The sequence below is a fragment of the Megasphaera jansseni genome (genome assembly GCF_047974155.1).
Taxonomy (GTDB): Bacteria; Bacillota; Negativicutes; order Veillonellales; family Megasphaeraceae; genus Megasphaera.
Genome location: NZ_JBHYRR010000012.1, coordinates 1 through 57,671, shown reverse-complemented (window position 1 = coordinate 57,671; position 57,671 = coordinate 1). Strand labels below are relative to the sequence as shown.

The following is a 57,671-nucleotide window of genomic DNA, read 5'->3' as shown; positions in this document are numbered from 1 at the left end:
ATTCCAACGGAACATTCCGACAGATGAAATGAAACCGTATATACGGCCGTCATCTGCATGACGGCCTTTTTTTGTGGTTGCTTTTTCTAGTTACGCCTATTTTGAGGAGTTGATACTGTGATTACACTGAAAAATATTACCAAGACCTACGGCGGCGCCGCACAGGTCCAGGCCCTGAAGGGCATCAACCTGACCATCGACGACGGCGAGATCTTCGGTATCATCGGCAAGAGCGGTGCCGGCAAATCGACGCTGGTCCGCTGCATCAATATGTTAGAAAAACCGACGAGCGGCCAGGTCATCATCGACGACAAGGATTTGACCAAGATGAATGAATCCCAGCTGCGGGCAGAACGCAAGAACATCGGCATGATTTTCCAGCACTTCAATCTCTTATCATCCCGTACGGTTGCCGAAAACATTGCTTTCCCGCTGGAACTCGTCGGCGCCTCGAAAGACGTCATCGAAAAGAAAGTCGCGTCCCTCCTCGACCTGGTCGGCCTCAGTGACCGGGCCGGCAACTATCCGTCCCAGCTCTCGGGCGGCCAGAAACAGCGCGTCGGCATCGCCCGTGCCCTGGCCAGTGACCCGAAAATCCTGCTCTGCGACGAAGCCACGTCAGCCCTGGACCCGCAGACGACAAAATCTATCCTGGAACTGCTCCAGGACATCAACCAGCGCCTGGGCATCACCATCGTCGTCATCACCCATGAAATGGCCGTCGTCAAGGAAATCTGCCACCGCGTTGCCGTCATCGAAAGCGGCGTCATCAAGGAAATGGGCCGCGTCGTCGACATCTTCACCAATCCTCAGTCCCAGACCATGAAGGACTTCGTCACGTCCATCATCAACATGGAACTGCCGGCAGGCATCAAGAACCTGGGCGTCACGGATCAGCCGGCACCGGACCGCAACATGCTCGTCCGCCTGCGCTTTAAGGGCGCTGCCACTAATGATCCCGTCGTCGCCGATATTGTCCGCAAATTCAACGTCGAAGTCAGCGTCCTCTACGGCAACATCGACTACATCCAGGATGAACCCTTTGGCTACCTCATCGTCGTCATCATGGGCGACATGGAAACACAGGCCAAAGCATTCTCGTATATCAAAACATTACCGATTGGAAGTGAGGTTTTAGGTTATGTCCCAAGAAATCATTAAGTTAATGCTCCAAGGCATTGAAGAAACGTTCTATATGGTCGCCGTCGCTACGGTCATCGGCGGTATCATCGGGATTCCCCTGGGTATCACCCTGGTCACGACCAGCAAGGGCCATATCCTGGAAAACCGCTTCATCAATCAGATCCTTGGCACCATCGTCAACATCATCCGTTCCATCCCGTTCATCATCCTCATGGTCGCCATCATCCCGCTGACGCGCCTCATTGCCGGCACGTCCATCGGTACGACGGCAGCCTGCGTCCCCTTGACCATCGTCGCCATCCCCTTCCTGAGCCGTCTCGTCGAAACGTCCATCCGCGACGTCGACTTCGGCCTCGTCGAAGCAGCGGAATCCATGGGGGCTACGCCCTTCCAAATCATCCGCAAGGTCCTCATTCCCGAAGCCCTGCCGACGATCATCAATAACATCACCGTCCTCATCGTCAATCTCATCGGGGCATCGGCCATGGCCGGCGCCATCGGCGGCGGCGGCTTAGGGGACATCGCTATCCGCTATGGTTACCAGCGCTTCCGTCCCGACGTCATGCTGGCGACGATCATCATCCTCATCGTCGTCGTCAACGTCATCCAGGCCGGCGGCGACTTCGCATCACGAAAAAAGAATAAGAAATAAATAATAGAAAAAAGGAGCTGTTGCACATGCAACAGCTCCTTTTTTAGTGGTTAGTGGCTAGCAGTTAGGGGTTAGCCGCGGTCCCATGGACCGCTTCGTAGGGGCCGTCCCAAAGGGCGGCCCGCTCATATCAATGGGTCACGGGAATCTTACATATACCCAACGGGCTCATGAATTGGATTCCCACAACGAGCCACGAGCCACGAGCCACTAACTACTAACCACTAACCACGAGCCACTAGCCACTAGTCCCTAGCCACGAATCTCTAATGCCCCTACAATGTCCTGGATATGTTCGATGCCTTCGTCCTGGCAGTACTGGTCCAGACCTTCGGCGATGGTTTCGACGGCTCTGGGGTCGACGAAGTTATGGGCACCGACGGCGACGGCGCTGGCGCCGGCCAGCATGAATTCGACGGCGTCCTGCCAGGTCGAGATGCCGCCCAGGCCGAGGATGGGGATGGATACGGCCTGGGCCGTCTGCCATACCATGCGCAGAGCGACGGGCTTCACAGCCGGGCCGGACAGGCCGCCGGTGATATTGCCCAGCAAGGGGCGGCGGGTCTTGATGTCGATGGCCATACCCGTCAGGGTATTGATGAGCGATACGGCATCGGCGCCGGCCGCTTCGACGGCTTTAGCCATGACGGTAATATCCGTGACATTCGGCGATAATTTGACGATGACCGGCTTCTTCGTATGGTCCTTGACGCTGCGCGTTACAGCCGCAGCCGCTTCCGGCTGCGTGCCGAAGACGATGCCCCCTTCTTTGACATTGGGGCAGGAAATATTGACTTCCAGGGCTGCGACGCCATCGACGTCTAACTGAGCTGCCAATTCGCCGTATTCTTCGGCTGTCCCGGCCGAGATATTGACGATGAGCGGCGTCTGGCAGGTTTCGTTGACCTTGGGCAGGATGTCCCGCTTGAAGACTTCGACGCCGGGATTTTCCAGACCGATGCAGTTGAGCATCCCTGCCGGCGTTTCTGCAATGCGGACGCCGGGGTTTCCCGGCCGCGGCAGCGGCGTGATGCCCTTGGAAATAATGGCCCCGACGTGGTCGAGGTCGAGAAAATCACGGTATTCTACGCCAAATCCAAAGGTCCCCGATGCTCCCATGACCGGTGTCTTCATGGAAATACCGGCAAATTGGACGGCAATGCGTTCGCTGATCATGCAAAGACCTCCTTCGCGTCAAATACAGGCCCGTCGGCACAGACTTTATAGCGTTTGCCGTCGAGCTTGCTTTCAAAGGTACAGCCCAGGCAGACGCCGATACCGCAGGCCATCCGTTTTTCCATGGACACTTCACAAGCCACGCCGGCTTGGGCCGAAGCCTGGGCGATGGTCTTCATCATGACCGTCGGCCCGCAGACCGATACGCGGTCGATAGCATGTTCCGAAAAAATCTGCGGCAGCGCATCGACGGCAAAACCTTTGATGCCCTGGGATCCGTCATCGGTCGTCACATAGATCTGGCCGGCATAGGGTTCAAAGAACTTCGTCCAGAACGTTTCAGCCGCCGTCTTGCCGGCGACGAGTACGATGGGATGGTCCAGGCGCTTGGCCAAAAAGATGAGCGGAGCCAGGCCGACGCCGCCGCCAGCCAGCAGGACCTGTCCCGGTGCCGTCGTAAAGACGCCTTCCCCCAGGGGGCCTTCGACGCTCAGGGCGTCGCCGCTGCGCAGGCCCTTCATTTCAACGGTGCCCTTGCCGACCAGGCGGTAAATGATCGTGACATTGCCCGTTTCGGCATCGGCATCGACAATACCGAAAGGCCGGCGCAAAAAGGTCTGTCCCCCATCGCGATGGACATTGACAAATTGGCCGGGCTGTGCTTCCCGGGCAATCTGCGGAGCATGGAATACCATTTTCCAGACTTCAGGAATAATGGCTTCATTCTCGACGATAGTCGCCATTTCCAAGAATTTCTTCACCTGCTAATCATCCTTCCTCTATTTGCAATAAGAACAGCTTTATTGTACCACAGAACGGCCGATTTTCGTAGCCAAAATCAGCGCTGCCGCTTCTTGCCGATTTCGCGGCGCATCTTTTCCATATTGTCCCGAAAGACCGTTTCTTCCTGCATGGCCACGCGCGTATAGAGGACGTCGCCGATGGCCATGTGGATCAGGCGCGACGCACCGGCTTCCGATGTGTACTGGACTTCGCGTCCCATGCCGCAAAGACAGATATCGGCCAAAGCAGCCAAAGGCGACTGACCGTGGCTGGTAATGACGATGACCTTGGCCCCGGCTTGCTTGGCAGCCTGGACCGATTGCAAGAGTTCTTTCGTTGCCCCGCTGTGAGATACGGCGATGACCACATCGTCGGCCGTCATCAAGGCCGCTGCCGTAACCTGCATATGGGAATCGGCATATTCCCGGATAGCCAGTCCCAGGCGCAAGAAGCGCGTGGCCATATCCATGCAGACCGTCGCCGAGTTGCCAAAGCCGAAGACGTAGATGCGCCGGGCTTTCAAGAGCAGCCGGGCCGCCGCATCGAGAGCTTCATAATCGAGGAGGCTCAGCGTATCCTGCAGGCCTTCGGCAATATTGGCAAAGACCTTGGTGGCTACGTTCCGCCCGCTATCGCCGGCCTGGATGTCGTGGAAGGCCTTCTGCGGCGCCGCCGATAATTCCGCAGCCAGCATGAGCTTCAATTCTTTCAGACCGCTGCATCCCAATTTCTTGCAAAACCGGGAAATGGTGATTTCCGAACTCTGCGCATGAACGGCCAGGTCCGAAACGGTCTGTTCCATGACCTCACCGGTATGATCGACGATATAATCGGCAATACGGCGCTCTGACTTGGTCAGACCGCCGTATGCGCTGCGCAGGACAGGAAATAACTGGAGTTTCGTTTCTTCCATCGTCTTCCCTCCTACTTCTGTATTCACTTTTATTTTAGCCTACAAAGAGATTCAATACAAGTACGCCGGCCAGACCCATGACGGCGATGATCGTTTCCAGGGCGCACCACGTGCGGACTGTCTGTTTGACCGTCAGGCCGAAGAATTCCTTGAAGAGCCAGAAACCGGGGTCATTCGGCGGGCTGAAGATGAGCGAGCCCGCGCCGGTTGCCAGGACCATCAGTTCCGGGCTGGCGCCGGTAACCGCACAGATAGGCGCCGCGATGCCGCCAGCTGTCAAAGCTGCGACCGTAGCCGAACCGCAGGCCGTGCGGATGACGGCAGCGACCAGCCAGGCCAGGAGCAGGGGTGATAAATCAGAACCGGCGACGAGGTTGCCGATGTACGTGCCGACGCCGCTGTCGATGAGGACCTGTTTCAAGGCACCGCCACCGCCGACGATGAGCAGGATCATGGCAATGGTCAAGACCGCATCCTGGACCGTCTTCATGACGTCTTCCATGGATTTACCCCGGCCCAGGCCGAAAGTATAGATGGCAATGGCTACCGAAATCGTCAGGGCGATATCCGGCTGGCCGAAGAAGGTCAGGACATGACGGGCCGGTACGTCGGCACCCATGGTCAATTTAGCAATCGCCGAAGCGGCCATGAGAATGACCGGGACCAGGGCCGTGAAGACGGAGATGCCGAAGCCGGGCATTTCATCGTCTTTAAAGATTTTCGGGTTGTACATGCCCTTGGGGATTTCCGGATTGATGTCCCGCGTCAGCGTGCAGTACAACGGGCCGGCGACGATGGCCGTCGGGATGGCGATGATGGCGCCGTAGACCAGGGTCGTGCCGATATCGGCATTATAAATGATGGAAATAGCTGTCGGGCCCGGATGAGGCGGCAGGAACCCGTGCGTGACCGATAAGGCCGCTGCCATCGGGATGCCGACTTCCAGCAATGGAATCTTAGCTTCTGCGGCAATGGTGAAGACTAACGGAATGAGCAGGACGAAGCCGATTTCATAGAACAAGGCGATGCCGACGATGAAACCGGTCAGGCAGACAGCCCATTTGACGTTTTCCCGACCGAAGACGTTGATCAACGTCGTGGCAATGCGCTGAGCACCGCCGCTTTCGGCCATGAGCTTGCCCAGCATAGCGCCGAAGGAAACGACGATAGCCAGGCCGCCGAGGGTACCGCCCAGCCCTTTTTCAATGGTCGGGATGAGCTTGTCGATGGGCATGCCTTCAGCCAGGCCGACAGCGCCGGCGACGAGGAGCAGGGCCAGGAAACTGTTGAGTTTGACTTTAACGATGAGGAAGAATAAGACGAGAATCCCAATGGCTAGGATGACGAGTGGCATGATGGAAGGCCTCCTTTATTTTGTATAATGTTCGTGCCAATGGTGATGGAAGATGCCATCTTGATCGACGCGCTGGAACGTATGGGCGCCGAAGTAGTCGCGCAGGGCCTGGATGAGGTTGGCTCCGACCTGGGGACTGCTGTAGGCATCGAGGTATTGCAGGGCTGCTGAAAAGGCCGGGATAGGCAAGCCGTTGGCGATGGCCAGGCCGATAATCTGCCGCAGGGCGCCCTGGTTGGCGTTGATCTTACTGAGGAAGAAGTCGTCGAACAAGAGATTATCCAAGGCCGGATTCTTGTCATAGGCCTCAGTAATCTTGGTCAGGAATTCAGCCTGGATGATGCAGCCAGCCCGGAAAATCGAGGCGATGGCGCCGTAATCGAGGTGCCAGTCGTACGTTTCCGATGCGCTCTTGTAGAGGGAAAATCCCTGGGCGTAAGCAACGATTTTAGCTGCATAGAGGCTCTGGCGGACGGCTTCGATGAAATCGTCGCCGTGCTGATGTGTCAGGGCCGGCTTTCCAATGCAGGCCTGGGCTTTCACACGGCCCGGTGCATTGGACATGACGCGGGCATTGCAGGCCGCCGTGATCATGGAAATATCGACGCCTTGTTTCATCGACTCGATGCTCGTCCAGCGTCCCGTCCCCTTCTGGCCGGCGGCGTCGACGATTTTATCCAGGACCTGTCCGCCTGCTTCGTCGTCTTCGGCGAAGATGTCTGCTGCGATGCCGATGAGGAAGCTCTTCAATTCCCCCTGATTCCATTCATGGAAAATCTTAGAAATGGCCGCATTATCGTAACCGCCGACGTATTTAAGCAGCAAATACGCTTCGGCAATGAGCTGCATGTCAGCGTATTCGATGCCGTTATGGACCATCTTGACGTAATGGCCGGCCCCGTCTTCGCCGATGTAGGTGCAGCACGGCTTGCCGTCAGCCGCTTTGGCAGCAATGGCTTCGTAAATGGGCTGGATTTCCGGGTACGTTTCCTTATTGCCGCCAGGCATGATGGCAGGACCGCGGCGGGCTCCGGTTTCACCGCCGGAAATGCCCATGCCGTAGAAGTGGATGCCGTCTTCTTTGCAGCGGTCGTAGCGGCGGCGCGTATCGCCGAAATAGGAATTGCCGCCGTCGATGATGATGTCGCCCGTATCGAGGAGAGGCAGCAGCTGGTCGAGCATGCTGTCCACAGGCGCACCGGCCATGATCATCAGCATGACCTTACGCGGCCGCTTCAGGGAAGCCAGGAAATCCTTCAGCTCGAAATAGCCGGTAATCTTTTCATGAGGCCGTTCTTTCAGGAACTGTTCCGTCAAATCCGGCGTGTAGTTGTAAACCGAAACGTCATAGCCGTGGTCGGCCATGTTCAGGGCCAGGTTGCTGCCCATGACGGCCATGCCGACGACGCCAATATCGTGAAGTGCCATAGCAATCGCTCCTTTTCACTGAAAATTATAATTTCTGCTGATATGCCGTGATGTCGGCAAATTCGCGCTGCAAATTATGATAGAGCCGGACGAAGATGTCGTAGAGCTGCTGGTAGACAACGACGTTTTCTTCGATAGGCGTATAGATTTTCTTGGCGTGGACCAAGTGGGCCGTATCGGCGATGCTCTTCAACTTGCCGCTGGAAATGAAGCCCAGGACAGCCGCTCCGAAGGCAGCGCCTTCGCTGTTGTCCGGCAGGGTGATGGGCTGATTGAGGACGTCCGATAAAATCTGGAGCCAGAGCTTCGATTTCGTAAAACTTCCGCTGACGCGGATGTCCTTGACGTCGCCGAACTCTTTGAGCGCTGCCATGACGCTGTTCAGGCTGTAGCAGATGCCTTCCATGACGGCGCGGATCATGTGGGACCGGCTGTGATTGAGGGAAAAGCCGAAGAACATGCCCCGCAGTTCCGAATTCCAGTACGGCGCCCGTTCGCCCGTGAAATACGGCAGGCAGATGAGGCCGTCAGCGCCGGCATCGACGTGTTCCGCTTTCATGGTCATCAAATCATAGGGGTCGATGTCCAGCGTTTCCAAGGCACTGCCGCCATAATGGCAAATCTTGTCGCGGACCCAGCGCAGGATCATGCCGCCGTTGTTGATGGCCCCGCCGGCGACCCACATGTCGTCGGTCAGGTTATAGCACCACGTGCGCATCTGCGGGTCTGTCTTGGGCTGACGGGTCAGCATGCGCAGGGCCCCGCTGGTCCCGATGGTCCCGCTGAGCTGGCCCGGTTCGACAGCCCCGATGCCGACGTTGACCAGGACGCCGTCAGTAGCGCCGATGACGACGGGAAGATCTGCGGGAAGATGCAGGGCTTTCGCCGCTTTATCACACAGTCCCTGACTGTACGTCGTCGATACCACCGGCGGCAGCTGGTCCTGGGTGATGCCGGCATAGGCCAGGATTTCATCGTCCCAGTCCAAGGTCTGTTCGTTGTACAGGCCGCTCGTACTGGCAGCCGATTTATCGATGACCCATTGACCGGTCAAATGATAGAATAAATAATCCTTCAGCGAGCCGACATAGCGCATCTGGCGGAAGAGTTCCGGCTGGTTCTGGCGCAGCCAGATAATCTTGGCCAAGGGGTAGCAGGCATGGATGGGGCAGCCCGTCCGTTCATAGAAGGACCGGCACAAGGCTTCATCCTTCTTCATCTCCCGGACGATGGCCGCACTGCGGCTGTCGGCCCAGGTTTGCATGTCCATGAGGGGTTCTTTCGCTTCATCGAGGCCGGCAAAGCTGTGCATGACCGTACTCAGGGCGATACCTGCCAGCTCTTTATTCTTATAGCGCAGCTGGGCGGCCGTCTTACCGATGACTTCCTGGACGGCTTCGAGAATCTGGAGCGGGCTTTCTTCAGCCCAGTCCGGATGAGGTGTCAACAGCGGATAAAAGGCTTCCGACGAGCAGACGTTGGTCCCATCTTCGGTATAAGCAATGGCCCGGACCCCGGTCGTACCGACGTCGACGCCGATCCATACTTCCTGGTTCGCCGAATCCATAGGCGTAATGATATTCATGAGTCATACTCCCTTTCACGTAGCTTGGTAAGGAATCTTTTCGATGACTTTATGATACCATTCCCGTTAACTAAATGCAATAAAAATATCATTTTAAATTTTATATTTTGATATTTTTATATCATAGAAACAAGGTGTCCTATGCGTCTGAGGAAAAACCAGCTGTTCGCAGTTAGCGGCTGATTTTGCGAACGGCGAACGGCGGCCTGCGTATTTGCTTTTTTGCCCTTTCTGTGCTATAGTATTTTTGCAAGAATGGTAGTTTTCTATCATTTCATTATGTAATCATGATATTTACAGGAGGGATTCCCATGAAAGTTATCTTGTTAAATGGCAGCCGCCGTGAAAAAGGCTGCACGTATACAGCATTGTCTGTCGTCGCCGACACGCTCAAAGAAAATGGCATTGATGCCGAAATCGTCCATGCCGTTCCGGATGATGCCACCGTCGATGCAGTTGCCGAAAAAATGAAAGCCGCTGACGGCTTGGTCATCGGTTCCCCGGTATATTGGGCTTCGCCGTCTGGTGAAATCATCTCTTTCATGGATAAACTGGCTGGCAAAGCCGGCGCTGCTCTGACTCACAAGGTCGGTGCTACCGTCGCTTCGGCCCGCCGCGCCGGTACGACCGCTACGCTGGACGTCCTCAATAAATATTTGTCCTACCACCAGATGGTCAGCGTCGCTTCCAACTACTGGCCCATGGTCCACGGCAACACGCCGGACGAAGTCAAGAAAGACGAAGAAGGCTTGCAGATCATGCGGACCCTCGGCCGCAACATGGCCTGGATCCTGAAATGCATTGAAGCCGGCAAAAAAGCAGGCATCGAAGCCCCGGCCACAGAAGCCAAAATCATGACCAACTTCATCCGCTAAGGGCTCGTGACCCACTGGCTCTCCTCATAGGAGAGCTGTCAGCGAAGCTGACTGAGAGGTTGCTCTTTTTATCGCACGCAAAGCAGTTTTTGAGTGTAGGGGTCGCCACGTGGGCGACCCGTTAGAAATTGGGACGATTTTTCTAACAAGCGGGTCAAGAAATCGTACATATCCCGAAGCGGGCTCGCCATTCGGAATTTGCATTTTATAGACGACGGCTAACAGCTAGCCGCTGACTGCAAAAAAAGGAGCTGTCGCGATGCGACAGCTCCTTTTTCATTCAGAAAATGTTGTATTTACTACAGCTTTTTCCCATTATAATGGTATAATAAGAAGCGTACCACTTTGAAAGGGAGTTCCTCTTATGTATCCTATCAATCTCGATCTCAACGGCCAGGCCTGTCTGGTCCTCGGCGGCGGCAGTGTCGCCGAGCGCAAGGTCTGCCGCCTGTTGGCTGAAGGGGCTGCCGTGACGGTCATCGCCCCGGCCCTGACCCAGCCGTTACAGGAACTGGCCGAAAGCCACCGCCTGACCTGGCATCCGCGGACCTACCAGGCCGGCGATGAGTCAACCTTCTTCCTCATCATCTGTGCCACTGATGACGAATCCGTCAGTCACGCCGTCGCCGCGGCCGCCAAAGCCCAGGGGAAGCTGCTCAACGTCTGTGACGTCCCGGACCTCTGCAACTTCACCCTGCCGTCCATCGTCCGCCAGGGCGACCTGCAGCTCACCATTTCCACCAACGGCAAGGCTCCGGCTCTGTCGCGCTGGCTCCGGAAGCGGCTGGAACAGCACTTCGACGAACGCTATTGCCGCTGGCTGGCGGAATTAGCCGATATCCGCCGTCAGGGCCAAAAGTCTCTTCCGACCAGCCGGGACCGCCAGGCTTTCTGGCGCCAGGCTCTGACGGACGATGTCATGGCTTGCGTAGAGAATAACGAAATCGACGCGGCCAGTGCCCTGCTCCGGGAACGGCTGGCCGTCTGGGAAAGGAAATACCATGAAACGTAAACTGACTATCGGCACGCGCCGCAGCCAGCTGGCCCTGTGGCAGGCTAACTACGTAGCCGATGCCCTGCGCCGGCATGACCCGGAACTGACCGTCCAGCTCCGCCACATCGTCACACAGGGCGATAAAATTCTCGACGTCCCCTTAGCCCGCATCGGCGGCAAGGGACTCTTTACGACGGAACTGGAACGGCGCCTCCTGGACGGCACGATCGACCTGGCCGTCCACAGCCTGAAAGACCTGCCGGCAGACATCCCCAACGGCCTCTGCCTGGCAGCCATCACGGCCCGCCACCACGTCCACGACGCCTTCGTATCCAATACCTATGACAGCCTGGAGTCCCTGCCATCTGGCGCCCGCATCGGCACGTCGAGCCTGCGCCGCCGAGCCCAGCTGCTCCACACCCGGCCGGACCTGATTGTCACCGACCTCCGGGGCAACGTCGACACGCGCCTGAAAAAGCTCGACGATGGCCAATACGATGCCATCATCCTGGCCGAAGCCGGCCTGCAGCGCCTGGGGCGGGCCGACCGCATCACCCAGCTTCTGCCGGTTACAGTCATGATTCCCGCCGTCGGCCAGGGGGCTCTGGCCATCGAGACCCGGGCTGATGATGACAGCTTAAAACAGGCTTTGTCCTTCCTCAACGATGAAGCCACGGCAGCGGCGACGACAGCTGAACGGGCTTTCCTGGCCGCAATCAATGGCAGCTGTCAAGTCCCGGTCGGCGTCTATGCCACGGTCCAGGACGGAATGCTGACTTTGCAGAGCATCATTGCCGCCCCCGACGGCAGCCACGTCTGCCGCACGACGACCCAAGGCCCCGTCGCAGGCAGCGCTGCCATCGGCAAAGAAGCGGCCTGTACGCTCCTCGATGACGGCGGCCGCCGCATCCTCACCGATTTGGGGATTACCCCCACGTATTAAGGAGGTTTCTATGAACGGTATCGTTTATCTCACTGGCGCCGGTCCCGGCGACTACCGCCTGCTCACCCTGCGGGGCCAGGAAGTCCTAGGCCGGGCCGACGTCGTCATCTATGACTACTTGGCCGACCCGCGCCTCTTGGAATTCGCTCCACCCGAAGCTGAAAAAATCTACGTCGGCAAAAAAGCCGCTGACCATACCTTATCGCAAGACAAAATCATCGACCTGCTCATTGCCAAAGCCAAAGAAGGCAAGACCGTCGTCCGCCTCAAAGGCGGCGACCCCTTCGTCTTCGGCCGCGGCGGTGAAGAAAGCCGGGCCCTTCACGACGCCGGCCTGCCTTTTGAAATCATCCCTGGCGTCACGTCGGCCATCGGCGCCCCGGCCTATGCCGGCATCCCCGTCACCGATCGGACGGCGGCTTCATCCTTTGCCGTCGTCACCGGCCACGAAGACCCGACCAAAGGCCATTCGTCGATTCACTGGGACAAACTGGCCACAGCCGTCGATACCCTGATTTTCCTCATGGGCGTCCACAACCTGCCGTCCATTACCAAACAACTCATCACCTACGGCCGGCCGGCATCTACGCCAGCAGCCCTGGTCCGCTGGGGCACGAAGGCCGACCAGGAAACGCTGGTGGCCACCGTCGGCGACATCGCAGAAAAAGCCGCAGCCTGCCACTTCCAGGCCCCGGCGGTCTTCATCGTCGGCGACGTCGTCGCCTTGCGGCCGTCCATGCAGTGGTTCGATACCAAGCCCCTCTTCGGCCTGACCATCGCCGTCACCCGGACCCATGCCCAGGCACCGGCTTTGACACACCGCCTGGAAGAACGAGGCGCCCGCTGCCTGGAAGTCCCGACCATCCGCATCACGCCGCCGACCGACAAGTATCAGGCCCTGGATGCAGCCATCGGCCGATTGGAAAGCTATGACTGGGTCATCTTTACCAGCACCAACGGCGTCGACGCCTTTTTCCGCCGCCTCCAGCACCACGGCCGTGACAGCCGTGCCCTGGGCCGGGCTAAGTTGGCTGCCATCGGCAGTGCCACCGCTCAAGCCCTGACGAAATACGGCCTGCGCGCCGACGTCGTTCCCGACGCCTACTGTGCCGAAGACCTGGCCGCCGCCCTGGAAGCCCATCTTTCGGGAAAAGAACGCATCCTCATCCCGCGGGCCAAAGAAGCCCGGTCCGTCCTGCCCGACACGCTGCGCCGCTGGGGTGCCGTCGTCGACATCTGTCAGGCCTATTGCACTGTCGCGGCCGAAGAAAACAGCCGTGCCCTGACGGACCTCCTGCGCCGCCGGGCCATCGACGTCGTGACCTTCACCAGTTCGTCAGCAGTCCATAACTTCCTGGCCCTGAACCAGGCCCCATCCGACGTCCTCGACGACATTACCTTCGCCTGCATCGGCCCCATTACGGCCCGTACCTGTCAGGAAGCGGGCCTGAAAAAAATAATCACAGCCCAGACCTATACGACAGCCGGTCTGGCTGAATGTATTACAGATTGGAGAATCAAGCAGTCATGAAATTGAATACCTTACGCCCCCGCCGCCTGCGCCTTTCCGCTCCTTTGCGCGCTATGGTCCGGGAAAACCATGTATGTCTCAACGATTTGATTTACCCTATCTTCGTCGTCCCCGGGACGAATGTCAAAGAAGAAATCCCCAGCATGCCTGGCTGTTATCACCTGTCCGTCGATAACGCCGTCCGCCTGGCCGAAGACATTTACGCTTTAGGGCTGCGGGCCATCGAAGTCTTTGGCCTGCCGGCTTATAAAGATGAAATCGGCTCCAGCGCCTGGGACCCGCAGAGCCCGGTCCAGTGCGCCATCCGCGCTATCAAAAAGGCCCTGCCGGACATGGTCATCGTCGGCGACGTCTGCCTCTGCCAATACACCGACCACGGCCACTGTGGCCAGCTCAAGGGCCACTACGTCGATAACGACGCGACCTTGAAGCTCCTCAACAAAGTTGCCGTCAGCCAGGCCGAAGCCGGTGCCGATATCGTCGCTCCGTCGGATATGATGGACGGCCGCATTGCCTCTATCCGCCAGGCCCTGGATGAAGAAGGCTTCATCAACACGATTATCATGTCCTATGCCGCTAAATATGCGTCCGGCTTCTACGGTCCTTTCCGCGATGCTGCCGATTCCGCACCTCATTTCGGCGACCGCCGCCAGTATCAGATGGACCCGGCCAACGGCCGCGAAGCCATGAAGGAAATCGACCTCGACCTGGAAGAAGGCGCCGACATCATCATGGTCAAACCGGCCCTTTCCTACCTGGACATCGTCTATCAGGCCCGCCAGCGCTGTCAGCGCCCCATTGCGACCTATAACGTCAGCGGCGAATATGCCATGGTCAAAGCCGCAGCCCGCAACGGCTGGATCGACGAAAAACGCATCGTCATGGAAGAACTGACCAGCATGAAACGCGCCGGCGCCGATATCATCATCACCTATCATGCCGTCGACGTCGCCAAATGGCTGAAGAACGGCGAAGTCGAGGCTTAATATGGACCTCGTCATCCTCGGTCTGAACCATAAGACCGTTCCCGTAGCCATCCGGGAACGCTTTACCATGACGCCCGACGCCATTCACGACGCCTTACAGCATCTCGACGATTACGGCGGCCTGCGCGAAGCCGTCATCTTGTCGACATGCAACCGTGCCGAAGTCTACGCCGTCGTCGACGACGTGCGGGATAACGAACAAGCCCTGCGCGACTTCTTCCTCGACGCAGCCGGCCGCCCGGCTTATGAGCCGTCCTATTTCTACAGCTATACGGGAAAAGCCTGCATCCATCACTTGTTCAACGTCGCGGCCAGCCTGGACTCGCTGGTCCTCGGCGAAGGCCAGATCCTCAGCCAGGTCAAACAGGCCTACGTCATGGCCCACGAAAACGGCGCGACCAGTGCCATTTTGAACATGCTCTTCCAACAGGCCATCGCCACGGGAAAACGGGTCCGGACAGAAACGCATATCGCCTATAACGCCGTATCCGTCAGCTATACGGCCGTACAGATGGCCGAAAAACAGCTCGGCTCCCTGTCTGGCCGGAACCTCCTGCTCTACGGCGCCGGCCAGATGGCCCGCCTGACGGCACAGAATTTCTTAGGCAAAGGCGCAGGGAAACTCTACATCGTCAACCGTCATCTGGAACGGGCCCAGGAACTGGCAGCCGACGTCGGCGGCCAGGCCGTCCACTATAAAGAAGTCCAGGCCGTCGTCTCCGACGTAGACATCATCATCGCATCGACCGGGGCGCCGCACTACGTCATCACCGTCCCCCGGCTGCAACGCTTCCAGGAACTGCGCCAGGGTCGTCCCCTGCTGCTCATCGACATCGCCGTACCGCGCGACGTCGACCCGGCCGTGACCGGTCTGCCCGGTGTCACCTTATATAATATCGACGATTTACAGGAAGTCGTCCATGACAATGAAGCCACGCGCCAGCGCGAAGCCGTAGCCGCCAGCTACATCGTCGACGAAGCCGTGAACACCATGATCGAACGCTATCAATACCTGTCGGTCCGCCCCGTCGTCCTCAGCCTGTCCCAGCAGGCCGAACGGACACGGCGCCATTTCGTCAAACGAGCCCGCAACAAACTGCCGGAACTGACCGATGACCAATTCCGCGTCGTCGAGAACTTATCCCATATCCTGGTCCGCAAAATCCTGCGCACTCCCCTGCGGCGCACAGTCGAAGCGGCCAACACGCCCGACGAAGACCGGGTCGTCCGCGAATTGCGGAACGTCTTCAACTTAGATATCAAAGAATGAGGAGGCCTTTCCATGCTTCATTTAGAAAAATCAGCTGCCGCTTTTGAAGAAGCGCAGACCCTCATGCCGGGCGGCGTCAACAGCCCGGTCCGCTCGTATAACCGCATCGGCTGCCCGCCGCCGTTCATCGCCTGGGCCAAAGGCAGCACCATCTGCGACATCGACGGCAACCAGTACATCGACTACGTCGGCTCCTGGGGCCCGATGATCGTCGGCCATGCCCATCCCCGCGTCGTCAAAGCCTTACAGGACGCTGCCACGCGCGGCACGAGCTATGGGGCTCCGACACTGATTGAATCGCAGCTGGCCAAATTGGTCAAAGAAATCTATCCGTCCATCGAAAAACTGCGCATGGTCAATTCCGGGACCGAAGCGACGATGAGCGCCATCCGCGTCGCCCGCGGTTATACGGGCCGCGATAAAATCGTGAAATTCATCGGCTGCTATCACGGTCACGGCGACAGCCTGCTGGTCAAGGCCGGTTCCGGCGCCGCCACGTTCGGACAGCCTGACAGTCCGGGCGTCACGGCAGGCACGGCCAAGGATACCCTGACCGTCGCCTATAACGACGCCGAAGCCTTCCGGGAGCTCATGGACCGCTGCGGCGACGACATTGCCGCCGTCATCGTCGAACCCATTGCCGGTAACATGGGCCTGGTCCTGCCCGAAGACGGCTACTTACAGCTCCTGCGCGACGAAACGAAGAAACACGGCACGGTCCTCATCTTTGACGAAGTCATGTGCGGCTTCCGCACAGCCCTCCACGGGGCCCAGAGCCTCTATCACATCGTCCCGGACATGACGACCCTGGGCAAGATCATCGGTGGCGGCCTGCCCGTCGCAGCCTACGGTGGCCGCCAGGACATCATGGACTGCGTCTCGCCAGCCGGTCCCGTCTATCAGGCCGGCACGCTCAGCGGCAATCCCCTGGCCATGGCAGCCGGACTGGAAACGCTGCGTATCATCACGGAAGACCCGGATTACGTCGAAAAAGCCTGTGCCAAAGCGAAAATCCTGACAGAGGGCCTCAAAGCGGCTGCCGACGAAGCCGGCGCTGCCGTTCAGGTCCATCGGGCCGGCACTATGTTCAGCGTCTTCTTCAGCGCCGTCCCGGTCACCAATTACGCCACATCCGAAGCCAGCGACCAGGAAGCCTTCCGCCGTTACTTCCTGTCCATGTTGGAACAGGGCGTCTACCTGGCACCGTCCCAGTTCGAAACGAACTTCGTCTCCGGCGCCCACAGCGACGAAGACATCGAAAAAACCATCAAAGCCGCCCGCACGGCCTTTAAAAAAGCAGTGGTTCGTGGCTAGTGGCTAGTGGCTAGTGGCTCGTGGCTCGTGGCTAGTGGCTCGTGGCTAGTGGCTCGTGGCTCGTAGGGGCCGTCCTGGTAAGGCGGCCCGCTTGTGGGAATTCCGTCGTCTCGCTTGTGGGAATCCCGTAAAACCCGTACATAAAAAAAGGCTTGTCGCACGTGCGACAAGCCCTTTTAAGTTGTTAGTGGCTAGCAGTTAGTGGTTCGTGGTTAGGTCTCGCAGCCTGATGGCTGCATCGTAGGGGCCGTCCCAAAGGGCGGGCCCTACGGCGGCCTGCGACCTGCGACCTGCGACCTGCGAAATTACAGTATCTTCGACAGGAACAGTTTCGTCCGTTCTTCTTTCGGATGGAAGAAAATATCGTCTGGTTTCCCTTGTTCCAGGATTTTCCCTCCGTCGATGAAGAGGACGCGGTCGGCGACTTCCCGGGCAAAGCCCATTTCATGGGTGACGATGGCCATGGACATGCCGTCTTTGGCCAAATCCTTGATGACGTCCAGTACTTCGCGGACCATTTCCGGATCCAGTGCCGATGTCGGTTCATCGAAGAGCATGAACTTCGGCTTCATGGCCAGGGCGCGGGCAATGGCCACACGCTGCTGCTGGCCGCCGGACAAAGTTTCCGGATAAGCGTCTTTCTTGTCGGCCAGACCGACTTTTTCCAAAAGCTGGATAGCCGTCTTCGTCGCTTCTTCCTTGCTTTCACCGCGGGTCTTCATGGGCGACAAGATGATGTTCTGCAAGACCGTCATATGAGGGAAGAGATTGAAGCGCTGGAAGACCATACCGACTTCCTTGCGGATATTGTTGATGCTCTTGGCATCGCTCATGCTGATGCCGTCGACGATGATTTCCCCAGCCGTCGGCTGTTCCAGATAGTTGATGCAGCGCAGGATGGTACTCTTGCCGGAACCGGACGGGCCGATGATGACGACGACTTCTTTATCTTGAATGGTCAAGTCGATGCCCTTCAGGACTTCGTGCTTGCCAAAACTTTTTTTCAAACCTTTAATTTCTATCATCCGTTGCGAACCTCCGTTCCAAATAGCTTACGAGACGGGCAATGGTCAAGGTCATGACCAGGTAAATAGCAGCGACAGTCAGCCAGATTTCAAAAGAACCATAGGTCTTGGCGATGATGAGCTGGCCGCGGCGGGTCAATTCTTCAAAGCCGATGACCGAAACCAGGGACGTTTCCTTGGTCATGGAAATGAATTCGTTACCCAGCGGCGGGATGACGTGTTTGAAAGCCTGAGGCAGGATGACATAACGCATGGTCTGCATCCACGACAACCCCAGGGAACGGCCGGCTTCCATCTGGCCTTTATCGACGGACTGGATCCCGGCGCGGAAGATTTCCGAAACGTAAGCCCCACTGTTGATGGAGCAGGCAGCAACAGCAGCGACAAAAGGATTGATGCGTTCGCCAATGACCATAGGCAGGGCAAAATAAATCAGGAAAATCTGGACCAGCATAGGCGTACCGCGGATGATATTGACGTAGCAGACGGCAATGACCTGTAAAATCTTGACGCCCGACAAGCGGCACACACTGGTAATCAGGCCGAAAATGAAACCCAGGCCGACAGCGATTGCCGTGATTTCAATAGTAACACCGGCACCTGCCAACAACAGGGGCAATGAGTTCCAAATCAGACTAAAATCAAACGACATGATAACACTCCTCTAAATGACACTCTATAACATATGATAATATATACGCTACTCTATTATACGTGCATATTTATAAGATGTCAACGCATTTTCCCTGTCTCCCTTCATAGGCCCTTTTGGGCCTGTCAGGGGCTGACCGCAGGAAAGAGCAGGCCAGTTGCCAAAAGGGAGCGCCGAGCTGGAGGGGCCCCTAAGGGCTGGAGAAGTTGCACTAAAAAAAGTTGTCGCATGACGGCGAGAACCTTCATGCGACAACCTCTTTCCAAACCTCTCAGTCAGCTATGCTGACAGCTCCCCTATTAAGGGAGCCACAAACCACGAACCACGAACGCCTATCTCCCCAAGAGATGGACGAGGTGGAACAGGTTTTCGTCGATGGGATAGCGCAGGGATTCGGCTTCCGAATACGGCGTCGCTACGACGCGGTTGTCGATGAGGCCGACGACACAGTTATACGTGCCGGCCAGCAGGCTGTCGACGGCTTTCTGGGCGAAGCGGCCAGCCATGATGGCATCATAGGCCGACGGAGCACCGCCGCGCTGGACGTAGCCGAGGACGGTCAGGTTCGGCGACAAATACGTATGTTCCTTGATATAATCGACGACGTCTGCCCCTTTGGCAGCGCCTTCGGCAACGATGACGATGCTGCTCAATTTCTTCATGCGGTGCGATTCTTCGAGATGGCGGCAGAGGGCAGCCAAATCTACCGGGTGTTCCGGTATGAGGACCGCTTCCGCACCAGATGCCATACCGGCATTGAGGGCGATGAAGCCGGCTTCACGGCCCATGACTTCGATGACGGCGACGCGATCATGCGAAAAGGCCGTGTCACGGATCTTATTGACTGATTCCAGGACGGTGTTGACCGTCGTGTCGAAGCCCAGGGTATACTGCGTACCCATCATGTCGTTATCAATGGTACCCGGAATCGTAATCGTCGGGAACCCCAACCGGCTCAGCGCCTGTGCACCACGCATGGAGCCGTCGCCACCGATGACGACGAGCGCATCTATTTCTAATTCACGCAAATAAGCAACGGCTTTTTTCTGCGTTTCTTTTTCTTTGAATTCCAGGCAACGGGCAGTCCGAAGCATCGTCCCGCCACGATGGATGATGGCACCGACGTCACGACGGCCTAAAGGGCGCGTTTCATGGCTCAGCAAACCTTCATAACCGCGAATAATGCCTTCGACAGTGAGGCCTTTCTGAATGGCATACCGCGTGACACCACGGATAGCCGCATTCATACCGGGGGCATCCCCGCCGCTGGTCAATACTCCGATTTTGTTGATCATTTTACATCAGTCTCCTTCTTTTCCCGGGCAATAAATTGCACATGCCTTTCGTTGATTTTATGGACAATGGATTCGACGATCTGTGACGCTCCCCCGCGCGTCGTGTCAATGACGCAGTCGCAGTACGGATAGACCTCTTCCCACTGTTTCATCATCGTGTGGACGAAATCGTGAAGATTTTCATAATCGACAGTCGGCCGCTTCCCTATATGACGGCTGACCCGTTCTTCCACGCGGAACGGTTCAGACAATAAAGCGACGATAAACCCATGGCGATGCAGGATTCGATAGGTACCGACATTCATAGGAAAATTGCCGCCAAAGGAAATGACAGCTTCATGATAGCGGCTGACTTGCTGCAGGACATTGATTTCTCGTTCGCGAAACACTTTTTCACCGGAACTCGCAAAGAACTCGGCAATGGTCATGCCCACAGCCCGTTCAATACGCCGGTCCGTATCGACAAATTGCCAGCCGAGGCGCTGAGCCAGCTTGCGGCCAATATGACTCTTGCCGCTCCCCATCATGCCGACGAGAACGATATTCCGCTTCATCATTATCGGCGCACCTCCTCAAATTAGTATACTCTGTATATGTACCCCCTTATTCTATCATAATTTTTTCTCCTTGACACAAAAAATTCTGTACTTTTTCTTCATATACCTATAAATGGAGCGAATTTTTCCTCATAACAAGATGTTTCCTCCCCTATCCAAGGCGGACGGCCTGCTTTATAATAGACATGAGCTATAGATACGAGGAGAATCATCATGAAAATCACACAGATTATGTATACCAACGAAGCAGCCGGCCTGTCGTGCCGCGGCGAAGAACGTTTCCTGTCTTATGGCGAAACCCTCTGCCTGGCGGGACGCGCCATACCGACGGCCCGGTTGTGGAAAAAGATGCAGGATGACGGCGCGGCCGAATTCCCGGACCAGACGGGCCGCATGAACGGGACCTGCCAGCTGACGCAGCAGTCCTTCACGCCGCGCAAAGCCGTCTACGAACTGTACCGCACGAACACAGCGCAGCAGCACATCGCCACGATAACGCTGGAACAATTCCCGCGGCCAACGGCTATCGGCGGCCACAAAGTCCGCGGCCATATCGCCGTGACCCAGGCCCTCCGGCCGTCCAGTATCACCGAAGCCCTGAGCCTGGCAGGCGTCCTGGATACAGCCGGCCAAATCGCCCTGGGGCTGGGCGTTATCCGCCTGGTCCATGACGATATGCCGCCCGTCGCCGACGACGATGCCGCCCGGCTGCGCGACGAATTATCTCAATCCCATACCTACTATCAGGCCCTGCAGGAAAGTTACGATGGCTACGTCCAGACGTTGGAACAATCCCTGCGCGAATGGGAAACGCGCTGTCCCCAGGAAGACGTCGAAAAAAGGGCCCTTCCCCTGCCCGACGACTATACATCGCGCCTGGAAAAGACCCTGAAAGGCTTCCATGTCTGCCTGGCCGGCGGCAGCGACCTCTGGCATGACAAAGTCCGCACGCGCTTCCCGCACTGGATGATTCTGGAAAACAAGCACTTCGACGTCCAAAAACTCCAGGGCGCCGACGTGCTCATCATCAACACCAACCATACGGGCCACGCCCTGGTCCGCAAAGCCTGCCAGCAGGCCGCATCCCAGGGCACCCTCGTATGCTATACCAGCCGCTACAACCTGAACGCTGCCGCAGCCGACATCCTCTACGCCTTGGGCGAATAAACCTTACATTTTGACATTTTTCAATTCTGCCTTGAATTCCTGGGCCAGCCGGTTCAGGCTGTCGTCACCATTCAAGGCCGGGTTGGTTGTGGCCCCATTGGCCATGGCCGTGTACAATACCGACGCGAAATCATCGCGCGTCATCATAGGACTCTTCAATACAGCCGGATGCTTGAATCCCTTGAGCGCACCGGCTTTTTCCAACTTGGCCACATAGGCATAGGCCCAGTGATTATCGGGCACATCCGGGAAGATGTCGTCGCCATGGGCCACTGCCGCCGACGGAGCCGCCTGGGACTGGTTCTGGGCCAGTTTTTCCAGGATAGCCGTCTGCCGCGCCAGAATCTGCGCCAAGGCAGCCGTATCATTAGACGGAGCTGCCGGCGTCATCGGTGTGGTCACAGCTGGAACCGCCTGGACCGGCATTGCCGGTGCAACCGATTTCACCGGAGCCGGCGTAGTAACAGGTGCCGGAGTAACAGCGGGCACTGGAACGACAACAGGCGCCGGACGAACCGGAGCAGCCTGTTGTACGACAGGAGCTGCCTCTGCCTTGCGGACTACGACAGGCGGAGCAGCCTGTTCACGGCCACTGCGGCCCATCTTCCAGGTAATGCCGGCGTTGACCATATTTTCACCGCCGCCCATACTGCCGCCGATGGACAAGATAGTCGTATCATTGGGATGATAATACGCCCCAATAGCCACGGCATTGGCATCGTGATAATGACCGACACCAGCCGAGAAATCCCACTTATCATTGGGGTCATACGTCCCCGGATGGAGCGCTGCCAGCGCAGCCGCCCCGGCACCGACACGGTTCAGGCGGGTACCCAGCTTGTTGACGGCTTGGCCGAGCTGATTGATGTGCGCCGTATTCTGATCAATGGCCTCACCCTGTCTTGCCGCCAAATCATTGACCTGCTTAACATTGACCGCATCGCCATCGTCCTTGCCTTCGCCAACATTACGGATGACCTGACCATTGGCATTGACGCCTTTGTCGTCGACATACGTCTTGCCGTTGACCTTGAGCGAATCACCGGTCAGAGCCGACTTGTCGCCGACTTTGACACCGTCCTTGTTGACGACCGTATCGCCGGCCGTAAAGGAGTCGGACTTGATGGACTTCGCCTCGATTGAGCCTTCATTACCCTTGATCGTCAGGTTACCGAGATTAATCTGGTCTTTGTTCAGGCCAATCTTATACTCTGTACCGCCCGACTTATTAATGCCCTTATCATCTAACGTCAGATTTCCATCAACAGCTACAGAGGAATGCTGAGTAGCATTATGGTAGATATCTGTCATTCGATTGTTCAGTTTGGCAATAGCAGTTGTCGAGTTATCTCCATCCTGTACGGCGTCCTTGCTGGTAATAGCACTGTACTTGTTATCGCCCACACGGGTATTGACCTTTTCATTCAAGTTATTGACTGCTTCTACTACGGAAGTGGCCTGGGGCTGGCCGCCATTCTGATTCTTAATGTCAGCAGCCAGCTTATCCGTATCACCAACATCCGACGCTTTAGCTACGTCATTGATGACGACTGTACCTTTATCCTTTCCAGTTCCATCGACGATGTCCATGGTTACGCTGTTATGCTTATTCCCCTTATCATCAGTCGTTGTCTGGATGTTATAAGTACCTGATTTAATATGCTGTTCATTCTGAGCAGCCGTCGTCGTAGCAGAAGAAATGGCTTTAGCCAGCTGATCTTCTGTTGCGGCACGTCCATGGACTGCCGTACCCGTCCAATCTGTATTGGTCAGACCAGAAATCGTCTGCTGACCACCGTTGGCTTCTATCTTTATGCCATTGTCGCCGCCGACGACGATACGATTATTGGCTACCGTCGTATTGCCCGTCGTCAGTCCCGTTTTATCGAGTCTCGTCTGGTCATCGATTTTGACCGTTTCTGATTCGACTGTCTTAGCGGTTACTCTGCCTTCATTGCCATAGACATGGACATTGCCGAGGTTCAAGTGATCCTTGTTAAGGCCGAGCTTATAGACCGTACCGCCATCTGCATTCGTGGTCGTACCATCGATGGTCACATTGTTGTCACTATCGACAGACTTCACTTCCGTATGCTTCTTGGCTTCCGTCACGGCATTCGTGACATCGCCGTTGACAGTCTTCAGGCTTTCATCGACCTTCTGGTTGACCTTGTTGACAGCCTGCACTACGGTAGTCGGACCACCGTTAGGATTCTTCAGGTTATCCGCCAGCTCACCGACTGTACCGAGTTCCGATGCCTTGGCCACATCATTGATGACGACCTGACCGTCGACTGCACCTTTGGCATTGACCACGTCGATGGAGACACTGTTCTTGCCTTTTGTGTCCGTGACATCTTGACCTTGGCTGTCCTTGCCAATCGCATATACACCTTTTTTAATGTGAAGCTCGCTATTTGCCGCTTGCGTCTTTACCTCATTGATGGCATCGACCAGCTGATTTTCTGTCGCAGCGCGGCCACTGACTGCCGTACCATTCCAAGTCGTATTGGAAAGACCATTTACCGTCTTTTCAGCACCATTTACCGTGACACCGCCGATAGAAGCTATACCAGCAGTGCTGTTTAAGGCAATCTTTTTGGCCGCATCACTTGTGTTGTCCAGTACGATGCTGTCAGCCGACACCTTGCTGGCACCAATGGTCAAAGAACCAGCTTCACTGAGGTCGATGTCCTTATTGAGTTTGACCTTGATGGCCCCCGTCGGCCCGGCATTATCGGTGTAAGCCACTGTCGAGATGTTGCCCTGCTTGACAACCGTACCGTCTGCACCATAGGTGCCATCACCCTGGATAGCAATGGTACTTCCCAATGTCTGAGAAACCTTCTTCTCGCCACCATTGTTGGCACCCTCATCAGCCGTCAGGCCAAAGCCGCCCGTTCCCGTAGCCGCCGAAACCTTGTCAATGGCTTCTCGCAGCTGAGCTTCCGTAGCCGCCCGCGAGCCCTCATAGTTGGACTGATTCCATTTCGTATTCGAGAGGCCCGTAATATAATAGCCCTTATCCGGATTGGCACCGCCACCGTTCTGGAGGCCGATGGTTAGATTGCTGACACCAGTGCCAAGGCCAGTGAAGGCAATCGTATTCATGCCGGTGAGACTTGAATTCAACGCATAGGTGAAATTCGTGCCATCCTGTGTCAGGATCATGTTATCACCAGCAATGAAGCCGACTTGCGAACCAGCTGTGATAGACTGTGCCGTGCTGCCGTTATTCTGACCAGTGCCAGTCTTCGACGACTGTGCCGTCCAGGAAAGACTATTCAAGACATTCGTCAAGTTCGTTCCCGTGACAAGGCCATCCGTCGTACCATTCAGCGCAGCCTTTCCTTCAGCATTCTTCATCAGGCTAGCCGTCTGCGCCGTATAGGATACCGTAGCCCCTGTATTGGTCGTATCCACCTTCGCCTTGATGTAGCTGTTATCGCCATTGACAAAGGAAACTGTCTTATCATTGCCGATATTGCTGGCTTTCGTCGTGTCATTACCGGTAATCTTCCAACCATTCGTGACCTTCTGCTGCAATTCATAGAGCTGGCCACCATTGACAGCATCCTGCGAATTGGCATCAACCGTGCCGTTAGCTACACCAGTAATCGTATGACCGCCGTTTTGCAAACCCTGCTTATTGAGCACCACATCGGTTGTCGTATCTGTTGCCGCTTTCGTCGCATCGTGGAGACGGATTTCCGTTGCATGCTGGGTCAGGCTGTTGCCATCCTTATCGAATACTTTTAAACCTTCGCCATTGAGGACAGCCGTATTCTGCTTATCATCCACCGCCGTCACACTGGTCATGTTCTGCAGCGTTTTATTGAGCTTGTAGGTGAATTCTTTGCCATTCTGGTCAAGGCTCAGATTATCACCAGCCTTGAGGGAAACCGTATCGCCAGCTTTGACCTGCTGTGCATTGCCAGTATTGTTGCCGTTCTGGATAGTCCAAGATGCATTATTGATGGCATTAGCTACATCCTGAGTCGTTGTCAATCCATTAGCCGTGGAACTAACCGTTCCGACCTTGTCTCCAGTACCGGAGCCAAAAGTGCCGGTAGTCACATCTACCTTCACCGTGGCATTGTCACTATTCGTGACAACAGACTTGGTATATATACCATCCGTATAAGTCACTGTCTTGCCAGCGCCAATCTTGGCCGTCACGGTATTCCCTTCTGCATTGTTCCCGGAAAGGTTCCAGCCGCCGCTGACCTGGTTCTGGAGATCATCCAGCTGGCCTTTATTGACGGCATCATTGGCCTTTTCACCATTGGCCACACCGGTAATCTTCTGACTGCCTGCATCAATGCCATTCTTGGTGAACTTAGGACCGCCCGAGATGGTCAGGCCATTGGTATCCAATGTACTGTTGCCAGCGGTGACGCTGGTCAAGTCGGTCAAGGTGGAGTTCAGATCATACTTCACTTCACCATTATCGCCTACATAAGCAGTGGTATTAGTACCGTTCTTGAAATTGAGGCCGGTCTTCAGTGCCACTTCCTTGGCTGTACCATCATTGGCCTTCACCGACAGATTGTCCACGTTCACTGTGTAGGTGATCTGGTGCGTAGCCGTATCTTCCGAAGAAGTGACTTCCTTCACGTTGTCACCCTTAGCCACAACTGTCCGGGCATTTTTCACCTGTTTCAGTGTAGCAGCATCGGTATCACTCGTAGCATCAGCCACATTCTGGATGCGCTGGCTGCCCATGGAGACGCCGTTGGTGGTGACAGAAACCTGCTTGCTGGCATCTGTGTCGGTAATTGTCATGCCAGTACCAGTGAGGCTCATATTGCCATTGGTAACACCACTGGTATTCAATGTCGTGTTGCCCGTCTTTACAGAATCCAGCGTGATTTCCTTGTTCAGTTTTACCGTCAAGGTTGCATTGCCGTCACCATCAGCTGTAGTCACTACACCAATATTGCCATCCGACAACTTAGAGGAATCGTTGACGCCGCCGACAACATTGAGTTGTTTGCCAAGTTTTACCTTCTTGGCTGTTGCATCATCGCCTTTAACGTTGAAGCCGATATTGGTTGTCGTCGTGGAAGCATTACTGATTGCATCCTGCAGATCGCCGATGTTTGCTGCATTGGTTCTTTCCGTACCGCCGCTGGCCACATGCTTGATTACATGATTGCCGTTATCCAAGCCTTCAGAGGTCAGAGAAACGGACTGAGCCCCTGTGCCAGTTGATGCAATGGTCACACCATTGCCAGAGACAGTTGTAACATTCCCGTTGGCATCTTTTGCTTTTACAGTCGTAAATTCCGGTGTATCCGAAACTGCGACTTCAATGGACTTCGACTCTGCCGTCGTAGAGATCTGGACGTTCTTGCCAGCTTTGATATTCAGAGTGTCCCCTGCTTTGATGGTGCTTTTCTTCTCTGTGTCGTTATTTGCCGTGACCGTGAAGCCCTGCTGTAACGTGGTGATATTGTCGGCATTCGTATGAGCGGCATCCGATACACTTTGGAGCTGATCTTCCGTTGCCGCCCGTCCACTTACTGCTTTGGTCGTACCTACCACCCAAGTCTTATTGCTCAGGCCCGTAACAATCTGGTCACTGCCGGACTTGCCGATAGATACGCCGCCAATGGATGCCGTACCGGCATTGCCATTGATGGTTGCCAGATTACCGACCGTAATAGTACCATTCGTACCATTGACAATGATGCGGTTGGCTTCGTCGGCAGCAGTGCCCAGGGTAATAGAATCCTTGAGGTCATAGGTCACAGTACCGCTTGTGCCAACCTTGGCAGTGGTATTCGTTCCATCCTGGAAATTCAAGCCGTCTGCCAGCTTGACACTCTGAGCAGTGCCATTATTGTCTTTGACAGAGAGATTGTCCACAGAAATGGTAATCTGCTTCGAGTCTTTTGTCGTCGTGACTCTCGCATTGTCCCCTGCTATGAAACTCAACGCATCATCAGCTTTAACCGTGCTTTCGGTAGCCGTATCACCATTGGCTCGAACTTTGAAACCATGCTGCAACGTATCAATCTCGGTGTTTGCGGTATTCAGATTATCCGCAACGTTCTGCAGCTGATTTTCTGTAGCCGCACGTCCATCTACAGCCTGCGTGGTTCCAACCGTCCAAGTCTTGTTGGTCAAGCCTGTGATAACCTGATCCGAACCCGATTTACCAATAGAAACTCCTCCGATAGAAGCTGTGCCGGCATTGCCGTTGATGGTTGCATTCATGCCAAGGGTAAGCAACCCCTTCGTGCCGTCTACAACAATATGGTTGTTACTGTCTGTTTCAGCGCCTAATTCAATCTTATCGTTCAGGTTATAGGTAATAGTTCCGTTATCTCCTGCCACAGCCGTGGTGTTCTTGCCATTCTGGAAGGTCAGGCCATTGGACAGCGTAACTGTCTTCGCTGTTGCATCTGTACCAGCCTTATAGGAGAGATTATCCACATTGACCGTGTAGATATGATGCCCATCGGTATCCGTCTTATCAGTTAACTTTGTATTGCTGCCCTGTGTCAGGATAGTCTTAGCCGCTTTCACCTGACCGTAGTTAGCCGCATCGTTATTAGCTTCGCCGGCAGTGACACTGGTGATTTTGCCATTGGCCGTAATTCCGCTGGTGGTAATACTGGGACCGTTGGCAATGGTCAATCCGGTACCGTTAAGGGTAGTACTTCCATTGGTTAAGCCACTGTTATTGATAGTGGTTGCCCCAGTTACCACACTGCCATCAGTACCAAGATTCAAATTCTTAGCCAATCTGATGGTCATCGTTCCATTGCCGTTAGCCGTACCATTGTCCGTATCGGCCGAGGATACAATGCTGATATTGCCAGTAGTCCATTTATCAGCATTTTCAACATCAGTTGTCGATGCGCCTCCCTTAAGGGTAAGACTCTTATCCAAAGCAATGGAAACAGAATGGCCTGCATCATCTTTAAAATTTGTATAATCATTTAATGTTGCCAAATCATACGTCTTATTATTTGCAATATCCTTATAAGTAAGGCGATGGATACCATTTGTCGTACCGCCATTATAAAGCATTTCTTCATTAGCTCCATTGCTATCATAAAGGCCTAGATACCCACCCTGATAAATCCCTAGTGTAGCCATCAGTTTATCGCCTTCTGCAGGAGATTTGCTCGAGCCATTAGCGGTGCCAGCCGATTTATAAAAAGATAGGGCTGAGCCATTATCTAATGAATAATAGCTACCACCATTTATACGAAGCGTCCCGGACTTATCGGCGCTTTCAGTTCCAGATTGATAATTTCCCAATGCAATGTCCTTGCTCAGTTTAACCGTTAAATTTCCCTTCCCATCAGAAGTTACGCCAATGTTATTGTTATCATCATTTAATCGGTTTGCTGCATTGGTGCTATTAATACCACCTTTGACAGTAAGTGTGCTATTTAACTTCAAAACAGAATTTGTTCCCGAATCTCCGGCTACAATCAGGCCGTCGTCGGTGGTGGCTACGGTCTTGTCGTTGACAAGGAGACGGGTAGTGGCGGCTCCGGTTGCATCTTTGGTGGTCGTGGTTCCGCTGGTACGAAGTGTCACCCCATTTATACCATTAGCGTCTTTCAATACCAATGTACCACCGTTAGTACTATCCGTTCCGTCCAGCTTGATAGTTTCTTTATAGCTGTTTCCACTGCCAGATCCTAGAGAAGTCGTGTTCAAGTCCTTGAGGTTGCTGGCCAGCTGGACATGGAGGGCATTGGTATCCGTGTTGGCAACGACAGCAATGTTATTGCCGGTGAGCTTCGTAGAATCTACAGTATAGGTAGTCGTGCCATCCGTAGTCGAGGACGTCACGGCATCACTGCCGCCCGTGATGGAGATTTTCTCGTTGGAACCCCGGGCCACTACGTTCGTGTCTCCTGCTGCGGTGTCGCCGAAGCTAGAGTTGTCGCCGCCGAAACGAATCTGGCGGGTCAGGGCGTAGAGCTGGGAACCGTTGACGGCGTCGGTGCTATTGGGGCCGACAAGGCCAGCCGATACATTCTGGATGCGTCGGGTAGCATCTTTGCTGCCTACAGTGACCACGCCAGTAGGGTTACTTCCTGCATAGGCGTAGGAGCTATCGTTACCATAGGTATAATCCGTGTCATAATTGATGATACCGGCGGAAATACCATCCTTGTCCATGGCTACAATATTAGCCGTATGGATATGCTGGGCTTCGTATTTCTGCTTGATGGCCGTTTGTTCTGCTTCTGTCGTGGCATTCTTGTACTCATCCGAAGCAATTGCTTCTGCATCGCCCTGATCTTTGGCCAGCTGGATGGCTTCCGCCGTAGCCGACTTGGATGCCGTAGCAGAAGAGCCAGTGCCAAGGTAGACAGAGTTACCGAGGGTAGCCGTCACATCATTGCCGAGAATCTGGAGATTGGATACAGGCGTCGACTGCTTTGTCGCATCAACGGTATTATTATAGCCAAGGATGGTATCTTTCTGCACCGTTCCCCAAGTCGTAGTGTTGATATCAGTATTGCCTTTGACCGTATTGCCACTGCCTACAACAGCAATCTGCTTCACGGTCTGCGTGTAAGCGCCAGCCGTACCATTCTCGATGGTGTTGTTGTTGCCCATAATCGATACATCGTTGAGGACATTCTTTTCACCTACCTGGTTCAGCTTGTTGCTGTTACCTACAGCATATACGTCGGTAATGGCATTGCTGGAATTGGACGATGAAACAGACTGGATTTTATTTAAAGAGCCATATATACCACTATTCTGTACAACATCTGCAGCACTTTGGCTATTGGTAACGCTATTGGAGTTACCAGTGGTCATAACCCCCTTGCCGTTATTCGTGTTGTTCTTGCCAAGTGTAACCGAGTCGGTTCCATAAGCTGTACTGCTGGTGCCTATCACGACAGCGTTTTCATTCAACGCCTGTGCATTATCACCAATAGCTATAGATGCCGCACTATTTGCCTTAGCGCCAGTACCAAAGGCAATTGCATTATTATCACGTGTTTCTGCGCCATAACCAATGGCAATGGACTGAATGCCTATTTTCGTCACCGGGGAGCTCGTCGTATTCGCAGTATACGTAGTGGCTCGAGTGCCAATGGCGATGGAATTATCCGTCTGCGCGATAGCAGATGTACCAATTGCTACGCTGCTCGTACCTTCCGAAGAAGTCGGATGCGGATTATCTGCCGTCGTTGTATCCGTAGACGGATTGTTCGCCGTACCAATGGCAATACTCAGTGTCCCGCTAGCCGAGACGTTATTACCGATTGCCAAAGCCTTGACACTGCTCGCCTTAGCATTCGGACCGATAGCCATAGCATCCGCATCACCATCGCCATTAGCACCAGTGTTGTTAGAGTTTGTCGACTGAGAGGCTGAATTGATTGAAAAATACTTTACTCCGGAGTCCTTAATATTCTGATTTACTTCTGCAATCTTGTTATCAATTTCTGTCGTAGAATAAGTCTTTAACTGCGACGTATCAATGCCCTTGATGGTATTTTCAAGATCATCGGATACCTTCTGCAACTGTTTGACGGTAACAACATCTTGATCCGCAGAACCATCAGCTACATTTGAGATTCTTCGCAAGGTAATTGTGCTGTCCGAAGCATTTCCCTTACCACCTACTGAAATGTAATAAGATGGTGCTGCTGTATTTGTCCACTTGCCAGTTCCTGTAGGGGTTCCCGTCGCAATCGCACCTGCGCCGAGAGCAATGTTGCCATTTGATGCACTAGCCGTGTTGCCGATGGCAATGCTGCCAGAGCCGGAACTCGTCGCACTATTGCCTAAAGCCATGCCAGAATCCCCCTGTGCCGAGGCACCTTCACCTAAAGCAACCGCACGATTTACTGCATGAGTAGCATGGCCGATAGCAATAGAGGATACAATATTCTGATTCGTATTGCCCTCAGTATAGTTTGCCCCTGCACCGATAGAGATATTGTACCCATTCTGTGGATTAGTATCTGTTGTACTGGTTACATTCTTGATGCCATAGCCAGCATTAGTACCGATGGCGATGTTATTACTGCTCAGTACTGAACTACCGGCAGAAGCACCGATGGCAACGTTCTGCATGCCTTTGACGTTGTTACCTGCCGACGTGCCGATAGCTACGAGCGATCCATTTTTCTCTTTATTATCTTCTGCCGTGCCAACGCCGGCATTATAACCGATGGAAATCGATTTGTTGACATCAGCCACAGCACCATTGCCGATGGCCAATGAATCATCATTCAGAGCATTAGCACTTTTGCCAATAGCAAGGCCGCCATAGGCAGCAGATGTACTCGTACCAATAGCAATACCGCCGCCGTTATCGTCGGTCTTGGCCTCGCTGCCGATGGCAATGGAATCTGCATTATGGGCTTCTGCCTTATAACCGATGGCCGTCGTCCGTGCCGAATGCGTGCTAGCGTTGTCACCAATGGCAACAGAGCTTTCGGCACTGCTGTCTGACGAGGCCTGATAGCCAGCGACAAAAGCCTGTTTTGTCTGCGATGCCTTGGCACCACTGCCAATGACGGTAGTATCGGTCCCCTCAGTGATGTTGGCTCCCTTGCCGATGGCCATCGAATTTTCAGAGTTCGCGACGGTTGCCCCATCGCCAATGGCTGCTGAGCCGGTTTTAACGATAGCTGCTGCCGAATCGCCGCCGGTGACCCCATTGGTCACCTTGGCACCCTTGCCAAGTGCCAGGGCCTCATCGCCTTCACTGACTGCACCATTTCCGATGGCGATGGAATCCTCGCCGCCCGCTGCAGCCAGTGTGCCTGTCGTACCATTGGTCAACGTGATAGACTTATCTACGCCACCCGTTACAGCTGACTTGCCAAGGGCAAGACTGCCGGTAGCAGTCTTGTTTATGGTGGCACCATTGCCGAGAGCCATGGCATCTGACACCTTGTTGACCGTGGCATTCGTACCAAAAGCAATGGAATTGTCGCCGCCGTCTACTTTCGCACCACTACCGATGGCGATGCTGCCCGTCGACACAGCGGTGCCGGAAGGATTCAGGACGCTGGCACCCTTGCCGAAAGCCATGGCCTGATTGCCGTTTGCCTTGGCGGTCTCACCGATGGCCACGCTGCTCGCGCCGCCCTTTGCGTCAGTCGTCGTAGTGGACGTGCCGTCTGTAGAGGTCGTTTCCGCTTCGCCCGTCACTGCCCCATTACCCAGCGCGACGCCCTGGTCGCCAGCTGCATTGACGGTGGCACCGTCTCCGATGGCTACCGCATGGTCCGCTGCTGTTTCCGTGGTGGTCGTGGTATCGCCGGATAGGGTAGTGGTCGTGTATCTGGCAGTTTTCGCATTGGGCCCAATGGCCACAGAGTTGGTGCCCTGGGCATCTGCATCTATGGCATAGGTTACGGTGCCATCATCGTTAGTGGTGGTTTCCGGGTTAGCCTTGAAATACTTGTACAGATTGGACACATAAGTGATGTTTCCGCTATTGTCCGTTACTTTTTCCACACCCAAAGCATTGATGGCCGAATCCAAGGCCAACAGATTATAGGCAGTGGATTTCCCGTTGTAAATATAGAAACCATCTGCAGAAGGTCGCAATTCTGTATACAAGGTGCCCCCGGTGAGCAGTTCCTCATTTCCATCAGCAATGGTTCCAATACCCAGGGCTTCACCCCAGAGTTTGGCGTTGTCTTCCTGCTTTTTCTTTTTGGCTTCTTCCGTAGTTTCGCTGGATGTATCAATTTTTATACCGATGTTGGACGCATTTACATTGGCCTTGGAAGCCAGACTGCTGTTTGTGCTGTCAGACGTCAATTCTGTTTTTAAAGCACTAATAGCATCGGTACGGTCTGTTCTTTCCTTACTGATGGCATCTGCATTGGTCTTCATCTGGGTATCCAAGGTGGAGAAGTTGGAAAATACAGACGCATTCATTTGGATGTAATTGCCATTGGCACTCAGGCTCCCAATTTTATTGGTTAAAGTGGTGTCTGCACTTTCCCGGGCTGTCTGCTCGGCATAAAGCTGTTTTCCGGTCACAGCATCCATCGAGGAATCCGACAAAGCCCCTTCTTTAATATTGGTAATCGTCGTGCCGCCTTCGCCTGCCAGGGTCACTTTTGTCTTATTTGAATCAGCATCATATTTCACGGCACTGTCAGAAAGACTGTTGACTGTATTGGTAACACCAGTAACGGCTGCTTCGCGGTCTGTTTTTTCCTTACTGATGGCATCGGCATTGGTCTTCACCTGGGTATCCAAGGTAGAAAGGTTGGAAGACACGGATGCGTCTTTCTGGACATAATTTCCGTTAGCATCCAGTGTACCAATTTTATCCGTTACGGATTTAACTGCCGCTTCCCGAGCTGTCTGTTCTGCATTAACCGCCGTGTATACAGTCCCGCCAGTAACTAATCCCGTATTACCGGCTTCCACTTTTCCATCAGTAGGGACGGCAATCGTTATTGTAGTAGTATTATTAGTATCTGCCGATGAAGACACAGAAACAGCTCCGCTTCCTACAAGAGTTGCCCCATCTTTCACCGTAACTGTCGTATCAGTTGTCGTCGTATCTGTTGCATCTGATGTTGTCGTATCACTGGTACTCGTCGTGGTTCCGCTTGTACCCGCCGTATCTTCCGCCTGAACAGCTACTCCCACGGGCATAGCCAGACTCATGGACAAGACGGCCATCACGATGCCCCGGGTCAACCCGCTGTGTTTGCTGAAAAGGCTTTTTAGCATTTCCGGCGTTTCCGATTTGGTATGGCCTTTGGCAAGCTCGGATACCACTTGATACATGCACCGCGTCCGATTGTAAATGACTTTATACGTCTTGTTCATGATAAAACCTCCTGCACATCCTATTGTGTTACAATGAGTTCAAGCAATTCTGTTTGTTTTGTCAAATATATTCGTAGTATAGTGACAAAATATTGCATTTTCATATGCATATTGTATACAATAGTTATTATATCTCTTCGAGAAATAGTTTTCAATGAACGTTTCGTTTTAAATATATTTAGGATAAAAAAAGCCGTAACATTCTTGTAAAATTGAAGAAATAGTTGCATTTCCCATAAGATTTTTTACGGCATATTGACGCTCGCCGCAACGGCGCGCTATAGTAAAGACATAAGGAGGTGTTATCGTGAAAAATTGGAAGCAGACTATCCTGGCCGCCTTGTTCTGTACGTGTGCGACCCTGACCGGGCTGGCCGCTGACGATACCGCCAAAACGGTCCCGGCTGAGCCAACATCTCAGGTTCAGGCCACCAAGACAGCCGATGCCGTCCAGACCAGTGTCCCTACGGACCCCTTAGCCGGCCATACAGGTAAGATCATCGACAAATACTACCTGACCAAGGGCTCAACCTATAACGACGTGACGACGCTGCTCCAGACCATTGATTCCCAGCGGACAGGTCTGGATGCCAAGAGCAGGCCCTATTATTTCCGCGTCGACAAGGACCTGACGGACAAATATTTCCGCCGCGTCCGGGCCTATGATGAAAAGACGACAGAACAGATTGGCGAATACTTAGTCGCTAAAGACAAGAGTTCCGTCTGGCGCATGGACGCCCCTCATGAAGGCATGATCTACGGCAGCGCTGAAAAAATGATGAAAAAGAGCCGCATCATCATCTATCCGCGCTATCTGGCCCTGGGCAGCAAAGGCATCGTCGCCCTGCAGACACCGGGCAATGTCCCCTATGGCCTGACGGCCAAGAGCCTGAATGAGTCCGTCGCCAAAATTGGAGAAGACAATACAATCATCCCCGTCAAGACGGGCCAAGTCGACATCCTGGCAGACGTGACCGTCGGCGACGTCAAAGAAACGGCATCGCGCCGCATCTCTGTCGTCACCCAGGCCGACCTGCAGCGCATGGCCTACAACGCCTACCTGACCCAGCTCTATATGGATACCTATTGGAATTGGGGCTGGGGCGGCCCTTTCTATAACGACTGGGGCTGGCATCGTCCGCCACCACCGCCACACCACGGCCATCGGCCACCACCGCGGAGATAAAAAAAGGGCTTGTCGCACGACGACAAGCCCTTTAAAGTTGTTAGTGGCTAGCAGTTAGTTGTTAGCGGATGGCTTTAAATTTGAAGGTTTTCTCTGCAAACTACAAACTCTGTTGCTACAAACTATAAAGTAAATGGGGCCTAGCATGAAAGCAAAAGCCTTCGTGCGACAGCTCCTTTTAAGTGGTTAGTAGCTAGTGGCTAGTGGTTAGTGGATGGTTAAAAATTTGAAACCAGCTTCTACAAACTACAAAGCGAACGGGGCCTCGCATGATGGCAGAAACCGTCGTGCGACAACTCCTTTTTCTGTAGGGGCGCCACGCGGGGCGCCCGCACCGGAATATGTATGATTTCCCGACCTGTTTGCTAGAAGAATCATCCAAATCTCTAACTTTAAAGAGAAACCTCTCAGACCGCCTTTGGCGGCCAGCTCTCCTATTAGGAGAGCCTTTCATCAAGCCTCAAACACCTCACACCAAATGTCTGGGAGCCGCTGAGACGGCGCCTTCCAGGCTTTCTTTTTCTGTTTTGTAGATGCGTTCGGCGATTTCGTCGACTTTGTGGGTCAGCCACATGTAGGCCGTCGTCCCTTGACGGTAATCGGCTTCGGCATACATATCGATGCGGCCATCTTCCCGCAGTTGTTCGACCTGGCGGAAGGCCTTGCTGTTCCCTTTGGGATAAATGGCAAAGGTCGATCCGCCAAATTTTTTGACCACCGAAAAAGCGGGGACATCGCTGGGCCCGTCGGCAATATAAATCATATTGGGGAAAGCAACGCGGCGCAGGGCATCGGACATCTTGGCATTGACGTCGATTTCCGGATGCTGCGGTACGCCCTTATTGATTTCAAACAGGGCCCGCGTCTTGGTCGTATTATCGATGGTATAGCCCACTTCGCTGATAATCTTATGTTTTTGCGCATCGAGGCCTTCAATGAGGTCACAGCCCCAGATAGCTTCAACATAAGGCATGACGGCCGACCCCTTGATGATTGCCGACATCCCCGTACTGACGATGTAATGTTCTACCTTGATATTGTATTCACGGTATTTGGGATTCTCTTCCACGACGCGCTGCAGGTTCTTGAAGATGTCCGGGACGCCTTGATAATACTTCTGCTTCTGGCCAAAGGATTTCAGCTTTTCATTATTGAGGCCCTTGAAAATCCCTTTTTGCGCATCCTTAATAAATTGATTTAGATAAATCGTATCGGCATTGACCTTGACGCCTTCTTTGGCATAGCGCGCCGGCAAAGCATTGACATGCTGCCAGAATTTGGCTTTATCGATATGGTATTCTTCAAAAATCGGGTCCTGCATATTCCCGTCAATCAAGGTCTTATCGAAATCCCAAATCACAGCAATGATGTTCTGCATGAAGCTCACCCCGCTTTTCAGACAATCAGAAGGAAAAGGTATCTTTCAATCCCAGCCATTTCTGGTCTTTGTCGCTCAGATTCAGTGGCGTCCCATCTTCGAGATGATAGTCGGCAGCGCTGGGCGAACCCTGATAGTCGCCGACGAGCTGCGGCCACTGGATGCCGATTTCCGGGTCATTCCAGGCCATGCCGCCTTCATCATTGGGATGCCAGAAATCATTGACCTTATAGCAGAATTCCGCCACGTCGCTGAGAACCAGGAAACCATGGGCAAAGCCTTCGGGAATGAGGAACTGCTTCTTATTTTCTTCCGTCAATTCGACGCCATACCATTTGCCATAGGTCTTGGAATCGCGGCGCAAATCGACAGCCACATCGAAGACACTGCCGCGAACAGCGCGGACGAGCTTGCACTGGGGAAAATGCTTCTGGAAATGAAGGCCCCGCAAGACCCCTTTCGTCGACATAGACTGATTATCCTGGACAAAATTGATGTGAAATCCCGCTTCCTCCATATCCTTCTGATTATACGTTTCCATAAAATATCCACGGCCATCGCCATGAACCGTCGGCATAATGACACAAAGCCCGTCAATACCGCCTACATTCTTTTCTACCTGTATCTGACCCATTGTTGTATCTCCCTTCATGTATGCTTCCTTTATTATAACATATTCAATTAAACGCAGGCCGCTCTTGTCGTTCATCGTAGGTCGTTCGTCGTTCATCGAAAAACTCCCTTTTGGGCCGTCAGGCACTGGGATTTCAGTCCTGACCTCCCAAATACCGCCGCAAGGCGTCTTTCCAATCGGGCAGCGGCCGGAATCCATTGGCCACGAGTTTGCTCTTATCTAAGCGGGAATTAAAGGGCCGTTTGGCTTTGGACAGGCCGTATTCTTCCGTCGTGACGGGGATGACTTTCGTCGTATAGCCGGCCTGGCGATAGATTTCACAGGTAAAGTCATACCAGGAAATATAGCCGCCTTCATTGGTCGCATGGTAATAGCCGTATTTATCGGTTTCAATCATATCCACTAACAGCCGGGCCAAATCAAAGGTATACGTCGGCGTCCCGATCTGGTCATTGACGACGCGAACCGTATCGTGGGTCTTGCCGACATTAAGCATGGTCTTGACGAAATTCTTGCCGTTCTGACCGAATACCCAGGCAATGCGGACGATAAAATATTTTTCCAGCGTCTGCGATACTGCCAGTTCCCCTTCCAGCTTCGTCTGGCCATAGACATTGAGAGGCTGATAATCCTTGCAGTCCGGCTGCCATGGCTCCGTCCCCTGCCCGTTGAACACATAATCCGTACTGAGATAGAGCATCTTGCAGTCCAATTCCTTGCAGACATCGGCAATATGCTGCGTCCCGCCGGCATTGACCGCCCGGACCTGAGCCACTTTATCATCATCTTCGGCCATATCGACAGCCGTCCAAGCCGCACAGTGAATGACCGCATCCGGCCGGACTTCCATAATGACACGCCGTACCGCATCCGCGTCAGTAATATCCAAAGACACATACGGTGCCGTCGTCACCACCGTCCCATCAGCGATGCCGCTGTAAGCCGGAGCCAAATCGCTCCCCACACCCACATGTCCACGCAAGGCCAATTCATTCATCACATCATGACCCAACTGGCCATTCACACCGGTTACAAATATTTTCATGAAAATAGCTTCCCCTTTCATACATTCTTATTACATCATCATTATCAAGTAAACGCAGGCCGCAGGTCGCCGTTCGCAGGCCGCCTTTATCGTTCATCGTAATTCGTTCGTCGTTCATCGAAAGGCTCCCTGTGAAGGGGAGCTGTCAGCACAGCTGGCTGAGAGGTTCTTTTCCCATCGCCTCTATGCGATTTCGTAGGGGCGCCACGCGGGGCGCCCGTTCAGAATAGCGATGTATAACGTACTGCATGCCATATTAACCGACTAGGAATTATTCTCAACTGTTCGCAACGGGCCGCCCTTTGGGACGGCCCCTACAGATGCGGTGTAGCCGCATAATTTTTTTATCGCCTGAATGCGATTTCGTAGGGGCCGTCCTGATAAGGCGGCCCGCTACGCGCTGAAGGTATCCCGAAGCGTCGTTGTCACTTTGAGTCTGTCGCCGCTCAGCGGCATCTGAGTCCGAGGCGAACTGCGGCCTGCGAACTGCGACCTGCGGCCGGGACTTCAGTCCCGGTTCCCATACATCTTCTGGTAATACTGCTGGTATTCCCCGGAAATGATAGGCTGCCACCAGTCTTCGTGGTCCAAGTACCACTGGATGGTTTTCTTGATGCCGTCGGCGAATTTCGTTTCCGGCAGCCAGCCCAGTTCTTCATGGATTTTCGTCGGGTCGATGGCGTAACGGCGGTCATGGCCTTTGCGGTCGGTGACATGATGGATGAGGCTTTCCGGTTTGCCCAATTCTTTGCAAATCAATTTAACGATGTCGATATTCCTCATTTCATTATGGCCGCCGACATTATAGACTTCGCCGACACGGCCTTTCTGAAGGATGAGGTCGATAGCCCGACAATGGTCTTCAACATAGAGCCAATCGCGGACATTGAGGCCGTCCCCATAGACAGGCAAGGGCTTGTCATGCAGGGCATTGATGATCATAAGGGGAATCAGCTTTTCCGGAAAATGATAAGGCCCATAGTTGTTGGAGCAGCGGCTGATGGTCACCGGCAAACCATAGGTTCGATGATAGGCTAATACCAGGAGGTCAGCCGAAGCCTTTGAGGAACTATACGGACTGGACGTGTGAATCGGCGTCGTTTCCGTAAAGAACAAATCGGGCCGGTCTAAGGGCAAATCGCCATAGACTTCATCCGTCGATACCTGATGATAGCGCTGGATACCATACTTGCGGCAGGCATCCATGAGCACAGCCGTCCCCATGATATTCGTTTCCAAGAAAATCGCCGGATTCTCAATAGACCGATCGACATGCGATTCCGCTGCAAAATTGACGACTACATCGGGATGTTCCTCTTCAAATAACTGATACACCGCGTTGCGGTCACAAATATCAGCCTTGACAAAACGGAAATTATCCTGGTCCATAACCGGGGCCAACGTAGACAAATTCCCAGCATACGTCAACTTATCTAAACAAATCACCCGGTCCTGCGGGTGCTCCTTCAACATATGAAACACAAAATTCGAACCAATGAAACCAGCACCGCCGGTGATTATTATATTCATGCTAGAGTTCACTCCTTTTATACGAACTATCTTTATACGATAAGTGGCTAGTGGTTCGTGGCTCGTGGCTAGCTAGGTTTGCTATTTTATCTATTCATTCAAAGGGATTTCAACCGTGCAATCAGGGCATTTATCAGCCGGCCAACGTCATTGCTCAAATTTTTGACACTGCGTGCAGTTTCGTCATTGATATATCCAAAATCAACACACAACAGGATTTGAGTCATCAATTCAGCATTAGACCCACGAGCAATATGCAAAAAATGGATAAAATCTTTACTCGTTCCCCTTGATTGCCCTTCTGCAATATTGGAAGGAATAGACACGGCTGACCTTCGTATTTGATCAGCTAATGCAAACTTTTCCTCTGCTGGCAACTGCCTCGCGATAGTATAAACTTCACGAGCCAAACGCATCGCTTTTTGCCAAACAATAAGCTCCTGATAATATTTTACAGACATACCACCTACTCCTTTCGTTCAAAAAGATAAGAATAAATGTTATGCCAAATACACACCCTTCATTACTAGCCACGAACCACGAACCACGAGCCACTAATACAAAATACTAATCCCTAACTGCTGCTTTTTAATTCTTTAAAAAGCATCCTTCAAAAATCTCCCTTCCGCGACTTTCTTCAGATATTGTCCATACGGGCTCTTGCCGTATTTGTCAGCGCTTTCCATGAGGGTGGCTTTGTCGATCCAGCCGTGGCCGTAGGCGATGTCTTCTAAGGCGGCGATCTGGATGCCGGCTCTGGTTTCTACGGCTTTGACGAAATTCGAGGCTTCGCTCAGGCTGTTGACTGTTCCCGTATCGAGCCAGGCATAGCCCCGCCCCAGTGTCACGACGTTGAGATTGCCCTTTTCCAGGTACATCTTATTCAAATCGGTGATTTCCAATTCACCCCGTGCCGAGGGTTTGACCTGTTTGGCATATTCACAGACATGCTTATCATAAAAATACAGCCCCGTAACGGCATAATTCGTCTTAGGCTGTGCCGGTTTTTCTTCAATAGAAATCGCCTTGCCCTGCTCGTCAAACTCAATGACACCGAACCGTTCCGGATCATCGACGTAATAACCGAATACCGTGGCCCCTTCCGTGTTAGCCGCAGCCTGCTGCAAATGGCGGGTCAGACCGGCACCGTAGAAAATATTATCGCCCAAAACCATGGCGCACGGTTCCCCGTCGATAAATTCTTCCCCTAAAATAAAAGCCTGAGCCAATCCATCCGGCGAAGGCTGCACCTTATAACTCAAATGGATGCCATAGCGGGACCCATCCCCCAGAAGCCGTTCAAAATTCGGCAAATCCGTCGGCGTCGAAATAATCAAAATATCCCGAATCCCAGCCAACATTAACGTCGACAACGGATAATAAATCATCGGCTTATCATATACCGGCAACAACTGCTTAGACGTCACCATCGTCAGCGGATACAACCGCGTCCCGCTACCCCCAGCTAATACAATCCCTTTCAAAAAAATCACTCCTCACAGTAAAATTCAACACCTAATTATACCAAAAAAGACCCTGCCATACAAAGTTATGATATAATATCAGTGTTGCTCATCCCCTACACCGAGCGCGGAAGGGGTGTTACATATGCGCAACAATATCATTCAATTCTTTATGGCTGTCATGGCAAGTGTAGTCTCCTACTACATTTGCAAGTGGTTAGACACCATTATTACTCGTATGAGCAACTAGCCCCAATGCGTTTCTGCTGAACGCCACATATAAGAAGACCCCCGAGGATGCCGCCCCGGGGGTCTTCGTGTTACATATACACTTCTAACAATATCATTCTTTTCCTACCTCCATTATAGCATAATTTTCCTACCCGTCAAGGAGAGTGACTGGATTTAGAGCCGTCCCTACACCATGGTAATTTCTTTATACTGCGGCTCTACGATCCACTGGCCTTGATGATCCATGATGCCCCAGCCTGTCTTTGTCTTGACCGGCGTCAGGCCGTTGCGGAAGCCTTTGACGTCCTGGATCTGGTCGGCGGCAGCACGGTACTGGACCTGACCGTTCCTGTCGACAATGGCATACTCTTTCTTATCGTTCCAGCACCAGGTATAATCGTCTAGGAGGAAAGCCATCCATTTCACGCTGGCCGGGAATTCCGCAACGAAGGCCCCTGTTTCCTCATTGATGAGCATATTTTTATCGCCTTTCGTCAGCAAAAGACGCTGTGACCCCAGGAACTGTACGCCGTCATAGGCAAAATCGATGACCTGTGCCCCGTCGACCATGCTGAAGACGCCCCATTTCCCGCTCTCTTTATCTTTCAAAGAAACGAAGCCGTCGACATCATCCAAAAGGCCATCGTCAAGAGTGTAATTTCCCGGCGCGATCAGATACTGCCCCTGGCGATTGACAAAGCCCAATTTCCCCTTATTGCGGACGAAGGTGCCAAATTCCGTCATCGGATAAACGGCATCGTTTTTGCTGTCGATGACGATATTGCCGACGCGGTCGAGATAGCCCCGCTTCACACCGTCATAGGTCAGAGGCGTCACTTCGTCATCATAGTAGACGGAATGCGTCGACGAGCCAATCAGCGCGCCGGCGAGGAAACCGCCCAGGTTGAAATGGCTGACCCTGCGCTGGTATTCCGCCAGACCGTGGTGATAGGGCAAAATGACATCATACGGCGCAGCGAACTGGACCCGGCCGCTTTCATCAATGGCCACTTTCTCGCCCTTATCGTCCTTGACGAAAGCCAGGCCTTCACTGAAGTCAGCCAGCACGGCCTTATACGTCGGTGCCACTACGATGTTCCCGTTCTTGTCCTGAATACCATAACGGCCCTGATCCTTGAAGAAATGGACCGATGCTGCTGCTTTCTCCGGCCAAACCGCCGGTGCGCCCTGCTTATCGACATAAGCCGTCCCTCTCTTCCCATCCGTCATAAACACGCCTTTACCGACATAGGACAGGGACTTATACGCCGGCGTCATGAGCCATTTTCCGTCTGTGCCCATCAGGCCCCACTTATCGGTACCGTCCTTGACCGCAGCCAGGACACCGTCCTTATAATTGGCATCGTATTCCTCTTTGACCTGCGAAGAAATCGTCTCCATCCCCGGCGGCGGCAAATGCCTGGCCATCGCCGGAAAAATAACATCCCCCAATGACGAAGGGCGGCTGACACTCCAGCCCGAATGCGACGCCGACTCACGCGTCGACGAATGCGATTCCGTCTGCGTCACCGTCGTCGTATGTACCTCACGATGCGCCTGTTCTGCCAGCGAAGCCGGCTCAGCGGCCTGCACCGCCAAAATGGATAAAGAACTACACAAAAAACCGGCTAAAATAAATCGTTTCAATGACAAATGGTTGTACATGTCGCTCTCCTTTCAATCTAAAAACGCAGGCGCCATCTTCAAACAATACGTTTCAGCTCGTCCAACAAATACTGAAAACTCGGTGACTGATTATTCTCGGCTTCCATATAAGGCGTTATCTTCTCAGCCCATTCTCGTTTCTTGAGTCCTACTTCCTGATAAGATTTATCCCTGTAATCATAGCCAACGACGTCCGCCAACTTTTCCCATGTGCCGCAAATCGAATCCTGCTTATACGTCTTCAAGACTTGTCTTTTCGCATGAGGATACGCTTTAAACAGTGCATTGGCATCTCCCAAAAACCAAGCTTCCCCTTCTTCAATAGCCATACAAAATGACGTTTCTGGCGCCACTTGACACCACTCTAACAATTGATGCAGCTGTGCCAAGAATTCATCAAGGGACTTATCATCCAAATCGAAAATCACAACGACATGCCCTTTATATGATTCACCCCAATTATGGTAAGTTCTTCCAAAACCATTCAATAACCTGGGAAGATTATCCAAAAGCTGTTTTCCTTTTATGGCTTTGGCAGAATGCATCTTTCCCGGAATCCGTCCGACACCTTTATAGCTATACACTGTATAAGAAACATCTGCCGGCAGCACTTTTGGCAGTAAGATTTCCAGCATGGTCTTGCCAGAAACATCTTCAATGAGAAAATCAAGATGCATTACGAATCATCCCCATCCAGATAATCACTATACCATAACCCGCCTAAAGGCAGTCCTTCTTTACATAGATTATCAACTAGCTCAATGTCACTGGCTCTTTGTATCGTCGAGAAACCATCTTCCTGCTTCCTTAAAATCCAAACTTCATTAGGCTGCAAAGCATCCACTAAATAAGGTTGGTGAGTCGTCACAAAAATCTGCGGCGCATTCTTGCTCCGCTTCGTTTCTTCCCGCAATTCCCGCACAAACACTTCCAAAAGCTTATGATAGAGCCCGTTTTCCGGTTCTTCGATACAAATGAACGGGGATGGATTGGGATCCGCCAGTAAAATCATATATGCAAATACCTTTAACGTGCCGTCTGACATTTGCTGTGCATAGAACGGATCTTTGAATCCCCTGTCATTGAAGCGTATGAGCAGCCTGCCATCCGGTGTCTTCATGGTATCGATTTTTTGGATACCTGGTATCCTTTGAGAAATCTTATACAAAATCTCTTTGAACTTCTTAGGATATTCCCGTTCCATGAATTGAATGACATTGCCCAAATTATCACCATGCCGCGATAACTTCGCTTGTGCCCCGGCCATGGGCAGACTGCGTGCCGCATCAGGCGTAAAATAGCTTAAATACCACCCTTCAATAAACTTCCGGAAAGCAGCGATACGTGGATGAGCTTTCAAAGTTCCCAAAGTGGCAATGCCTAATCTGCGCTTATCATCCATGGATATAACTTCACTATCCCGTGATTCTTCCCCTTTTAAATCAAGGAATTCGTTTTGCGTTCCGTCCGCATTTCCCTTCCAGACTCGGCCTTCACCATTCTCCAATATCAAAAACGAATAGGGTTGCCCCCATCGCTGTCCCTTACGCCGCTGCCGCAAGCGTTCACTCAAAACAAAAGGCCGCCCTTCCTTGTCCAAATCAATCGCTAGCTCATACGTAATCGGCCGATCATTACGACTTTCTTTATAATAGATTTCAAAAGAAATCGGCCCTTCTTTCCCTAAAGAATGAATTTTTTCATAGCCGCCCCGATTCTGTTCATCGCAAGCTACTTCCACCCCATATTTCAAACAATCCGCCAAAAATCCAAAAGCATCCATCAAGGAACTCTTCCCCGTTCCATTCTTACCAATGACCGTAGTAATCGGGGTCAACGGCTCTGCCGCCTGCTCATTCCATAAACGCCCCATCTTAATATCTGCCAATGCTTTAAAGTTTTTAATATGCAACCCTTGTATATGCACAAAATTATCCATACAATTCACGCTCCAAATCACGAATTTTTATTCACCTGCTTCACCGCGCAGTAAACGAACAAATATTCTAAGTTCAATATATCATAACTAGGGCAAATTAGCAAGATATCCAATGGCATTCCGCAATGTCCCGAAATTTGAAAAAGCCACGAACTTAGAAAGTCCATGGCTTTTATCGCATTATGTGTACTGATTCAGATAAGTCCGAAAAGCATCTTTTAATTCAGGACGCCGCAAGGTATATTCTACTGTTGCTTTGGGGTAATCCAATTTATTACCGATGTCATAGCGTTTTCTTCTCAACATTAATATTCCCGCTGGCATCGGGATTGCTTTTAAATTTTTCATCCAAAGCCACGCCATACATCTTTAAAATTTCCTGACTGCTTATTCCATTCGCTTGGAGCTTAAAACTTTCAACCCTCAAATTAAACTCCATCATTTTTTCCCTATTATCAAGCCACCATGACTTGAGTTGTTCTTCCTCTATGGCCTCGATTACTCTATCGCAGTTTACGTTACCTGATTTCATAAGTGAATAATCATTTTTAGCAAGAATCAAAAGAAAGCTTTGCCAATAAAAAGAATCAACAAATACATCACTAAATAAATACTTTGAAAATGCTCTTCGAATGCCCTGTTTATCCTCCATGCCTTTTTCATCATAATATCCACATCCGATTCCTGTTTCATCCAGACGGCAATTTCCAATCTGGTAAGTAATAAACGTTAAAATGCCATTTTTTATTTTCTGAGCGCTAGAAGAATCAATAGTTTCTTGACTAGTTAATGTTTGATCCCCTTCTAATACTGCAGGAGTCAGGTCATAAATCATTTTCATAAAATTAATATGCCTGTCCATATATCGTTTTTTAAATATGCTAAAAAATCTTTGAGTAAAGACTCTCATTTCATCTTTTGTAAATTCTAAAACGTTAACATTTGAACCTACATGAAACGTTGAATTATCAAATGAACCTATAATCTTATATACAAAAATATCCAAATCCATGCCCGGGGCCACATGACGACTGTAGCAGCACCGAAGCCTAAACTGCAACAAATCATATATTCCTAAAATGCCACTTTTTTCTTGAGAAATCACATCAATAATCCCATTACCCCCAAATATCGTATTAACAATAAAATTTCTAGTATTTTGTTCGTCTCTGTTATGCTCCAAATACCTGAATAAATTCAAGAAATAACCCAAAATCATATTTCTTAGCCCTATATGGAATTCATCTCCGGTATATGAATAACGCATTCTGATACTTAAGCCATACTGTATAATTTCAGCAATTTCTTTCTTCGTTAAATTCACAAATTCATGGTATGCTAAAATACGCCAAAGCTTTGCATGGTAAACTTCTTTTCTAAGACTCTTAAAAACATCATCAAGACTTTCTTTGTCATTAAGATATTTATTAGCACAATTAATATAAAAATTCGTTTGTTCATATTCTGACTTCTTAGTCCGATCAACAATCAAATCCATATATAAAAGAAGTGATTTTTTATATCTCACTTCAAGAGCATTTCTAGTAAAAGTTGATGATATCGTAGGCTTTGATTCGTCTATAGAAAACAAGCTTCGTAATAGATATTCTGCCCCAGGAAAGAAGTCCTTTAGCCTATCCATTTCTGAAACGACATCTTTTCCCATCATAGGCTTGTTTTGTAGATAATCATGATAAGAAGTAAAATAATTAAGCCTGCTCCAAGATTCCTTCATGTATATCTTTCTGAAAACAGCAGGAAAATACATATATAGAAGTATAAGTTCTGTTAATTTCTGCTCATCAAAGTCGTAGTTAGGGAAGTCCACACTTTGAATATCAAGCGCCGTTAAAGTATTAATAAACCGCTTAATCTTTCTAAGGTCTCCAAGGAAAGCCATATATTCCGGCGCATCATCGGATTGCAAAATTCTTTTTATCCCTGTCAGCGCTTTCTTATTCATCTCTACATCAAGACTCATATTTGTTGCCAAAGCATTAATATTCTCATCAAGAACGTGAAGTAAATCTGTTTTATGCACAAACAGGCAGACCTTAACTTGCACAAACTTCTCCAAAAATTCAACATTCTTTTGAGCTATCTTATCAGTTTCCATTCCTTTAGAAAGGTTATCAAGGTCATAGCAAAGAATATAATTTATAAAAGGAAAATTAAAGATTTCCTTGATAGAATAAAGGAGCGTATAAACTTCCTCTTCATTTAGCCTATCAAGGTCATCAATAACAAAGATAAATTTTTTATTTGTTCTCTTCAGAGTTGCGCTAATATATGTAAAAACTTTTGATGCGTTCCACTGTAAAACATTGACATTTAAAGATATACCCAACACATTAATTCCTATTCCTTTTACCAGTTTCTGATACTCTGCAAGTAATATATCCAATTCCGGACATTTTAATGCTTCATAGACAGTTTCTCTTAAAAATTCAGAAAGAGGAGTTGAAATATCTTTATATTTCCCACTATACTTTAGCGCATTAAATCTACCAACAATAACCTCTTCAGGATGATTTTCTTGTAGACTTTTCTCACAAAGATTAATGAATGATGATTTTCCTATCCCCCAGGGTCCTTCCACACCCCAAATAATACTATTCGCCGATTTATTATCATAAATTTTATTAGCAAAATCTTCTGCTAATGGGCCACGCTGCAACAAATCATCGTCATTATTTAAGGCAGTATCATTAAAAAAAGAGGAAGAAGGAATTTCCTGTTTTGTCAATTCATCATTCATATTCTGGTAATATGATTTGATAGCAAAAGGAATAAAAAATCCAAGTTCAATTAATATATATTGTAATCCTGTAAGTTTATATAAAATTTCGCTTATATAAAACCCCTGAAAAGATATAGGAATAGCGCTCCCAATCAGATAACACAATATAAGGTCCCATCTTCCGCAAAACATTCTACGTACTTTTGCTAAATTATTCGGTATGAACAAGGACAATACCATGAAAGCAATAATAATTAATTGCATAAAAAAGAGAATACCAGTGTATATCGTATGATTAATAATGACCAAAAATCCAGAAAGCAGTATATATATAAACTCTCCAGTCGCTATACCTATAAATAGAAACTTCAAGGTAACAGTCATATATATGTAAGCAGGAAACAGTTTCATAAACTTCGGCATTTCATCACTTCTCCCAGTATTTTGCGGCTCCAATATTCAAATAAATATATTTTTATATAATTGGTGATTTAACTTCACAAAAGACATGCTAGCTCAGAACTGTTTTATAGAAAGATAAAGAAGGGGTACTCATGAAATAGGATGGCACCATTCCATCCCATCCACAAACTATTCATGCGAAATACCGGAAGTATTTTTCTATTACACTCTCATCAATTTTCCTCTCCAGATATTCTTTCTTGATTATAGTTGCAATCTTAAAGCACCACTGTTTATTCTCTGCAATACGTTGCAGCAGTTTGGAATCACACTGATTTAACCATTCAGGTTGAAAGTCTTTCCAATTATCTTCATTATTCATATCAAGCAACCATAGCGCTAACTTCAACTGATATTCTTTACAGATTTTAATTATCCAGGTTTTATCCTCAACTTTTCCTATAATTGCAATAGAGACCAGATTAAGAATACATCTTACTAGACTCTGATTCCGAGAGTCAAGAATCCCTCTTTTACGATAATCTACATACGAAGTTTCTTGTTCCTTAAGGAATTGAACAATCTTCTCTTTCTGCGCTGGACTCATCGAAATAGCGCCAGCCTGGATGCCAACCAAGTATGTCCTGTAATCTTCTACAGAATTTCCCGGATTCCAGTTTTTTATCCATTCCCTAATGAGCCTTTGTGTATTTTCTGAACACTGTAGATAGGTATAAATAAAAAAACTTGCATTTCTATAATCGTTATTTTGCAAAAGTTCCTTCACTCTATCACTTCTATCATGAGATATCTGTGCTTCATTTAAATTCCAAAGCGAAGCACTCATAATATCTGTCAACTCATCTATCATAATTTCATCATTTACTAATGGCAGTATTTCCAAAATCTTATCCGCCAGTTGTAATAAACTATTTGCTGACGTAGAGTCTTTTTTTATCAGTTGCTGTTTACCAATCTGCTCAATAATTCGTCTAATTGCATTAAAATTTTGCCTAAATATCCCCAGTAAATCTAATGACAACAGCCTAATCACAGTGGATAAAGCAGAAGCTACCAGTCTATCTTCTAGTTTGATATGCCCAATAATGGCAAATAACGAAGATAGATATTGAGAGTAATTCCATAAACGACTCGAACTGCTCGAACTGTTGGTTAAATTTTTAGAAACCAATGATAAATATTCCATTCCACTGCTGGAAACGGTTCCCATATTACGTCTTTGAAACAATTGTTCGATCTCATTATCGGATAAATACCTGATTGCCAGAAAGAGATCGAATACTTGAATTTCAGTTTCGTGGATATTTTGTGTAGGTATGGCAACCGGATTAGTTGTAGTATCTTGTATCTTATCCTCTGCCAAAGCAGAAGAAATTAAAGCTGATGCAGCCTTCCCAAAGACCATTTTTATATCTTCAAAGCGATCAATAAATAAATGATTTCCCTCCATATAATGGTAGAAATTCTTTACTTGAGCCCGTATCTTCTGGTACGCCGGGGCTCCTCCAAAAATTATATAATTTGAGTTTGCCTCATCTTCTACTTTCTGTGCCTCCTTAACAGTATTTTGTAACATGTTATAAGCCAAGCTGAATGAGTAGATTTCCTTTAAAAATTCATTTTTGCCCTTATTCCCTGCATGACCATCCGTTAAATCAGGTATCTGCATAAATATCCTATTTAAGTCAAGACGTTCCAACTCTTCCTTGATTTTTTCAACTGCCTCATTGTTGTTAAATCTAGAATGGATAAAATCTCCCAAAAATTGTTGATTACATTTGGCTATAAAGTATCTAGCATAATCGTTCTGATGAAAATATAAATAGGCTGCCTGCTTGGAGTAAAAATATGCCGTTACATAATCCTCTAATAAATAACATAAATGAGCCTGTTTTAAATATGAATCTGCATCACCGACTGAAAGTAATTGTTCATTACCATCTTTAAAATTTTCCAACTTTTGAAAATCGAAATTCTCCATAGCAGGCAGTATATCATCAGGCTTCTCATTCAAAGAACTGAGTGGGATTATAATTTTTTCACCCTCACTGGAAATTAATAAACCAGATAACCCACTTTTTACCATTACCTCCAAAAATGTACTAACTTTCTCCCATTCATCTTTTGAAAAGTGCAAATATTTCTTTGCGACCTGTACACTAGCAATGTCTATAATGTCATCACTATGAACAGCATTCTCAAATTCTTTATACCACGCTGTTGACTCTACCTTTTCTTTCCCTGAATACTCTCCGGCAGATTTATGCGCAACATAACAGAACTTAGAAAATAGAATAAGCGGTTCAGTCAAACCATTTTGCTTTGATGATATTATGTCACGTGGAGGTATTCTAGGGGATAGCGTAAATTCAAAAGAAAAATCACCGGAATAATCAATTCTAACCTCAAAATAAGGTTTCAAACAGTCAATAACATGATTAGCATAAGGCACTTTCATATAACGATATACCCCAATTTTTCTCCACAGTGCATCAAGAATAGTTTCCAAGGAATCGTCCTGTAATAGCCAATCTAAAACGCGATTGAGATTTTCCGTTTTGGAAAGTTTTTCTCCGTCATTTTGAAACAAGCTCGCATAGATGGTATTGATTCCAAAGTTTTTATAATAATTTTCCTCATACCGGTCATACTGACCAACCGATATCATATAAGCATGTCTAAAATCTCCCAGAAGTATATTTTTGAGCCATGAAAAGATCTGCTTCAAATCAGGATCATTAAAACTATAGCCTATAAATAATATAGTTTTAGTCCCTGCCAGCGAAGTAATGTAGTTTTTTATGAGGCGAAAGTTCTGCTCATAGTTCAGGTAATCATCCTCTTTGAGTACAAAATTATCATGCTCAAAATCACCATGCATCTTAATAAGTTCTGCTCCCCGCTTATAAGGAAGTTCGCTATCTTTGCTAGCAACATATAGAATTTCGCCATATTCTTCTGCTGCCTGCTCCAAAAGATGATCATAATTTGTTGTAATCATCACATCTGCATTAAATTCGATAATTTTTTTATGCACGGGCATTGTTTGTAAATGAATTCCATACTTGAAAATTTGATGTATCAGCTGCGTATAATCATTTTTCCCTCTGGCATTAAAATAATATTGGGGAATTTTCAGATTGTCGATATCGCCAGGAGAAACATCCAATTTCTTTGCAATCTGCGAAATCGCTTGACTCCAAGACGGCATACCCGAATCTAATGACACTCCTGCACCGACAAAAATGATAAGATTATGTTCTGCCATGGCAGAACGAATCATCCTCCTTGATTCTTCATAAAAAGCCTTTGTGAAAGAATCTAAATGATTCAGCGTTATAACCTTTTTATCCATGACATGATGTCCTTTCTATTCATAGAGCAAATTATAAACCACTTATATACAACAATTTAAAGACAAATAAATATCGCGTAATCATAACTTTGAAGTATAATGAATTCACTAAAACACATCAACTCAAAAGAGTGGCGCGATGAATTCATTATGTCTTAAGATTTCAACGGACTTAGTTCAAGCCTTGTACAAACGCTCTTCACAAACTACCGTAATGGCACAAAAGTTGGTAAAGCGATGTAACTAAAGATACGTTTTATTGTCACAATCTATCAGTTGCTCATAAAAAAATGTTTATGCCCTGTGTTTCGCTATTTTTTGATAGGATTATGTACCCATATTATCTATATATTCCTTTAATTCAGGTGATAAAAAAGAAATAGATTCGTCTTTCATAGCCTTATAAGGTTGATTTAATTTATTTTTAGGTAATATTTCATAAAGAAAAAGCCAATTATCGTCTATATTTCCTTCTCTTTCATTTGTCAATGTAGCTGCATAGTCTTCAATTGTTTCTACTACATCATTTTGTTTCTTATTTTTAAAATAACACCATATCAATAAATTAAGTATTCCATTATTATCTTCATCTAACTCTTTACTCATTTCCATTTGAACACTTTTAAACAAATTTTCAAGTGAAATTATATGCAGATTATAAATAATAGCATAATAAATCGCATAACATTGTTCCTCAATATTGCCCTGCTCTCTTCCTTCACTATACAATAATGATATATAATTCTCTAGTTTTATTTGTGATATTTCATACTTTTTTAACACACATTTATTTAGTATAGTAATCAAATAGGGATAAATAAAAATTAAATGAAATACATATTCAATAAAATATTTCTTCACTTTAGAGACCATTTTTTTGCTAGATATAATTTTTATTGCATAATTAAGTATAGCTATATTATCATCATTTTCAGTAATTAATTTCAATGTTTTATCAAAAAAAGCTTTTAATTTACGGCAACTAGTTATTTCTTTATCCTCCACAATTGCATCAGAATTAAGTATTGAAATCCAAGCATCCTTATTAATTTGAGGTAATTTTGTAATTGAAATCTTTTTCCTATTCAATGTTAACCCAAATTCTTGCAATGCTTTATATAACTGTATTAAAAATGCATTTGCATCATTTTCACTTTTTGTATAGCAATGAAAATCATCAATGTATCGAACAAACTGCCATTTATCGGACATGATTTTTTGATCTATTTTCGTGAGAACAATTTCTGAAATTAAGTTTGAATAATGTGGTCCAATTAATATTCCATGCGTCTCCCCATTAGTAACGTTTCTGCACCATTTATCCAGGCCATTATACCAGTAGTCATTACTCCTTTCCTTTTTCGCTTTGTTTTTTCCAATTAATGCCCAAGGAATTGCATGAGTATAAATACTAGGAAAGCAAGAAGAAATATCAGCGGTTACACAATATCTTTTCCCAACTATTAAGCTATCTTCTGTAGCTAATTCATACTTTGATTCATATGATTTCATTTCGAAAAGGCTTTTTTTATTTCCCCTATACTGTAAATGAATTTGACTGATATTAATATCTTGATCATTGGTAGTTGCTTTAAAATAATTTTGAATTTCCTTCCAATTTTCTCGTAAAAAACAACATAGGTGGTAATAAGCAATCGGGTTAGGTATATTAATAGTTCTATAATCGCCAGTATTTCTTAATACATTGAAACTCAAATAATCATGACATTTCTTATCTGATTGTAAATATTGTTCAATTTTACTGCTTTTCTCAAAAAAATCAGCAGAAGAAAAAATAGGTGGCAATCGATCTGAAAACATGCCATACCCTAAAAGACCTTCAAACAACTTGTCTCCTGTTATATCGAGATAATACTGATAATATTTTTTCATTTTTATTTTCTCCATATATGTATCATCACTATAATAAAAATTTCGGTCTATTGCTTTCGGCCACTATTGATATGAACTGACGCCTACTTTTAGTTGTTACATATAATTGCATGAATATTCTTTTAGGTCAAGAATAAAACTATTAATAGCACTTTTTACAAGAAAATATTCCTTTACAATGAATAAATTAGCAATCCAATTAAAGTGGTACTGGATTTAATGAAAACACAAAAAATCATATAACTAATATTTCAATGAACATATTAGTTCATACAAAATAATCAGATTCAACTCCTTTATTTTTTTTACATTTCCTTTCAACCGTTTGCGAAGCTATAAGGTCGTAATACAATTTTTCACTGACAAAACACACGCATACTAGATAAAAAATCTGAAAAACTGCAACTCAAGTAGAATTGCAATTTTTCAGATAAATAAGTGGTGGGTGTGTGGGAATTTGACCCCAATGGCGCGTATACCTTGTGATTAAAGGGAAATTCTTCCTGCCGTTTTAAAATAGCTGAAATCACACCCGCATACGCCATTTTCTACCAAAAGATTAACAGGAAGAATTGTCATAATGGCAATACACTCCTTTAAATTCGATTGCAAATTTAATAAACATTTTTACAAAAAGGAATTTTCATGTCAAGAGTGATACTTAACCCAAGAAAAATTACAGAAAGAATTACCCCCATAAGCAATTATATGTATCGATATTATTATACTACAATTGTATGATAATTTCATAAATAAATCATATTGAAATTTTCAAGAAGTCATAAAATTTCCTGCGGCGAAAAAAGTGATTTTTAGAGGTGGCTCACTTTTCATGATCACGAATGTCTTAAATGGCTCACTTCTCTATCATCATTCACATGATATGACAGTCCATGGTTTTATGAATCTTTCACGGAACGCATCATAAACAAAATAATCCTTTGTTATATTATCATTGAACTTAATATTTGGAATATAAAAAGTTGTAATATCCGGATTCACTAATGATAAACGAATATATTGGTTAAAACAACTGGACAAGACAGAAGAAAAATTAGAAAGCAAATAAGGTCCAAATTGTACTGAATATAAAATAATATTAGCTGCTATAGCATTTAACGCTGTTTCCAGTGAAGCAGCTGCAAAATCATTTGTCCGATTATGCTTTACACGATTATATTTATCATACCATACAAGAGATTGAGTAGGTCTTTCTTCATTCCAATTGTCGAAAGGTTTAAACGGGCACAAGTTCGCAAAAGGTTTAAACATAATTTCATATTCAGTAAGATGAGCCAATGCGTTTAACTTCACAAAATCTTTTGACATATAATCTTTTCCTCGTGGAGAAATATTATTTGCTCTCAATATATTCCTACACTGATTTTCAAACTCCGTAGAAGCAAGGATAATCAGTTCTCTGATTCGATGTCCATAACAGGATAAGTTACAGTTTGCCGGCTCTATATAAGTGAATATATTAATAAGTTTTTGAAGTAACAGAAACAATGCCTGATCTTCATCTTCTTTTTTAAAAGGTAAGTAATGTAGGCCCTGTCGCAGCTCATCATAAGTATATAGTCCTGGTCTCCAGATAGAAGGATGCGTAACTCCAACTTCCTCACACATTATCTGAATATTTTCCGCACCAAATCGCTTAACTGCCCATTGCTCAAGTGAACTCCCTTCTGTTTTTCCTTCAATTACGGTAATTCCGGGCGAAATAGTATACAGTCCGTCTCCCCCACCATACATATGAACATAGAAATCGCCCGATTCATAAGCAAACCCCAAGGGACATTCTTCATTTAACTGGTCATTGGGATTCCAATTAGGTAACGTCAATTTGGTATTATGATAACAAATGGCCTTCATTAAGGTCCCTCCCCTTAACCGATAGTTTGATTCCCATAACTATAAAATCAGCAATTTCAATGCTCTGCTTGATTAATTCTATCATAATCCATTAAAAATGTTTTGGAATTCCAAACGAACAAATTTTCTGATAATAATATATCATATCCACAGAAATTTATCAAGAAAGCTCATAATCTTCCGTAATGTCCCGAACGTTGGAAAAGCTGTAAATGTCAATGAAAAAGTGAGCCACGTGATTACGAATTTTTGAGCCACCATGCTCATGAAAAAGTGAGCCAGTTTAATTCTTTATCTGGCTTTGCAGACGGTAGGAAGTTCCATTGTAAGTGGAAAATAAATCAGTGTATAGAAAAAGCCCAGACTTATGTTATCCTTTCTCCATAAGTCTGAGGCTTTGATTCTATTTATTCTTTGCATTTTTCCTGGGTCTTTGTTGCCCAAGGCATGTATTGATCCAAGGTTTCGGCATCTTTGAAGTTTGTGTTTATGATATAGTAAAAGTACCTTCCGTCACCTTCAGAAATCCCTTTTTTTCACCGCAGGGAATTCCCTATAAAAAGCGGGACAGCTTGAACATGTCCCCAAAATTATTTATTCTTTATCTTAAGCACGACCAAAAGATGAAGGAGGAAAGGAAAATGCTCTCAATGTCCCATATCAATAATATCAGAGATTTAAGGAAAAAGGGAAGTATTATTAAAGAAATTGCTGAGATTACTCATACCGATCCGAAGACGGTCCGGAAATATCTGAACCAGGGATACTTCTTGGGATAAGATATTTTGAAGCGATTCATTAAAAAAATTTCCCCAAACATCGGCAAGTTGTTGTATACTAAACATGAGAAGGACTCCTTTCGTATTTGTTTACTCTAAACTTATTATACACCGTAAGCGGAAAATAAATCAGTGTATAGAAAAAGCCCCAGACTTATGCTATCCTTTTTTCATAAGTCTGAGGCTTTGATTCTATTTATTCTTTGCATTTTTCCTGGGCCTTTGTTGCCCAAGGCAGGTATTGATCCAAGGTTTCGGCATCTTTGAAGTTTGCTGTATTCGGCAGCTTTTCAAAAGGTATTTCAGATACTGTTCGGGATCCAAGTCGTTGGCTTTGGCTGTTTCAATCAGGCTGTAGACGATGGCACTGGCTTTGGCTCCCTTGGGGCTGTTACTGAAAAGCCAGTTTTTTCGACCAACGGTGAAAGGCCGGATGCTGTTTTCCGCGGTGTTGTTGGAAATGTCACAGTGCCCGTCTTTGAGGTAACAGGTCAGCCCGTCACGGTTCGACAGGAGATAATTCATGGCCGTTGCCAGCGGCGATTTGGGCAACAGTTTGTCGACATTGTTTTCTGCCCACGCGAAGAGCACCTCCAGGATAGGCTTTTCTTCCCTGAGGCGTTGTTTATACCGTTCTTCCGGTGAAAGCGATTTATATTCTTTTTCCTTGTCGAATAACTGGCTGATCTGATCGATTCCCGCTTTGACTAAGGTGTTTTCGAGTCCATCCGTTTCTTTAGCATAAGTCGGAGCGGCATCGACGAACTTCCGTCGGGCATGGGCCCAGCATAAGCAATGACCAGCTGTTTTGATGGAACGGTAGCCGACATAGTCGTCCGTCAGCAGGTAGCCAGAGAAACCTTCCAGGAAAGTTTCTGCACAATGGGCGCTGCGCGTCGGTGCATATTCAAACAAACGGATTTTCCGCGTGGGATTCAAAGCCGTGCTGGCATAGACCCACATATATGACTTGCTCGTATTTTTACGGCCTTTTTCGTTGTGCACCTGGACGGGTGTTTCATCAGCATGGAGACAGCGCTCTTCCAGGAGTATCTCATGCATCCGTTCATAGACCGGGGCCAGCCATT

The 57,671-nt window shown here is 49.3% G+C and carries 35 protein-coding genes, 1 pseudogene and 1 riboswitch (1 of these 37 running past the window's edge); of the genes and pseudogenes, 11 read left to right on the top strand and 25 right to left on the bottom strand.

Annotation, left to right across the window (positions count from 1 at the left end; all coding sequences use genetic code 11):
- A riboswitch (SAM riboswitch) is annotated at positions 1-30 on the top strand; it begins 68 nt to the left of the window's first position.
- An 87-nt stretch (positions 31-117) separates the two neighbouring features.
- Together ACE418_RS06265 and ACE418_RS06260 are read left to right on the top strand one after the other, a co-directional pair.
- Positions 118-1,161, top strand: a complete 1,044-nt coding sequence (locus ACE418_RS06265) for a methionine ABC transporter ATP-binding protein (protein ID WP_416449806.1) — start codon at positions 118-120, stop codon at positions 1,159-1,161.
- Positions 1,142-1,795, top strand: a complete 654-nt coding sequence (locus ACE418_RS06260; protein WP_020311089.1) for a methionine ABC transporter permease — start codon at positions 1,142-1,144, stop codon at positions 1,793-1,795. Before ACE418_RS06265 ends, ACE418_RS06260 begins: the two co-directional genes overlap by 20 nt.
- A gap of 252 nt (positions 1,796-2,047) precedes the next feature.
- Here the strand turns inward: ACE418_RS06260 and ACE418_RS06255 are convergent, their stop codons facing one another.
- The 6 genes from ACE418_RS06255 to ACE418_RS06230 form a co-directional block, all read right to left on the bottom strand.
- On the bottom strand, positions 2,048-2,971 hold the full coding sequence (locus tag ACE418_RS06255) for a dihydroorotate dehydrogenase (protein WP_416449805.1): 924 nt from the start codon (positions 2,969-2,971) through the stop codon (positions 2,048-2,050).
- Positions 2,968-3,732: a dihydroorotate dehydrogenase electron transfer subunit gene (locus ACE418_RS06250; RefSeq protein ID WP_416449804.1), complete on the bottom strand. Its 765-nt coding sequence runs from the start codon at positions 3,730-3,732 to the stop codon at positions 2,968-2,970. Before ACE418_RS06250 ends, ACE418_RS06255 begins: the two co-directional genes overlap by 4 nt.
- 77 nt (positions 3,733-3,809) lie before the next feature.
- A complete protein-coding gene (locus ACE418_RS06245; protein WP_416449803.1) occupies positions 3,810-4,667 on the bottom strand; it encodes a MurR/RpiR family transcriptional regulator in 858 nt (285 codons plus the stop codon).
- A gap of 34 nt (positions 4,668-4,701) precedes the next feature.
- Entirely contained in the window at positions 4,702-6,021 is a 1,320-nt protein-coding gene (locus ACE418_RS06240; protein WP_298676505.1) for a gluconate:H+ symporter, read from the bottom strand.
- A 15-nt stretch (positions 6,022-6,036) separates the two neighbouring features.
- Positions 6,037-7,449 (bottom strand): decarboxylating NADP(+)-dependent phosphogluconate dehydrogenase, encoded by a 1,413-nt coding sequence (gene gnd, locus ACE418_RS06235; RefSeq protein WP_416449802.1) that lies wholly within the window; start codon positions 7,447-7,449, stop codon positions 6,037-6,039.
- 25 nt (positions 7,450-7,474) lie between these two features.
- Complete coding sequence (locus ACE418_RS06230) at positions 7,475-9,034, bottom strand: gluconokinase (RefSeq protein ID WP_416449801.1); 1,560 nt, start codon at positions 9,032-9,034, stop codon at positions 7,475-7,477.
- 311 nt (positions 9,035-9,345) lie between these two features.
- Between ACE418_RS06230 and ACE418_RS06225 the strand changes: the two genes are divergently transcribed.
- The 7 genes from ACE418_RS06225 to hemL all read left to right on the top strand — a co-directional run bounded on the left by ACE418_RS06225 (position 9,346) and on the right by hemL (position 16,947).
- Positions 9,346-9,909, top strand: a complete 564-nt coding sequence (locus ACE418_RS06225) for a flavodoxin family protein (RefSeq protein ID WP_416449800.1) — start codon at positions 9,346-9,348, stop codon at positions 9,907-9,909.
- Between the two features lie 364 nt (positions 9,910-10,273).
- Positions 10,274-10,921 carry a precorrin-2 dehydrogenase/sirohydrochlorin ferrochelatase family protein gene (locus ACE418_RS06220; RefSeq protein ID WP_416449799.1) on the top strand — a complete coding sequence of 216 codons (648 nt, stop codon included), beginning with the start codon at positions 10,274-10,276 and terminating at the stop codon, positions 10,919-10,921.
- Entirely contained in the window at positions 10,911-11,846 is a 936-nt protein-coding gene (hemC, locus tag ACE418_RS06215; RefSeq protein ID WP_416449798.1) for a hydroxymethylbilane synthase, read from the top strand. Before ACE418_RS06220 ends, hemC begins: the two co-directional genes overlap by 11 nt.
- Positions 11,847-11,856: 10 nt before the next feature.
- Positions 11,857-13,377, top strand: coding sequence for a uroporphyrinogen-III C-methyltransferase (cobA, locus tag ACE418_RS06210; RefSeq protein ID WP_416449797.1), 1,521 nt, complete (start codon positions 11,857-11,859; stop codon positions 13,375-13,377).
- The gene (gene hemB, locus ACE418_RS06205) at positions 13,374-14,363 is read left to right on the top strand and encodes a porphobilinogen synthase (protein WP_416449796.1); all 990 of its coding nucleotides are present in this window, start codon (positions 13,374-13,376) and stop codon (positions 14,361-14,363) included. Before cobA ends, hemB begins: the two co-directional genes overlap by 4 nt.
- Before the next feature lies 1 nt (position 14,364).
- Entirely contained in the window at positions 14,365-15,633 is a 1,269-nt protein-coding gene (gene hemA / locus ACE418_RS06200; protein WP_416449795.1) for a glutamyl-tRNA reductase, read from the top strand.
- Between the two features lie 12 nt (positions 15,634-15,645).
- Positions 15,646-16,947 (top strand): glutamate-1-semialdehyde 2,1-aminomutase, encoded by a 1,302-nt coding sequence (gene hemL, locus ACE418_RS06195; protein ID WP_416449794.1) that lies wholly within the window; start codon positions 15,646-15,648, stop codon positions 16,945-16,947.
- Positions 16,948-17,252: 305 nt separating this feature from the next.
- On the opposite strand, the gene ACE418_RS06190 is transcribed toward hemL, so the two are convergent.
- From ACE418_RS06190 to ACE418_RS06175, 4 genes are all read right to left on the bottom strand, one after another.
- On the bottom strand, positions 17,253-17,972 hold the full coding sequence (locus tag ACE418_RS06190) for an amino acid ABC transporter ATP-binding protein (protein WP_416449793.1): 720 nt from the start codon (positions 17,970-17,972) through the stop codon (positions 17,253-17,255).
- Complete coding sequence (locus ACE418_RS06185; RefSeq protein ID WP_292262509.1) at positions 17,959-18,624, bottom strand: amino acid ABC transporter permease; 666 nt, start codon at positions 18,622-18,624, stop codon at positions 17,959-17,961. The genes ACE418_RS06190 and ACE418_RS06185 overlap by 14 nt, the downstream gene beginning before the upstream one ends.
- Positions 18,625-18,956: 332 nt before the next feature.
- A complete protein-coding gene (pfkA, locus tag ACE418_RS06180; protein ID WP_416449792.1) occupies positions 18,957-19,919 on the bottom strand; it encodes a 6-phosphofructokinase in 963 nt (320 codons plus the stop codon).
- On the bottom strand, positions 19,916-20,476 hold the full coding sequence (locus ACE418_RS06175) for a shikimate kinase (protein WP_416449791.1): 561 nt from the start codon (positions 20,474-20,476) through the stop codon (positions 19,916-19,918). The genes pfkA and ACE418_RS06175 overlap by 4 nt, the downstream gene beginning before the upstream one ends.
- Before the next feature lie 213 nt (positions 20,477-20,689).
- On the opposite strand from ACE418_RS06175, the gene ACE418_RS06170 reads away from it, so the two are divergent.
- The gene (locus ACE418_RS06170) at positions 20,690-21,643 is read left to right on the top strand and encodes a C-Myc-binding protein (RefSeq protein ID WP_416449790.1); all 954 of its coding nucleotides are present in this window, start codon (positions 20,690-20,692) and stop codon (positions 21,641-21,643) included.
- Between the two features lie 3 nt (positions 21,644-21,646).
- Here ACE418_RS06170 and ACE418_RS06165 read toward each other — a convergent pair whose 3' ends face one another.
- Entirely contained in the window at positions 21,647-34,447 is a 12,801-nt protein-coding gene (locus ACE418_RS06165) for an ESPR-type extended signal peptide-containing protein (RefSeq protein WP_416449789.1), read from the bottom strand.
- 307 nt (positions 34,448-34,754) lie between these two features.
- Here ACE418_RS06165 and ACE418_RS06160 point away from each other — a divergent pair, with 307 nt between their 5' ends.
- A complete protein-coding gene (locus ACE418_RS06160; RefSeq protein WP_416449788.1) occupies positions 34,755-35,633 on the top strand; it encodes a hypothetical protein in 879 nt (292 codons plus the stop codon).
- 469 nt (positions 35,634-36,102) lie between these two features.
- Here the strand turns inward: ACE418_RS06160 and ACE418_RS06155 are convergent, their stop codons facing one another.
- The 14 genes and pseudogenes from ACE418_RS06155 to tnpC form a co-directional block, all read right to left on the bottom strand.
- Positions 36,103-37,011, bottom strand: coding sequence for an HAD family hydrolase (locus tag ACE418_RS06155; RefSeq protein ID WP_416449787.1), 909 nt, complete (start codon positions 37,009-37,011; stop codon positions 36,103-36,105).
- Positions 37,012-37,036: 25 nt separating this feature from the next.
- Positions 37,037-37,741 carry a dTDP-4-dehydrorhamnose 3,5-epimerase gene (rfbC, locus tag ACE418_RS06150; RefSeq protein WP_458575130.1) on the bottom strand — a complete coding sequence of 235 codons (705 nt, stop codon included), beginning with the start codon at positions 37,739-37,741 and terminating at the stop codon, positions 37,037-37,039.
- Between the two features lie 37 nt (positions 37,742-37,778).
- A complete protein-coding gene (rfbD, locus tag ACE418_RS06145) occupies positions 37,779-38,690 on the bottom strand; it encodes a dTDP-4-dehydrorhamnose reductase (RefSeq protein ID WP_416449786.1) in 912 nt (303 codons plus the stop codon).
- A gap of 507 nt (positions 38,691-39,197) precedes the next feature.
- A complete protein-coding gene (gene rfbB / locus ACE418_RS06140) occupies positions 39,198-40,220 on the bottom strand; it encodes a dTDP-glucose 4,6-dehydratase (protein ID WP_416449785.1) in 1,023 nt (340 codons plus the stop codon).
- A gap of 98 nt (positions 40,221-40,318) precedes the next feature.
- Positions 40,319-40,681 carry a four helix bundle protein gene (locus tag ACE418_RS06135; protein WP_292301061.1) on the bottom strand — a complete coding sequence of 121 codons (363 nt, stop codon included), beginning with the start codon at positions 40,679-40,681 and terminating at the stop codon, positions 40,319-40,321.
- A 135-nt stretch (positions 40,682-40,816) separates the two neighbouring features.
- Positions 40,817-41,713: a glucose-1-phosphate thymidylyltransferase RfbA gene (rfbA, locus tag ACE418_RS06130; RefSeq protein ID WP_458575129.1), complete on the bottom strand. Its 897-nt coding sequence runs from the start codon at positions 41,711-41,713 to the stop codon at positions 40,817-40,819.
- A 387-nt stretch (positions 41,714-42,100) separates the two neighbouring features.
- Entirely contained in the window at positions 42,101-43,534 is a 1,434-nt protein-coding gene (locus ACE418_RS06125; RefSeq protein WP_416449783.1) for a WG repeat-containing protein, read from the bottom strand.
- A gap of 83 nt (positions 43,535-43,617) precedes the next feature.
- A complete protein-coding gene (locus ACE418_RS06120) occupies positions 43,618-44,256 on the bottom strand; it encodes a hypothetical protein (protein ID WP_416449782.1) in 639 nt (212 codons plus the stop codon).
- The gene (locus tag ACE418_RS06115; RefSeq protein WP_416449781.1) at positions 44,256-45,518 is read right to left on the bottom strand and encodes an AAA family ATPase; all 1,263 of its coding nucleotides are present in this window, start codon (positions 45,516-45,518) and stop codon (positions 44,256-44,258) included. The genes ACE418_RS06120 and ACE418_RS06115 overlap by 1 nt, the downstream gene beginning before the upstream one ends.
- Positions 45,519-45,801: 283 nt before the next feature.
- On the bottom strand, positions 45,802-48,681 hold the full coding sequence (locus ACE418_RS06110; RefSeq protein ID WP_416449780.1) for a P-loop NTPase fold protein: 2,880 nt from the start codon (positions 48,679-48,681) through the stop codon (positions 45,802-45,804).
- Between the two features lie 172 nt (positions 48,682-48,853).
- On the bottom strand, positions 48,854-52,036 hold the full coding sequence (locus ACE418_RS06105; protein WP_416449779.1) for an SIR2 family protein: 3,183 nt from the start codon (positions 52,034-52,036) through the stop codon (positions 48,854-48,856).
- 327 nt (positions 52,037-52,363) lie between these two features.
- Positions 52,364-53,929, bottom strand: a complete 1,566-nt coding sequence (locus tag ACE418_RS06100) for an RNA-directed DNA polymerase (RefSeq protein WP_416449778.1) — start codon at positions 53,927-53,929, stop codon at positions 52,364-52,366.
- An 870-nt stretch (positions 53,930-54,799) separates the two neighbouring features.
- A complete protein-coding gene (locus tag ACE418_RS06095) occupies positions 54,800-55,804 on the bottom strand; it encodes a hypothetical protein (protein ID WP_416449777.1) in 1,005 nt (334 codons plus the stop codon).
- A 975-nt stretch (positions 55,805-56,779) separates the two neighbouring features.
- Positions 56,780-57,645: pseudogene (gene tnpC / locus ACE418_RS06090) on the bottom strand (IS66 family transposase).
- Positions 57,646-57,671 lie beyond the last annotated feature (26 nt).

Coding starts and splice junctions, on each gene's coding strand:
- ACE418_RS06260 (WP_020311089.1), top strand. CDS start 1,142: ATGTCCCAAGAAATCATTAAGTTAATGCTCCAAGGCATTGAAGAAACG.
- ACE418_RS06255 (WP_416449805.1), bottom strand. CDS start 2,971: ATGATCAGCGAACGCATTGCCGTCCAATTTGCCGGTATTTCCATGAAG.
- ACE418_RS06245 (WP_416449803.1), bottom strand. CDS start 4,667: ATGGAAGAAACGAAACTCCAGTTATTTCCTGTCCTGCGCAGCGCATAC.
- ACE418_RS06240 (WP_298676505.1), bottom strand. CDS start 6,021: ATGCCACTCGTCATCCTAGCCATTGGGATTCTCGTCTTATTCTTCCTC.
- gnd (WP_416449802.1), bottom strand. CDS start 7,449: ATGGCACTTCACGATATTGGCGTCGTCGGCATGGCCGTCATGGGCAGC.
- ACE418_RS06230 (WP_416449801.1), bottom strand. CDS start 9,034: ATGAATATCATTACGCCTATGGATTCGGCGAACCAGGAAGTATGGATC.
- ACE418_RS06225 (WP_416449800.1), top strand. CDS start 9,346: ATGAAAGTTATCTTGTTAAATGGCAGCCGCCGTGAAAAAGGCTGCACG.
- ACE418_RS06220 (WP_416449799.1), top strand. CDS start 10,274: ATGTATCCTATCAATCTCGATCTCAACGGCCAGGCCTGTCTGGTCCTC.
- hemC (WP_416449798.1), top strand. CDS start 10,911: ATGAAACGTAAACTGACTATCGGCACGCGCCGCAGCCAGCTGGCCCTG.
- cobA (WP_416449797.1), top strand. CDS start 11,857: ATGAACGGTATCGTTTATCTCACTGGCGCCGGTCCCGGCGACTACCGC.
- hemB (WP_416449796.1), top strand. CDS start 13,374: ATGAAATTGAATACCTTACGCCCCCGCCGCCTGCGCCTTTCCGCTCCT.
- hemA (WP_416449795.1), top strand. CDS start 14,365: ATGGACCTCGTCATCCTCGGTCTGAACCATAAGACCGTTCCCGTAGCC.
- hemL (WP_416449794.1), top strand. CDS start 15,646: ATGCTTCATTTAGAAAAATCAGCTGCCGCTTTTGAAGAAGCGCAGACC.
- ACE418_RS06190 (WP_416449793.1), bottom strand. CDS start 17,972: ATGATAGAAATTAAAGGTTTGAAAAAAAGTTTTGGCAAGCACGAAGTC.
- ACE418_RS06185 (WP_292262509.1), bottom strand. CDS start 18,624: ATGTCGTTTGATTTTAGTCTGATTTGGAACTCATTGCCCCTGTTGTTG.
- pfkA (WP_416449792.1), bottom strand. CDS start 19,919: ATGATCAACAAAATCGGAGTATTGACCAGCGGCGGGGATGCCCCCGGT.
- ACE418_RS06175 (WP_416449791.1), bottom strand. CDS start 20,476: ATGATGAAGCGGAATATCGTTCTCGTCGGCATGATGGGGAGCGGCAAG.
- ACE418_RS06170 (WP_416449790.1), top strand. CDS start 20,690: ATGAAAATCACACAGATTATGTATACCAACGAAGCAGCCGGCCTGTCG.
- ACE418_RS06165 (WP_416449789.1), bottom strand. CDS start 34,447: ATGAACAAGACGTATAAAGTCATTTACAATCGGACGCGGTGCATGTAT.
- ACE418_RS06155 (WP_416449787.1), bottom strand. CDS start 37,011: ATGCAGAACATCATTGCTGTGATTTGGGATTTCGATAAGACCTTGATT.
- rfbC (WP_458575130.1), bottom strand. CDS start 37,741: ATGAACGACGAACGACCTACGATGAACGACAAGAGCGGCCTGCGTTTA.
- rfbD (WP_416449786.1), bottom strand. CDS start 38,690: ATGAAAATATTTGTAACCGGTGTGAATGGCCAGTTGGGTCATGATGTG.
- rfbB (WP_416449785.1), bottom strand. CDS start 40,220: ATGAATATAATAATCACCGGCGGTGCTGGTTTCATTGGTTCGAATTTT.
- ACE418_RS06135 (WP_292301061.1), bottom strand. CDS start 40,681: ATGTCTGTAAAATATTATCAGGAGCTTATTGTTTGGCAAAAAGCGATG.
- ACE418_RS06120 (WP_416449782.1), bottom strand. CDS start 44,256: ATGCATCTTGATTTTCTCATTGAAGATGTTTCTGGCAAGACCATGCTG.
- ACE418_RS06115 (WP_416449781.1), bottom strand. CDS start 45,518: ATGGATAATTTTGTGCATATACAAGGGTTGCATATTAAAAACTTTAAA.
- ACE418_RS06110 (WP_416449780.1), bottom strand. CDS start 48,681: ATGCCGAAGTTTATGAAACTGTTTCCTGCTTACATATATATGACTGTT.
- ACE418_RS06105 (WP_416449779.1), bottom strand. CDS start 52,036: ATGGATAAAAAGGTTATAACGCTGAATCATTTAGATTCTTTCACAAAG.
- ACE418_RS06100 (WP_416449778.1), bottom strand. CDS start 53,929: ATGAAAAAATATTATCAGTATTATCTCGATATAACAGGAGACAAGTTG.
- ACE418_RS06095 (WP_416449777.1), bottom strand. CDS start 55,804: ATGAAGGCCATTTGTTATCATAATACCAAATTGACGTTACCTAATTGG.